Origin of the sequence: Streptomyces sodiiphilus (assembly GCF_039529215.1) — a bacterium.
Taxonomy (GTDB): domain Bacteria; phylum Actinomycetota; class Actinomycetes; order Streptomycetales; family Streptomycetaceae; genus Streptomyces; species Streptomyces sodiiphilus.
In genome coordinates this window covers 66,804-113,870 of the sequence record NZ_BAAAMJ010000033.1, presented here as the reverse complement: position 1 = coordinate 113,870, position 47,067 = coordinate 66,804, and the positions used below count along the sequence as shown (strand labels likewise).

Here is a 47,067-nt window from a genome sequence, read left to right as displayed (position 1 = left end):
GCTGAAGAACACCGTGAACACCATGGTCGACCAGCTGTCCTCCTTCGCCGACCAGGTGACGCGGGTCTCCGTGGAGGTCGGCACCGAGGGACGGCTGGGCGGTCAGGCGCGGGTGGACGGCGTCAGCGGGACCTGGAAGGACCTGACGGATTCCGTCAACGGGATGGCCAACAACCTCACCGGTCAGGTCCGCAACATCGCCCAGGTGATGGCGGCGGTGGCCCGTGGCGACCTCTCGCAGAAGATCGAGGTCGACGCCCGGGGAGAGATCCTCGAGCTGAAGAACACCATCAACACGATGGTGGACACGCTGTCGTCGTTCGCCGACCAGGTGACCCGGGTGGCCCGCGAGGTCGGCACGGACGGACGGCTCGGAGGTCAGGCCCAGGTGCCCGGCGTCGCCGGGGTGTGGCGCGATCTGACCGACTCGGTCAACGGGATGGCGTCCAACCTCACCGACCAGGTCCGCAACATCGCTCAGGTGGCGACCGCCGTTGCCCGCGGCGACCTGTCGCAGAAGATCACCGTCGACGCGCGGGGAGAGATCCTGGAGCTGAAGGACACCCTCAACACGATGGTGGACCAGCTCTCGTCGTTCGCGGACCAGGTGACGCGGGTCGCCCGGGAAGTGGGCACCGAGGGACAGCTCGGAGGTCAGGCCGAGGTGCAGGGTGTCTCGGGCACCTGGAAGGACCTCACCCAGTCGGTGAACGGGATGGCGAACAACCTCACCCTTCAGGTCCGCAGCATCGCCGAGGTCACCACCGCGGTCGCCCGGGGCGACCTCGGCAAGAAGATCACGGTCGATGCTCAGGGAGAGATCCTGGAACTCGTCACCACGGTGAACACCATGGTGGACCAGCTGTCCTCGTTCGCCGATCAGGTCACCCGGGTCGCCCGGGAAGTGGGCACGGAGGGCAAGCTGGGTGGTCAGGCCGAAGTGCGGGGGGTCTCCGGCACCTGGAAGGACCTCACGGACAACGTCAACCTGATGGCCCGCAACCTCACCAGCCAGGTGCGCAACATCTCGGAGGTCGCCACGGCGGTGGCGGGCGGTGATCTGTCGAAGAAGGTGACCGTCGAGGCCAGTGGCGAGGTCGCGCAGCTCGCCGACACCGTCAACTCGATGGTGACGACCCTGTCGTCGTTCGCGGACGAAGTGACCCGGGTGGCCCGCGAGGTCGGCACGGAAGGCCGCCTGGGCGGGCAGGCCAATGTGCCCGGTGGCTCGGGCACCTGGCGGGACCTGACCGAGTCCGTCAACTCGATGGCCTCCAACCTCACCGGGCAGGTCCGGAACATCGCCATGGTCACCACCGCCATCGCGAAGGGCGACCTGACGAAGAAGATCGACATTGACGCGCGCGGGGAGATCCTGGAGCTCAAGACCACCATCAACACGATGGTGGACCAGCTGTCCTCGTTCGCCGAGCAGGTCACCCGGGTCGCCCGGGAAGTGGGCACGGAAGGCCAGCTGGGCGGCCAGGCAAGGGTCCGCGATGTGGCGGGCACCTGGCGGGACCTGACCGAGTCGGTGAACGAGATGGCCGGGAACCTGACGCGTCAGGTGCGCGGCATCGCCCGGGTGGCCACCGCCGTCACCCGGGGCGACCACAGCGTCAAGATCGACGCGGACGCCGCGGGTGAGATCCTGGCCCTGCAGGACAACATCAACACGATGATCAGCAACCTGCGCGAGACCACGATGGCGAACAAGGAGCAGGACTGGCTCAAGAGCAACCTGGCCCGTATCTCCGCCCTGATGCAGGGCCGTCGCGACCTCAAGGACATCGCGGGACTCATCATGAGTGAACTGGCCCCGGCGGTCTCCGCCCAGCACGGGGCCTTCTTCCTCGCCCACCGGACGGACGGCAGCAACGGCATCGGGACCGTCCCGGACGGCAGTTACGAGCTGCGCATGATCGGCTCCTACGGCTACGCCCGCGGCAGCATGCCCACCACCTTCGGTCCCGGGGAGTCGCTGGTCGGAACCGCCGCGGAGGAGAGGCGCACCATTCTCTTCGGGCACACCCCCGAGGGCTATCTGAAGATTTCCTCCGGACTGGGCGAGTCCCCGCCGGCCCATGTGATCGTCTTCCCCTTCCTGTTCGAGGACACCGTGCTGGGCGTGGTGGAACTGGCGTCGTTCCAGGCGTTCAGCCACATCCAGCGGGACTTCCTCGGTCAGATGGCCGAGATGATCGCCACCAGCATCAACACCATCAGTGTCAACACCAAGACCGAGATGCTGCTGCGGCAGTCCCAGGAACTGGCCGAGCAACTGCAGGAGCGCTCCGGCGAACTGGAGAGCCGGCAGCGGGCCCTCCAGGACTCCAACGCGGAGCTTGAGGAGAAGGCCGCGCTGCTGGCCAAGACCAACCGGGCGATCGAGGTCAAGAACTCGGCGATCGAGGAGGCCCGGAAGGTGCTGCAGGAGCGCGCCGAACAACTGGCCGTCTCCATGCGGTACAAGTCGGAGTTCCTGGCGAACATGTCGCACGAACTGCGCACCCCGCTGAACTCACTGCTCATCCTGGCCAAGCTGCTCGCGGACAACGCCGAGGGCAACCTGTCGCCCAAGCAGGTGGAGTTCGCCGAGACCATCCACGGTGCCGGGTCCGACCTGTTGCAATTGATCAACGACATCCTGGATCTGTCGAAGGTCGAGGCGGGCAAGATGGAGGTGAGCCCGACCAGGATCGCGCTGGTGCAGCTGGTGGACTACGTCGAGGCCTCGTTCAGGCCGCTGACGGCCGAGAAGAACCTGGAGTTCTCGGTGCGGGTCTCGCCGGACCTCCCGCCCACCCTGCACACCGACGAGCAGCGATTGCTGCAGGTGCTGCGCAACCTCCTCTCGAACGCGGTGAAGTTCACCGACAGCGGCTCGGTCGAGCTGGTCATCCGCAGCGCCGGCGACGACGTGCCGGACGAGATCCGCGCGCAGATGCTGGAGAACCGCTCGCTGCGGGACGCCGATGCCGCGATCGTGGCCTTCGCCGTGTCCGACACCGGGATCGGCATTGCCGCGAGCAAGATGAGGGTCATCTTCGAGGCGTTCAAGCAGGCGGACGGTACGACCAGCCGCAAGTACGGAGGCACTGGCCTGGGCCTGTCGATCAGCCGGGAGATCGCCCGGCTGCTGGGAGGAGAGATCCACGCCGACAGCGAGCCGGGCCGCGGCTCGACCTTCACGCTGTACCTCCCGCTCCAGCCGACGCAACTGCCGCCCCCCGGGTACGGGCAGTTGGAGAGAGGCAGGCTCGCCATCGAGGCGCCGCAGGCCGGGGACGGGCGGCCGGAGGAAGCCGGCCCGGTCCCGCCCGGCCCGGGCGCCGAGGAACCCGGTGTCCCGGCCCACGGTGGCGCGGACGGCCCGGAGGAGGACCTGCCGGCGCCCGGTGAGCGGGCCGCCACCGCTGCCGAGCGGGCTGCGGAGGTGCTCACCCAGCACCACCGGGACCGTTCCGCGGGCCACGGGCAGGTCCACGGCCACGCGCGGGACCACGAAGGGGCCGGCGGTGAGTCCGCCGGGACCGAAGACCTCGTGGCGGCCCCGGTCACGGTGGAGGAGACGCCCGCCCTCGCGCCGCCGAGGCGTGAGGTGCCGGTGTTCCGGGGCCAGAAGGTGCTCATCGTCGACGACGACGTGCGCAACGTCTTCGCCCTGACCAGTGTCCTGGAGCAGCACGGCCTGCGGGTGCTCTATGCGGAGAACGGCCGCGAGGGCATCGAGGTGCTGGAATCCCACGAGGACATCGTCCTGGTCCTGATGGACATCATGATGCCGGAGATGGACGGCTACGCCACGACCGCGGCCATCCGCCGGATGCCCCAGTTCTCCGGGCTGCCGATCATCGCCCTCACCGCGAAGGCGATGAAGGGCGACCGGGAGAAGGCCCTCGAGGCCGGAGCGTCGGACTACGTCACGAAGCCTGTGGACACCGACCACCTGCTGGGGCTGATGGGTGAGTGGATGAACGCCGGGTGAGGCCGGGGTCACCGGTGCCCGGCCGGGGGAACCCTCCGGGCACCGGGATCGTTCTCGGTGCGTATACCGTGACATGGCAGTGACTGGGTGTGTCCGGACACACCCTGGCGCTACCATGTCCGGCACAGGACAGGACGGCGAAACGGGCGCCGTCCTCAGGGGCGGCACTCACTCATGCCGCCGGGGCGAGGAGGACGGGCCATGGTGCAGAAGGCCAAGATCCTCCTGGTCGATGACCGGCCGGAGAATCTGCTCGCGCTGGAGGCCATCCTCTCCGCGCTCGATCAGACTCTGGTGCGGGCATCGTCAGGGGAGGAAGCGCTCAAGGCGCTGCTCACGGACGACTTCGCGGTGATCCTGCTGGATGTTCAGATGCCCGGCATGGACGGCTTCGAGACGGCCGCGCACATCAAGCGCCGCGAGCGCACCCGGGACATTCCCATCATCTTCCTCACGGCCATCAATCATGGGCCGCATCACACGTTCCGGGGTTACGCCGCCGGTGCGGTGGACTACATCTCCAAGCCCTTCGATCCCTGGGTGCTGCGGGCCAAGGTCTCGGTGTTCGTCGACCTGTACATGAAGAACGTCCAACTGCGCGAGCAGGCCGCGCTGCTGCGCCGGGAGCTGGATCACAGCGGCCCGGCGGGGGAAGCCGAGCAGAACACCGGGGGACTGCTGCCCGAGCTGTCCGCCCGGCTGGCCGCGGTCGAGGAGCAGGCCGAGGCGCTCACCCGGGAACTTCAGGAGTCCGCCAGTGGAGCCGCGGTGTCCACCGCTGCCCATCTGGAGAAGAAACTCACCACCCTGCGAAGGGCACTTGACGCTCTCGAGCCGGGCACGAGACGGCCGGAGCCGGTGGAGTCCCCGCAGAGCTGACGCGCGGACGGCTCCGGCGCGGCCGTGACGGGCGGCCCTCCGTGCCTCGGGCTCCCGGCGCCGGTAACCTCACCCTCATGGCCTCACGTACGTCCGGCACCGGTTCATCCCAGAGCGCGCGCGCCGGGCGTGGCGGTGCCGGAGGCGGAAAGCCGGCCGCCAGGAAGCCGCCGGCGAAGAAGGCTGCTTCCCGCAAGCCGGTGAAGAAGGCACCGCCCAAACAGCGCAACGCTGCCTACCGGTTCGTGCGGGCGCTGTGGCTGGGCATCGCCTACCCGATCGCAGCCCTGCTGCGCGGGATAGGCCGCGGGGCCCGTGGCCTCGACCCGGCCCACCGCAAGGACGGCGTCGCGCTGCTGCTGCTCGGCCTGGCTCTGGTGGTGGCCGCCGGCACCTGGTCCAGCCTTCAGGGCCCGGTCGGGGACTTGGTCACTCTGCTGGTCACCGGCGCACTGGGGCGCCTCGACCTGGTGCTTCCGGTGCTGCTGGGCTTCATGGCGGTCCGCTTCATCCGGCATCCGGAGAAGCCCGACGCCAACGGACGGATCGTCATCGGCCTGACGGCGCTGGTGACCGGGGTGCTGGGGCTGGTGCACATCGCCGCCGGGGCCCCCGGACGCAGCGCGGGGACTCAGGCGCTGCAGGACGCCGGCGGTCTGGTGGGGTGGGCCGCTTCCCGCCCGCTGGTGCTGGCGGTCGGCGAGGTGCTCGCGGTTCCGCTGCTGATCCTGGTCACCGTCTTCGGCCTGCTGGTCGTTACCGCGACTCCCGTCAACGCCATCCCGCGGCGGCTGCGGGAGGGGGCCGTACGCCTCGGCCTGCTGGAGGAATCGCCGCCGGCGCCTGGAGGGCGGGCACGGGGGCGCTCCGGGGGGAGAGGAGAGGACGGCTTTTCCGGGCACGGTCCGGAGGAGGACGCGGACGCGCGGTTTGCCGGGGCCGGGATCGAGCAGGACATGTCGGCTCCCCGCCGTGGGGGCCGGAGCCGCAGGCGCCGGACCGGCGCGGCCGGCGGGGCGCCCGGCATCCCGGACGGTCCCTCGCCGGAGGCGGTCGGCATGGCGGCGGCAGCCGCGGCCGCGCTGGACGGCGCGGTGCTGCACGGGGTGCAGCCCTCTCCGCTGGTCGCGGACATCAGCAGCCGGGTCTCCACAGGCAGGGGCGGGCACCCGGAAACGGAAGGGCCCGACGGCTCGCCACCGGCGGGAAAGCGCGGGCCGCGACCCTCCGGGGGGAAGGTCCCCGACCTCACACGGCACGAGCAGCCGGTGGAGCCCGCCGGCGGGCTGCCGGCGCGGGCGGAGCAGCTGCAGCTGTCCGGAGATATCAGCTACGCGCTGCCCTCCTTGGATCTGCTGGAGCGCGGCGGCCCGGGCCGCACCCGAAGTGCCGCCAACGACGCCGTCGTCGAATCCCTGACGACGGTCTTCTCGCAGTTCAAGGTGGACGCCGCGGTGACGGGCTTCACCAGGGGACCGACCGTCACCCGCTACGTCGTCGAGCTCGGGCCTGCCGTCAAGGTCGAGAAGATCACGGCACTGACGAAGAACATCGCCTACGCCGTGGCCAGCCCGGACGTCCGGATCATCAGCCCCATCCCCGGCAAGTCCGCCGTGGGCATCGAGATCCCCAACAGCGACCGGGAGATGGTCAACCTGGGGGATGTGCTGCGCACCGCGGACGCGGTCGGGGACGTTCATCCGCTGCTCGTGGCCCTCGGCAAGGACGTCGAAGGGGGCTACGTCACCGCGAACCTGGCCCGGATGCCGCACCTGCTGGTCGCCGGTGCCACCGGATCGGGAAAGTCGTCCTGCATCAACTGCATCATCACCTCGGTGATGATGCGGGCCACACCCGAGGAGGTGCGGCTGGTGCTCGTGGACCCCAAGCGGGTCGAACTGACGGCTTACGAGGGAATCCCCCATCTGATCACCCCGATCATCACCAACCCGAAGAAGGCGGCCGAGGCGCTGCAGTGGGTGGTGCGGGAGATGGACCTGCGTTACGACGACCTGGCCGCGTACGGCTTCCGGCACATCGACGACTTCAACGCCGCGGTGCGGGCGGGGAAGGTCACCGCCCCCGAGGGCAGCGAGCGGGAACCGGCGCCCTACCCGTACCTGGTGGTGATCGTGGACGAGCTGGCGGACCTGATGATGGTCGCCCCGCGCGACGTCGAGGACGCGATCGTGCGCATCACCCAGCTGGCGCGGGCCGCCGGCATCCACCTGGTGCTCGCCACCCAGCGGCCCAGCGTCGACGTGGTGACCGGCCTGATCAAGGCGAACGTGCCCTCCCGGCTGGCCTTCGCCACGTCCTCGCTCGCCGACAGCCGGGTCATCCTGGACCAGCAGGGCGCCGAGAAGCTGATCGGCCGGGGCGACGGGCTCTTCCTGCCCATGGGCGCCAACAAGCCGGCCCGGATGCAGGGCGCCTTCGTGACCGAGGAGGAGATCTCGGGGGTCGTCGCACACTGCAAGGCGCAGATGGCCCCCCAGTTCCGCGACGACGTCACCGGAGGCCGCACGCAGAAGAAGGAGATCGACGAGGATATCGGGGACGATCTCGACCTGCTGTGCCAGGCGGCGGAGCTGGTGGTGTCGACCCAGTTCGGTTCCACGTCGATGCTCCAGCGCAAATTGCGGGTGGGTTTCGCGAAGGCCGGCCGGCTGATGGACCTGATGGAGTCGCGTGGTGTGGTCGGGCCGAGTGAGGGGTCCAAGGCGCGCGATGTTCTCGTGAAACCTGACGAGCTGGCGGGAGTGCTGGCGGTGATCCGGGGGGAGAATCCCCCGTAGGACAGGACGCGGGCGCTTCTCCCCGACGGGCAGTCAGGGAGGGGCATGGTCCGCGGGACGGGCGATTGCGCCACCGGGACGGTGCCGGATACCGCCGGACGGTGGTACGACCATCCTGATGGCGGACAATGTCAGCCAGCCCGCTTGCCTGTTCCTTTCCGGACACCTCTAGACTTGACGTACAGCACGTGGCCTTACCCGCGAAAGGCGCTCCCGTGTCGAATGGCAACTCCTCCGCCAAGGACCGGCCTTCCGTCGGTCGAACCCTCCAGCAGGCACGCGTCGCCGCGAAGCTGACCGTGGACGAGGTCAGTACGACCACCCGGGTGCGCATCCCCATCGTCCACGCGATCGAGGAGGACGACTTCTCCCGCTGCGGCGGCGACGTCTATGCCCGGGGCCACATCCGTGCTCTCGCCCACGCCGTGGGACTGGACCCGGCCGAGCTGGTCGAGATGTACAACGCCCAGCGGGGCGAGGATCCCGGGGCCCTCCCGGCCGCCCCGCTGTTCGAGGCGGAGCGGATCCGTCCCGAGCCGCGCCGCCCGAACTGGACGGCGGCGATGGTGGCCGCCATCGTCGCGGTGATCGGTTTCGTCGGCTTCAACGTCGTCAGCGGGGACGACAGCACCTCCGGCACGGTGGCCGAGAACAGCCCCGAGGCCGGTGACCAGCAGGCGGACAGCCCCGAGAGCGGGCAGACGCAGGAACCGGAGGAGGCGGCGGACCGGGAGCCGGAGCCCACCGAGAGTGCGGTCGCCGGCGTGCCCTCCGACAAGGTCACCGTCCGGGCCACGGCCGAGGGCGGTACGAGCTGGGTCTCCGCCAAGGACGGCAACGGCCGGCTGATCTTCGAGGGAGTCCTGGAGGACGGCGACTCGGAGACCTTCACCGACGACGAGCGCATCGACTTGATCCTGGGTAACGCCGGAGCGGTGGAACTGCACGTGAACGGCAAACCGATCGAGGACGTCGGCGAGATGGGCCAGGTGCAGCGGCTCAGCTATACGACCGGCGACCCCGAGGAGGGCTGACCGTCGCGCGGCTCCGTGCCCGGGCAAGGAAGCCACTGTGCGACGAAGTAGGCTGAGGGCATGTCCGAACGCCGTACCGTCGCCCTGGTCACCCTCGGTTGCGCACGTAATGAGGTGGATTCCGAAGAGCTGGCGGGGCGGCTGGCCGCCGACGGCTGGGAGCTCGTGAGTGATGCCGCCGACGCGGATGTCGCCGTGGTCAACACCTGCGGTTTCGTCGAGGCCGCCAAGAAGGACTCGGTCGACGCGCTGCTGGAGGCCGGGGAGCTGAAGTCCGCCGGTGAGGGGGGCCGCACCCGGGCGGTGGTGGCCGTCGGCTGCATGGCCGAGCGGTACGGCAAAGAACTCGCCGAGGCACTGCCGGAGGCGGACGGCGTCCTCGGTTTCGACGACTACGCGGACATCTCCGAGCGGCTGCAGACCATTCTGGCCGGCGGTGTCCACCACCCCCATACGCCTCGTGACCGGCGCAAACTGCTGCCCATCAGCCCTGCCGACCGGCAGGGGGCCGAGGTCGCCCTGCCGGGCCACGGCGCCCCGCCGGACCTGCCCGCCGGCCTGGCCCCGGCTTCCGGCCCCCGCGCCCCGCTGCGCCGTCGGCTGGACAGCAGCCCGGTCGCCTCCGTCAAGCTCGCCTCCGGGTGTGACCGGCGCTGCTCCTTCTGTGCCATCCCTTCCTTCCGCGGCTCCTTCGTCTCCCGCCGGCCCGCCGACGTCCTCGCGGAGGCCCGCTGGCTGGCCGGTCAGGGCGTCTCCGAGATCATGCTGGTCTCCGAGAACAACACCTCCTACGGCAAGGACCTGGGGGACATCCGGCTGCTCGAATCCCTGCTGCCGGAACTGGCGGCCGTGGACGGCCTGGAGCGGATCAGGGTCAGCTACCTGCAGCCCGCCGAACTGCGGCCCGGGCTGATCGATGTGCTGACCGGCACCGAGAAGGTCGCCCCCTACTTCGATCTGTCCTTTCAGCACTCCGCGCCGGAGGTCCTGCGCGCCATGCGTCGCTTCGGCGACACCGACCGTTTCCTCGACCTGCTCGCCTCCATCCGGGAGAAGGCGCCGCAGGCGGGTGCCCGCTCCAACTTCATCGTCGGCTTCCCCGGCGAGAGCGAGAGCGACCTCGCCGAGCTGGAGAGGTTCCTGACCGGGGCCCGTCTGGACGCGATCGGGATCTTCGGCTACTCGGACGAGGACGGCACCGAGGCGGCCGGGTATCCGGACAAGCACGCGCCCGAGGTCGTCGCCGAGCGGCTGGAACACCTCTCCCGGCTGGCGGAGGAGCTCACCGCCCAGCGCGCCGAGGAGCGCATCGGCGAGCGGATGCGGGTCCTCGTCGAGTCGCTGGACACCGACGATGCCGCCGGGGGCAAGGCCGCGGCCGCCGGGCGCGGCCCCCACCAGGCTCCCGAAACCGACGGGCAGGTGCTGATCACGGATCCGGCGGGGAGAGAGCCGCGCGTCGGGGAGTACGTCGATGTCGAGATCATCGGTACCGAGGGCGTCGACCTGATCGCCATGGAGCAGGCCCTTCCCACCGGCGGGGACGCCGGGGCGGGCAGATGATCGCCGTGCCCGCGTCCGCTGCCGGGGACGGGCGGCCGGCCGAGGAGCGCGGTGCCGCCGGCCGGCCCTCACTGTGGAACATCGCCAATGTCCTGACCATGATGCGGCTCCTGCTGGTGCCGGTCTTCGTCCTGCTGATGTTCGCCGACGGAGGATACGACCCGGCCTGGCGCTCGCTGGCCTGGGCCGCCTTCGCCATCGCCATGATCACCGATCTGTTCGACGGGGAGCTGGCCCGGCGCCGCGACATCGTCACCGACTTCGGCAAGATCGCCGATCCCATCGCCGACAAGGCGATCATGGGCGCCGCCCTCCTCTCGCTGTCGCTGCTGGGAGACCTCCCCTGGTGGGTGACCGTGGTGATCCTGGCCCGGGAGCTGGGCATCACGGCGCTGCGCTTCTGGGTGCTGCGCCATGGAGTCATCCCGGCCAGCCGCGGCGGGAAACTGAAGACGCTCACCCAGGGCATTGCCGTCGGGATGTACATCCTCGTGCTCACCGGACCGCTGGCCACCATGCGCTGGTGGCTGATGGCGGCGGCCGTGGTGCTCACCGTGGGGACCGGTCTGGACTACATCCGCCAGGCGGTCGTGCTGCGGAGGGCGGGGCTCTCGGCGGCCGAGGCGGAGCGGGACCGTGAGCGCTGACCCGGCTCCCGGCGGCGTGGACACGGCCGCGGCGCGGGTGCTGGAGCTGCTGGTGGCCAGAGGGCAGACTCTCGCCGTCGCCGAATCCCTGACCGGCGGCCTGGTGGCCGCCGCGGTCACCGGGCTCCCCGGCGCCTCCCGGGCGTTCCGCGGGTCGGTCACCGCCTACGCCACCGGGCTGAAACACACCCTGCTCGGGGTGGACGGGGCCCTCCTGGCGGAGCGGGGAGCGGTGGATGCCGAGGTCGCCCGGCAGATGGCAGCCGGGGTCCGGCAGCGGCTCGGCACCGACTGGGGGGCCGCGACCACCGGTGTGGCGGGCCCCGAGCCGCAGGACGGCCGGCCCGTCGGCACGGTGCACGTTGCAGTGGCCCCTCCCGGGGGTACCCGCCCGGTGTCACGGCTGCTGACGCTGGCCGGTGACCGGGCACAGATCCGGGCGGACAGCGTACGGGCGGTGCTGGCACTGATCCACGACGAGCTGATCGACAGCGCCGCCGAGGCGGGGCAGGATACGGAACAGAACGGAGGGGATGGATGTTTGCAGCCCTGAGTGAACACGACATCGCTCCCCGCACGGGGGGAGTTCAAGGCGGTACGGTGGGGCATGAAGCAAGCGAGGCCAACGGTCCGAGGAGGGAGCCACCGATGATTCTGCTCCGTCGCCTGCTGGGTGACGTGCTGCGTCGGCAGCGCCAACGTCAGGGCCGCACCCTGCGCGAAGTGTCCTCATCGGCCCGGGTCTCGCTCGGATACCTCTCCGAGGTGGAGCGCGGGCAGAAGGAAGCTTCCTCCGAACTGCTGGCTGCCATCTGCGATGCACTGGAGTTGCGGATGTCGGAGCTGCTCCGCGAGGTCAGTGACGAACTGGCCCTTGCCGAGCTGGCCCAGTCCGCAGCGAGGGACACGGTGCCGCCCCCCATGCGCCCCATGCTGAACCCGGTGCGGGTGACCTCGGTCACCGGCCGTCCGGACGAACGCGTCACCATCAAGGCGCCCACGGAAGCCGTCGACGTCGTCGCCGCCTGAGCGGGCCGGCGGCGAAGCGGGGGCGCGGAGCGCGCTCCGGTGCGGCTCAGCCACGCAGCCGCAGCCCCCGGGGCGTGGCGTGGAACCCGGCGGCCTCCAGCAGCTGCCCGAACGGTGCGGTCAGCACCGGTGAGCCGTTGACCCGTTCGACGGTCAGCGTGCCCAGGGCCCCGGCCCGGGCCGCCTCGGCCAGAGCCTCGGCCGCGGCCTGCCACAGTTCTCCGGTTTCCTCCTGACCGGAGGCGGGCCATGCCAGCAGGGTCCGCCCGCCGCGCTCCAGATACAGCACGAGCGTGCCCTCCACCAGCACCACCACGGCCCCCGCCTTGCGCCCCGGCTTGTGCCCGGCGCCGTCCGGCGACTCGGGCCACGGAAGCGCGGCGCCGTAGGCGTGTGCCGGGTCGGCGGCGGCCAGTACCGCGACCCGCCGCCCGGCCCCGGGGTCCTGCCGCTCCCGCGCGCCGCTGACCGCCCGCAGCCTGTCCACCGCGCCCTCCATGGCGAACTGGGCCGCGCCCAGCCCTTCGACCACGTAGCCCCGCCGGGCCTGGCCGCTCTCCTCGAACACCGACAGGACCCGGTACGCCGCGGAGAACCCGCCCTGCACCCCTTCCGCCGCGACGGCTCCACGGGTGACCACCCCGTGCCGGTCCAGCAGCGTGCGGGCCAGGGCGTGCGCCCGCAGGGTCGCGTCGGGCTCCGGGGCAGGCAGCAGCGACCACCGCCCGGAGACCGTCGCGGGGGCGGCGCCCGGGGCCCGGCGGCCCGCGGCCCCCGGCGATCCGTAGCGGCCCCTGGGCACCGCCCGCCGGGCACGGTGCGCGGTGGCACCCTTCGTGCGGCCCGAGCCCAGCAGCGCGCGCAGCGGGCCCAGGGTGTCGTTGGTCAGGCGGCCGGTCCAGGCCAGCTCCCAGACGGCGTCGGCCAGTGACTGGTCGGTGCTGTGGTGCCCGGCAGCCCTGACCTGGTCGGCGATCTGCCGGAAGAACAGCCCGTAGCCGCCGCGCAGCGCGTCCAGCACCGCCTGCTGAACGGGGGTGATGTCCAGCGGGCGGGCCGGAGGCAGCAGCAGAGGAGCGGCATCGGCCAGATACAGCGACACCCAGCCGTCCTTGCCCGGCAGCGCCCCGGCCCCCGCCCACAGCACTTCGCCGGAGGCGGTCAGTTCGTCCAGCAGGGTGGGTCCGTAGCCGGAGACGCGGGAGGGCAGCACCAGCTTCTCCAGCGCGGAGGCCGGCACCGGGGCCCCCTGCAACTGCTCCACCGCGCGCACCAGACCGTCAAGTCCGCGCAGCGCCCCGCTGTACACGCCCCTGCCGCCCAGATGCTGCCACTGCGGCAGAAAGGCGGCCAGTGCGGCCGGCGGCACGGGCTCCAGCTCCTCGCGGAGCACGGCCAGGGAGCGCCGTCTGAGCCGCCGCAGGACCGCCGGGTCGCACCACTCCTGGCCGATCCCCTCGGGATGGAATTCGCCCTGGACGAGCCGGCCTTCCGCGGCCATCCGCCGCAGCACCCCGTCGGCCACGGCGTTGCCCAGCCCGAACCGGGCGGCGGCCTGCGCCGAGGTGAACGGGCCGTGTGTCCGCGCATACCTGGCCAGCAGGTCGGCCAGCGGGTCGCGCACCGGCTCGGTGAAGGCCTCGGGCACGCCTACCGGGAGAGCGACCCCCAGGGCGTCCCGCAGCCGGCCCGCGTCCTCCACGGCTGCCCAGTGCTCCTCGCCCGCGATGCGCACCCGCAGGGCCCGGCGGGTGTCGGCGAGCCCGGGGGCCCATCGCGGGTCGGCACCCCGCTCGGCGAGCTCACCGTCCGTCAGCGGGCCCAGCACACGCAGCGCGTCGGCCACCGCCTCCGCGTCCTTCAGGCGGCGTTCCGTGGTGCGCCACTGCAACTCGCGCTCCAGTTCGCGGAGCACGTCCAGGTCCAGCAGCTCCCGCAGCTCCGCTCGGCCCAGCAGCTCCGCCAGCAGCCGCGAGTCCAGTGACAGGGCCGCCGCCCGGCGTTCGGCCAGTGGGGAGTCGCCCTCGTACAGGTATTGCGCGACATAACCGAACAGCAGGGAGCGCGCGAAGGGCGACGGCTCGGGGGTGGTGACCTCCACCAGCCGCACCCGCCGGGCCTCGATGTCCCCCATCAGCTCGGCCAGCCCCGGCACGTCGAAGACGTCCTGGAGGCACTCCCGGACCGCTTCCAGCACGATCGGGAACGAGCCGAACTCGCTCGCCACCGACAGCAGCTGGGCGGCCCGCTGCCGCTGCTGCCACAGCGGTGTGCGACGGCCCGGGTCCCGGCGCGGCAGCAGCAGGGCCCGGGCCGCGCACTCCCGGAACCGCGAGGCGAACAGCGCCGATCCCCCCACCTGGTCGGTGACCAGCTGGGAGACCTCCTCGCGCGCGAACAGCACGTCGTCGGTGCCGACCGGGGCCAGGCCGTCGTCGAACGCCGCGTCGGCGGTCTCCCCGGCCCCGGGGGGACCCTCCGCGTCCCACGCCGCCGGGTCGGTGTCCGGCAGTCGCAGCACGATGCCGTCGTCCGCGTGCAGTACCTGGGCGTCGATACCGAACCGCTCGGCCAGCCGGGCGCCCAGGGCCAGTGCCCAGGGAGCGTGCACCTGCGCGCCGAACGGGGAATGGACCACTACGCGCCAGTCGCCGAGCTCGTCGCGGAAGCGCTCGACCACGATCGTCCGGTCGTCCGGTACGTGTCCGCAGGCCGCCCGCTGCTCCTCCAGATAGGACAGCACGTTGTCCACCGCCCAGGCGTCCAGCCCCGCCCCGGCCAGCCGCCGGCGGGCCGAGGCGACGTCCAGCGCGCCGACCTCCCGGAGAAAGGCACCCAGCGCACGGCCCAGCTCCAGCGGCCGGCCCAGCTGGTCGCCCTTCCAGAACGGCAGCCGGGCCGGCACCCCCGGGGCGGGCGAGACCAGCACCCGGTCGCGGGTGATGTCCTCGATCCGCCAGGAGGTCGTTCCCAGGGTGAAGACATCCCCCACCCGCGACTCGTAGACCATCTCCTCGTCCAGCTCACCGACCCGGCCGCCGCCCTTCCTGGGATCGGCCCCTGCGAGAAAGACCCCGAACAGACCGCGGTCGGGGATCGTGCCCCCGGAGGTGACGGCCAGCCGCTGCGCGCCCGGACGACCGCTCACGGTGTGACCCACCCGGTCCCACACCAGCCGGGGCCTCAGCTCGGCGAAGGCATCGGACGGATACCGCCCGGCCAGCATGTCCAGCACCGAGTGGTAGGCCGACTCGGGGAGCGCGGCGAACGGCGCGGCCCGGCGCACCACGGCCAGCAGCGCGTCGACATCCCAGGTGTCCATGGCCGTCATCGCCACGAGCTGCTGGGCCAGCACGTCCAGCGGATTCGAGGGAACCCGCAGGGACTCGATGGCGCCCTGCCGCATCCGCTCGGTGACCACTGCCGACTGCACCAGGTCACCCCGGTACTTGGGGAAGACCACTCCGGCCGAGACGGCCCCCACCTGGTGGCCGGCCCGCCCCACCCGCTGCAGCCCGGAGGCGACCGAGGGCGGCGACTCGACCTGCACGACCAGGTCCACCGCCCCCATGTCGATCCCCAGCTCCAGGCTGGAGGTGGCGACCACGGCCGGCAGCCGCCCCGCCTTCAGATCCTCCTCCACCTGCGCCCGCTGCTCCTTGGACACCGAGCCGTGGTGGGCCCGCGCGAGGACCGGTGGAACTCCCCGGCCCGCGCCCGAACCGCCCATCAGCTCCGCGGCCCCGTGGCCCTCCGGCAACGGCTCGCCGGTGGCCCGCTCGTAGGCGATCTCGTTCAGCCGGTTGCACAGCCGCTCGGCCAGCCGCCGGGAATTGACGAACACGATGGTCGAGCGATGTGCCTGCACCAGATCGGCGATGCGCTCCTCCACCGACGGCCAGATCGAGGGCCGCTCGCCCGCCCCCGGCGCGTCCGGCACCGGCGAACCGCCCAGCTCGCCGAGGTCCGGCACCGGGACGACCACCGACAGGTCGAACTCCTTGCCCGCCGGCGGCTGCACCACCCTGGCCTGCCGCTGCGGCGACAGAAAGCGGGCGACCTCCTCGACGGGCCGCACGGTCGCCGACAGCCCGATGCGGCGGGCCGGGCGCGGCAGCAGTTCGTCCAGCCGCTCCAGCGACAGCGCCAGATGGGCTCCGCGTTTGGTGCCGGCGACCGCGTGCACCTCGTCCAGGATGACGGTCTCCACACCGGACAGCGCCTCCCGGGCCGCCGAGGTGAGCATCAAGAACAGCGACTCGGGGGTGGTGATCAGGATGTCCGGCGGCCGCCGGGCCAGGGCGCGCCGCTCGGCCGGGGGAGTGTCCCCCGAGCGGATGCCGACCCGGATGTCCGGCTCGGGCAGCCCCAGACGTACCGCTTCCTGCCGGATGCCGGTCAGCGGACTGCGCAGATTCCGCTCCACGTCGACCGCGAGCGCCTTCAGCGGCGAGACGTACAGCACCCGGCAGCGCTTGACGGCCTCGGCCGGCGGCGGCCGGAAGGCCAGCCGGTCCAGGGAGGCGAGGAAGGCGGCCAGGGTCTTGCCGGACCCGGTGGGAGCCACCACGAGGGCATCGGTCTCCTCGGCGATGGCGCGCCAGGCACCGGCCTGGGCAGCGGTGGGCGCCCGGAAGGCGCCCGAGAACCACGCACGGGTCGCCGGGGAGAACGCGTCGAGGGCCGAGACCGGATCATCCGCCATGACACCATCGTGCACCCGGCCACCGACAGCGTGCGCCGGGCCGCGGCAGGTGTCCCGGCTGCGGCACCCACCCTCCCGGGCGCCGGGAAGCCGCGCTGGAGGCGCGCGCCGCCGGGCTGCCGGCCGCCACCGCTGCTGCGTGCCCCTTTCCTCCTCGTGGTGGCGGTCGCGGTCGCGGCGACCGCACTGGTCCGCGCGCTGACAGGGTGAGGACGGGGGGCGCGGGCACCGGACTGCCGTGCGTCCGGGAGGCTGGTCTCCGTCGCCCGGGACCGCCCCCGGCCGCCCGGCGCCTTGTGACGGAAGGCAACCATGTCACCGACCGAACGCCTCCAGAGTGTGCTGGTGGCCCTGGCCGCGCTGGCGGGACTCGGCACGGGACTGCTGTGGCCCGTCGGCCCGGCCGCCGGGCACCTGGTGCTGCCCGCCCTGCTGGTGATGCTCACCGCCGTGTTCCTGCAGATGGACGCCGCGCAGGTGGGGGCGGTGCGCCGGGCCGGGGCCGTGGTCGCCGCCAGCCTGGTGCTCAACTTCCTCTTCACCCCGGCACTGGCCTGGGCACTGGGCGCCGGACTGCTGGGCGACAAGCCCGATCTGCGCATCGGTCTGCTGCTGTTGCTGGTCACCCCGTGCACGGACTGGTACCTGGTCTTCACCGCCATGGCGCGCGGCCACACCGGCATCGCCGCCGCTCTGCTGCCCGTCAATCTCGTCCTGCAGCTCGTACTCCTGCCCGTCTACGTACTGCTGCTGGGCGGGCAGGCCACCACGATCGGCGCCGCCGGTCTGACCGAATCGGTCCTGCTGGTCCTGCTGGCCCCCCTGACGGCCGCACTGGTGCTGCGCCGGACCACCGGCAGGTTCAAGGGGGCCGACTGGCGGCGGAGGCGGCTCGCCGCGCCTGCGGGCCGCCTGGTGCTGCCCCTGCTGTGCCTGGCCGTGGCCGCGATGTTCGCCGGGCAGGCGCGCAACGTGACCGAGCACGCCACGGACCTGATCGCGCTGTTCGTCCCGCTGGGGATCTTCTTCACCGTGCTGCCCTTGACCGCCACAGGTGTTTCCCGGCTCCTGCGCCTGCCGGCACCGCAGAGAGTGACCCTGACCATGACGGTGACCGCGCGCAACTCGCCCCTCGCGCTGGCCCTCGCGGTGGCGGCCTTCCCCGACCGGCCCCTCATCGCGGTCGCCCTGGTCGTCGGTCCCCTGCTGGAACTGCCGCTGCTGACGGTGATCGCACAACTGGCGAGGGTCCGGGAATACCCACCGGCGCGGGCCGACACGCCGTAGGGAACCGCTCCGGCCGCGGGCTGTCGCGCCGCCAGGAGGCGAGCGCCGGGCCGCGGCGGGCCCGGGAAAGTCCGCGGCGGGGGTGGCGCGAAAGCGTCCCCGTGAGCTCCCCGTGTTCTTGACAGCCCCCGGCGGCGGTTGCCATGCTCCGGCCGTCGTGCCACCGGCGGCCGTGAGGCACCGGCGGGCACGCGGCACCCGCACAGCCGCCGAACACAGTTGCTCCCGACGAACCGGGCCCCGTCACACCGGCGGGCACCGGTTCCCCCACCTGAGGAGAACGGACATGGCTGAAGCCGTCGCGCAGGAACCGCTGGTCGACATCCACACCGGTGAGGAGTCCTTCGACCTGGTCATCGGCGACCTCGAACAGGACATTCCCCAACTCCCCGGACCGAGCATGTACACCATGCCGCACCCACTCAGCTGCGCGGGTGCGGGCTATTGCTGCTGAAGGCGTGCCGGACTGGGCGCACTTCGGGGCGCACCGCTGGGGCCGGGAGCCCGCTCTGCTGCCCGCACCGGCCGTGGTGGCTCCGGAGCGCGCCCACCGCGCGCTGACGGAGGCGGCCGCGCCGTTCCGGGACGGCACGCGCTTCCGCTCGCTGCCCGATGTCCGCTTCCGTACCGACGGCGGCCGGCTGCGGGCGCCGGGCGGGCTGCTGCCGGCTGCCGGGGACCGGACAGCTGACGGCTATCTCCGCAGGCTCCGCGGGGAACTGCCGGGAACCGGCTGGCTGCTCGTCGCCGAACAGCCGCTGGCGCTGGACCCGGTGCTGTGGTCGGCGGTCCGTGACGAGCTGGCCCTCCTGTGGTCGCGGGTGGGCTGGCCGGCGCTGCCGGTGACGGCGGAGCTGACCATGGGCGACCGCCGCTGCGTCCGGGACGAAGGTCTTGCCCTCCCGGCCGAGGAGGCCGTGCTGACCTGGGTGCTGAGCGGGACGCTGGAGGCCCGGCTGTGGCCGGAGGAGCGGGGTGAGCCACCGCCGTCGCTCGGTCCGGACACCGAGGGGGTGCGTACCTTCCGCGTGCGGGCAGGGCAGATGGTGTACTGGCCCGCCGCGTTCCGCTCCTGCGAGGTGCACGACGAGGGCTGCCTCACCCTGCGCCTGCGGGTGCCGGCCGGACCGCGGCTGGCGGCCGGGGCGGTCAAGAATCTGCTGGCCGGATTCCTGGAGACCGGGCGGGAGAAGAACGGCGGGGTGCCCGTGCTGCCCTTCCCGCCACCGGCGGACAAGGACGGCCGGGTCCCGGTGGCGTCCCATGTCGAGGCCGTGGCCCAGGCGGTCTCCGCGGTCCTCGGCGGTCCGCGACCCGCCCGGGCGCTGCGGGTGCAGTGGGCCGCCCGCCGGTCGGCGGCCGGGCTGGAGCCCGCGCCCCTGCCCCGGGACGAGGCGGAGCTGTCCGCCGTGACGTTCGGCAGCCGCGTCCGTCGCGTCAGCGAGGTCGTCCGGGTGCCGGACGGACCCGGCCACTGGGTATGGGCGGTCAACGGCCACGTCTTCCGGGTGACCGGGGGCGCCGGTGACAAAGTCCTGCGCGGGCTGCCCCGGGGCACCGTCACCTCGGTGGCGGAACTGTGCCGCGCGGTGGGCGCCCCCGAGGGCGGCGGCACGGTACTCACGCTGCTGCGCGCGCTGTACCGGTTGCGCGGCATCGAGGTGACCGGCACCGCCGGCGGGCCGGGCGAGGAGGAACGGTGACGGAACCGCCCGTGCTGGACTCTCTGGACTGGAAGCTCTTCGCCGAGCGCCACTGGGACCGGGAGCCGGTGCTGTTCCGGGGCGTCGCCCCGGCTCCGTTCCAGGCGGACGAGGTCTTCCGGGCGGCCGTGCAGGGCACCCGGCCACCGGGGCCGCGGCTGATGCCGCCCAATGCGCAGTTCACCATCGGGCGCGAGCAGCAGACCCGGCCCGGGTCCTGGCTGCCGCAGCCGTCGGACGGTTCGCTGGCCGGGTACGGCGAGCGGCTCGCCCGGGAGCTCGGGGGCCGCCGCTACGCCTTGGTGGTGCACGGTTTTCATACCGGTCACGCCCCGCTGTGGCAGCGGGAGCGGGCGTTCTACCAGGGCCTGTGGGAGCAGGTGGGACAGCCGGCGGGCGGCGTCATCACGACGCTGTTCCACGGCACCTACGAGCACAGTCCGGTGGGTGTCCACCGGGACCGCTTCGCCACTTTCATGTACGCGCTGCGGGGCCGCAAGCGGATGCGCTTCTGGCCGGTCCGGCCGTGGTCGGGGCCGATGACCACCGTGCTCGACTACGCGCACTGCCGGGAGAGTTCGTTCAGCGTCGAGGTGGCCCCCGGCGACCTGCTGTACTGGCCCTCCAGCCACTATCACGTCGGGGAGAGCGCGGCGGGCGGCGACGAGCCGGCCACCAGCGTCAACGTGGGCGTGCCCCGGGAGGACCATCGCGCGGTCACCGACCTGATGGACCTGCTGGTCGGCCTGGACGCCTCCGCGCTGCTGACCCTGGAGACGGACATCGGGCGGCTCCCGCGGGTGCCGGACTCGCTGCTGGTACCGCCCGCCGAGGCGCCCGCCGGGCTGTCCGGGGAACTGCCGGCGGCCCTGGACCGGGCGCTGGCGCTGTTCCGGGGGCTCGGTGAGCCGGGGCGGCTGGCCGATCTGGTGCGGGTGCGGTCGCTGGAGCACTGGACGGCGGGTGGTTTCCGGCCGGCGCCGCCGCCCGGTCCGCTGCCGCCGCCGGCCGCCGACGCGGAGGTGCTGCGGGCCACCGAGCCCGTTCTGTGGACCGAGGGCGAGGACGGGGAACTGCTGTGCGGGGCGGCCGGACACGTCGCCCGCACCCGGTTGCCACGGCCCGATCTGATCCGGCTGCTGCGGGCCCTGGGCGGCGCGCGGCCGCCGGCTGTCGGGGCCCTGCTGTCGGGACTGCCGTCCGGCACCGCGGCGGCCGCCGGGCGGCTGCTGCGCGAGCTGGAGTCCTTCGGGGCGGTCGCCAGGGAGAGGGCCGGGAGTGCGCCGGCCCGGGACGCGTCGGCGACCCGGGATACTGGGGACCATGCGGTTGACGGATTTCTGGCAGCGGATGGCTGAGCACTTCGGCGGAGCGTACGCGGACTCCTTCGCCCGGGACCACGTGATGTCCGAGCTCGGCGGACGGACGGTGCACGAGGCGCTGGCCGCCGGGTGTGATGCCAAGGAGATCTGGCGGGCGGTGTGCGTGACCATGGACGTCCCGGGGCACCTGCGCTGAGCGGACCCCGACGGGCCGGGTGGGCCCCGGGACCGGCGTGCCGCTTGACACGAAAATCGAACAGGCATTCTCATGGGGGGACGGAGACAGCGCCGCGGGAGCGATTGTCAGTGGCGGGCGCTAACGTCCGTGGACGTGAAGCGATCGAATCAGACGGACCGGGTGACACCCATGGCAGGTACGGACCGCGAGAAGGCGCTCGACGCCGCACTCGCACAGATTGAGCGGCAGTTCGGCAAGGGTGCCGTGATGCGCCTGGGCGAGCGGCCGAACGAGCCGATCGAGGTCATCCCCACCGGCTCGACGGCTCTGGACGTCGCCCTGGGAGTGGGAGGGATCCCACGCGGCCGGGTGGTGGAGGTCTACGGTCCGGAGTCCTCCGGCAAGACCACCCTGACCCTGCACGCCGTGGCGAACGCGCAGCGGGCCGGCGGCACGGTGGCCTTCGTGGACGCCGAGCACGCCCTGGATCCGGAGTACGCCCAGAAGCTCGGGGTGGACATCGACTCGCTGATCCTCTCCCAGCCCGACAACGGCGAGCAGGCGCTGGAGATCACCGACATGCTGATCCGGTCCGGTGCGCTGGACCTGATCGTCATCGACTCGGTGGCCGCACTGGTGCCGCGGGCGGAGATCGAGGGCGAGATGGGTGACTCCCACGTCGGCCTCCAGGCCCGGCTGATGAGCCAGGCGCTGCGGAAGATCACCGGCGCGCTCAGCCAGTCCAGGACCACAGCGATCTTCATCAACCAGCTTCGGGAGAAGGTCGGCGTGATGTTCGGCTCCCCGGAGACGACCACCGGCGGCCGGGCCCTGAAGTTCTACGCCTCGGTCCGGCTGGACATCCGCCGTATCGAGACCCTCAAGGACGGCACCGACGCGGTGGGCAACCGCACCCGCGTCAAGGTGGTCAAGAACAAGGTGGCCCCGCCCTTCAAGCAGGCCGAGTTCGACATCCTCTACGGCCTGGGGATCAGCCGTGAGGGCGGTCTGATCGACATGGGCGTGGAGCACGGCTTCATCCGGAAGTCCGGAGCCTGGTACACCTACGAGGGCGACCAGCTGGGCCAGGGCAAGGAGAACGCCCGCAACTTCCTGCGCGACAATCCGGACCTGGCCAACGAGATCGAGAAGAAGATCAAGGAGAAGCTGGGCATCGGTCCGCGCCCCCAGACCCCGGAGGATGAGCCTGCCGCCGCCGGTGCCGGTGCGGGCAAGGAGACGCCCCCGGCGGCGAAGGCGGCGAAGCCGGTGAAGGCCACCGCCGCCAAGTCGGCCGCGGTCAAGCCGGCCGCGGTCAAGAGCTGACGGTGACGCGGCGCAGCGACTGGCCGGCGGACCGGACGCAGGTGGCGGAGGCCGGCACCGGAAACGGCGGTGACTCCGCTCTGTCGAGGGCCGGAGCGGAGTCACCGCGTTCTCCTCGCGACCCGGTGGAGCGTGCGCGGGCGATCTGCCTGCGCCTGCTCACCGGTGCCCCGCGCACCCGTGAGCAGCTCGCCGAGGCACTGCGCAAGCGTGAGGTGCCGGAAGAGGCCGCCACGCAGGTGCTGGACCGTCTGGAGGGCGCCGGGCTCATCGACGACGCGGCGTTCGCCGGGGCCTGGGTGGAGTCCCGGCATCACGGCCGGGGGCTGGCCCGCCGGGCACTCTCCCGGGAGCTGCGGGCGAAGGGGGTGGACTCGTCCGTGGTGGAGCAGGCGGTCAGCCGGCTCGACACCGACCAGGAGGAGCGGACCGCCCGTGCTCTGGTGGACCGCAGGCTGCGGGCCACGCGCGGACTCGACCGGGAGAAGCGACTGCGCCGGCTGGCCGGGATGCTTGCCCGCAAGGGGTACCCGGAGGGCATGGCACTGCGGGTGGTCCGGCAGGCACTGGAGGAGGAGGGCGAGGACCCGGAGATGCTGGAGAGGTATCTTCCGGAGGTCTGATCCCGGAGTTCGGCCCGGGGTTCTCAGCCCGGAGGGCCGGTCCGGACACCGGTGGCACCGGGGGCGGTTCCCCGCAGTGCGTCGACACAGGCCCGCAGCGGTCCCTCGGCGGCACTGGGCAGGGCCGCGGCCAGGTGGCCGTCCGGACGGACCACGAGCACGGTGTGCGCGCTCGTGCCGGGGTACTCCTCGGTCACCAGCAGGTCGGCGGGCAGCGGCAGATGGCTCGCGACGCGGGCGAGTTCGGGCATCAGCCCGGCCGCCAGCCAGTGGCGGGCGTCCCAGACCCGGGCGCCGGGAGCGGTGAGCACCAGCAGCAGCGCCCCGCCCAGTCGTTCGTGCAGCCGCCCGCGGCTGCCGTCAAGGGCGATCACCGGGACATCGGTCACCGGCGCTCCGGTGGCGGCGCCGGCGACCGTGCCGACGGAACCGGGAGGGGCCAGCGGTGAGCGGGAGTACTCCGGCACCGCTCCCAGCGTGCCGCGCCCCAGATGGCTGTCCGAGAGCAGCGCGAGCCTGCTGCGGCCTCCGCCTCCGGTGAGCCGGGCGGACAGCCCGCCGCGCCCGCGTACCAGTGGGAGCGCCTGGTCGACGGCCCGCAGCCGGGCGCCGACGGCTGCGCGGCGCTCGGCCTCATAGCTGTCCAGCAGGTGCCCCGTGCCGGTGGTGTCGCCGTCGTGGCAGGCGGCGGCGAGCTTCCAGGCGAGGTTCTCCGCGTCCCGCAGTCCTTCCGCGACCTGCTGGGTGCCCAGCGCGCCCAGCAGGTGGGCGGCGTCGCCGGCCAGAAAGACCCGTCCCGAGCGCCAGCGGCGGGCGAGCCGCTGGTGACAGATGTGGACGCCGGTGTCGAGCAGTTCGTACTCGGGGACCTCTCCGTCGTGCCAGGCGGCCAGAGTGGTGTGGATGCGCTCCAGCATGGTGTCGGGGGTGATCAGGGCGCCGTCCCCGGCCAGCGGCCAGTCCAGCCGCCATCGTTCACGGGGCAGCGGGCGGACGGTGACCTCCCCGGGCTCGGACCGGGTGGCGCCCGGCAGCCCGCAGTGCAGCCCGGCCTCACCGGGGCGGGGCAGAGCGGCCCGCAGGGCCGCGACGGCGTAGCGCTCGACCGCCGTGCGGCCGGCGAACGCGATGCGCAGCAGTTTCCGGACCGTGGAGCGGGCACCGTCGCAGCCGACCAGGTGGCTGCCGCGCCACTCCTGCACGCTGTCGCCGGACACCGCCCCGGCGTCCGGCCCGCCCGCGGTGGTCCGGGCGAGGACGGCGTCGCGGTCCTGTTCCAGCGAGACCAGCCGGCAGCCGTTGGTCACCCGGATCAGACGCTGCCCCTCCACGGCGCGGCGCAGACTCTCCTCCAGCGCGTGCTGGGGAAGGTGGAGAGAGGCGGTGTCCTCGTCGAAGTCCTCACGCAGCACCGTCCGGTGCCGGTGAGTGGTCTGCCAGACCCGCCAGCCGGCCGCTTCCCGGACGGCGCCGTGGCGGCGGGCCCAGCGGGCGATGTCCCACGGCAGGACGCAGGTGCGGGCCGGCCGGACGGCCGGCTGCCCGTCGCCTTCGTCGAGCACCTGGGACGGAACGCCGTGTCCGGCCAGGGCAAGCGCCAGCGCGAGCCCCGTAGGGCCCGCGCCGACGATGATCACGGGCAGCACAGCACGTATGCAACAGACCCGGTGTTCATGCGTCAAGTCGGCGCCGGCCCGGGGCAGTCGCGTAAGGGTGGGTCAGCGGCCGGAGCCGGGGCCCGCGGTGCCTCCTCCGGTCGCCGGGCCGTCCGGCCCGGGGGCCTCGCCGTCCTCGCGGGGAGCGGTGGGCGGCTGCGGGGCGGTATCGGGTCCGACGGTCTTCATCTCGTCGACCAGACCGGCCTTCACCACCGCGCCGGTGGACCGCTTGCCGCGGCGCACCCGGCCCTCCAGCCAGCTCGCGAAGGAGGTGATCATGGAGTTCAGCACGATGAAGATGATCGCGACGACGGTGAAGGTGGCGATGGTGTTCGCGCCGTAGTTGGCGCTGATCGGCCGGGCCGCCCGCAGCAGTTCGCTGAAGCTCAGCATGGCGCCGCCCAGGGCGGTGTCCTTGACGATCACCACCAGCTGGCTGACCAGCGCCGGCAGCATGGCCGTGACCGACTGAGGCAGCAGCACGTACGTCATGGTCTGGCCCTTGCGCATGCCGATCGCCTTGGCCGCGTCGGTCTGTCCGGTGGGAAGGGCCTGGATGCCGGCGCGCACCACTTCCGCGATGACGGCCGCGTTGTAGAGCACCAGGCCGGTGACCACGGCGTACAGCGGACGGAGGTCGGAGCTGATGTTCGTCCACAGCGCGTAGGCGGCGCTGGCGAAGACCATGAGGAGGAGCACCGGGATGGCCCGGAAGAACTCCACGATGGCCCCGGCGGCCCAGCGGATCCACCAGTGGTCGGACATCCGGGCAATACCCAGCACGGCGCCCAGCGGGAGCGCGATGAGGATGGACAGGCCGGCGGCCTTGAGGGTGTTGAGGAGCCCGGGCAGCAGGTAGGTGGTCCACACCCGGGAGTCGGTGACGAACGGAGACCACTTGTCGGCCGCCAGCTGGCCCTTGGCGGCCATGGTGTCCAGCACCCACCACAGTCCCGCGAGCAGGACGATGCCGAAGGCGATGCTGAGGAGGACGTTGCGGACCCGGGCCCGCGGCCCGGGGGCGTCGTACAGAACGGAAGTCATCGCTTCACCGCCACGCGCTTGCTGACCCGGCCGAGCAGTAGTCCTGTCGGCAGGGTGAGAACGATGAACCCGAAGGCGAACACCGCGAAGATGGGCAGCAGGGCATCGGACTCGTTCTCCACCATCGACTTCATCAGGTACGCCGCCTCCGCCACTCCGATCGCCGAGGCCACCGTGGTGTTCTTGGTCAGCGCGATCAGGACATTGGCCAGCGGAGCGACGACTGCCCGGAACGCCTGCGGCAGCACGATCAGGGTCAGCACCTGGAAGAAGGTGAGCCCGAGGGCCCGGCCTGCCTCGGCCTGGCCGACCGGCACGGTGTTGATGCCGGAGCGCAGCGCCTCGCACACGAACGCCGCGGTGTAGGTGGCGAGGCCGAGCACCGCCAGCCGGAAGTTCGTCTCCGTGAAGCCCTCCCCGCCCAGTGCGATGCCCAGGGTCTGGAACAGTCCCAGGGAGGTGAAGACGATGACGACTGTCAGCGGGATGTTCCGGACGACGTTGACATAGGCGGTGCCGAAGCCCCGCATGACCGGGACCGGGCTCACGCGCATCGCGGCCAGGACGGTACCCAGTATCAGGGACCCGATCGCCGAGTAGACGGCGAGCTGCACCGTCACCCAGAACGCACCGAGCAGGTCGTACCGCTCGAGATCAAGAAATTCGAACACGGCCTCTCGTAACNGCGCCACCGGGGCCGGTGGCGTTCCGCCGTGTCCTCAGTCGGTCTCGGTGATCTCCGGGGCGTCGGCGGCCTCGTAGCCGGCCGGGCCGAAGTGGGTCTCGACGAACCGGGCCCAGGAGCCGTCCTCGACCATCTTCTCCAGGGCGGCGTTGATCTTGTCACGCAGCTCGGTGTCGTCCTTCGGGACGCCGATGCCGTAGTGCTCGGGGTTGAGCTCCAGCCCGGCCAGCTTGAACTTGCCGGCGTGGGCGTCCTGCGAGGCGTAGCCGGCCAGGATCGCGTCGTCGGTGGTCAGCGCGTCCACGGCCTTGTTCTCCAGGCCGGTCAGGCACTCGGAGTAGCCGCCGTACTCCTGCAGTTCGGCGTCCGGAGCGAACTTCTCCGCGACGTTCTGGGCCGAGGTGGAGCCGGCCACCGAGCACAGGTTCAGGTCGTTGATCTGCTCGACGTCGGTGACCTCGTCGTCGGCGCGGATGAGCAGGTCCTGCTGTGCGATGAAGTACGGGCCGGCGAAGGAGACCTCCTCCTTGCGCTGGTCGGTGATCGAGTAGGTGGCGACGACGAAGTCGACGTCACCGTTCTTGATCATGTTCTCGCGCTCGGCGCTGATGGCTTCCTTCCACTCGATGTCCTCGGCGTCGTAGCCGAGCTCGTTGGCCACGTAGGTGGCGACATCGACATCGAAGCCCTCGAAGTCGCCGTCAGGGGTCTGCAGACCGAGGCCGGGCTGGTCGAACTTGATGCCGATGGTCACCGTGGACCCGCCGCCGTCGCCGGAGCCGCCGCCTCCGTTGCCGGCGCCGTCACCGCCGTCGTCGGATCCGCAGGCGGTGGCGGTCAGGGAGAGGGCGACGACGGCTGCTGCCAGGGCGCTGGCCTTGCGGAAATTCATGATGGTACGTCCCTTGTCGGTTCGGGAGTGCGGATAAGGGGGGACAGCTGTGCGGCCGGGCCGGTGGTGCCGGTGCCGCGGGGTCAGTGCTGGAGGATCTTCGACAGGAAGTCCTTCGCCCGGTCGCTGCGCGGGTTGTCGAAGAACTGGTGGGGCTCGGCCTCCTCGACGATGCGTCCGTCGGCCATGAAGACGACGCGGTTGGCCGCCGAGCGGGCGAAGCCCATCTCGTGCGTGACCACGACCATCGTCATGCCCTCTCGGGCCAGCTGCTGCATGGCCTCCAGGACCTCGTTGATCATTTCCGGGTCGAGGGCGGAGGTCGGCTCGTCGAAGAGCATCACCTTCGGCTCCATGGCCAGTGCCCGGGCGATCGCCACCCGCTGCTGCTGACCGCCGGAGAGCTGCGCGGGGTACTTCTCGGCCTGGTCGGCCACGCCGACCCGGTCCAGCAGGGTGCGGGCCTTCTCGGCGGCCGCGGCCTTGTTCCTGCGCCGTACCTTGATCTGACCCAGCATGACGTTCTGGAGCACCGTCTTGTGGGCGAAGAGGTTGAAGGACTGGAAGACCATCCCCACGTCCGCGCGGAGCCTGGCCAGCGCCTTGCCCTCCTCGGGCAGCGGCTCGCCGTCGATGGTGATGGTGCCCGAGTCGATGGTTTCCAGGCGGTTGATCGTCCGGCACAGGGTGGACTTGCCGGAGCCGGAGGGGCCGATGACGACGACGACCTCGCCCCGCCGGATGGTGAGGTTGATGTCCTGGAGCACGTGGAGCGCACCGAAGTGCTTGTTCACGCTGTCCAGGACGACCAGGTCCTCCGCCAGGGGCGCGGCGTCCTGCCCGGCCAGCGGTGCTTCGCTCATCGTGTTGTTGCTCCGTCCTCGTCGGTTGGAGGGACCATAGCCAGCGTGCGGAGCAGCGTCAGCACATCTGAGCGGAACTTGAGCATAACGATCTGATTGCCATCAAATACGCTCTGTGGGGCGGTGTTGTCTGCCGTACCGGCTCGATAACGGAACAGCCGAGCGGACCGGAGCGGCTTGACGCCGGGCGTCCGGATCGGGGTGGATGCCCGAAGGGCCGGGAAGAGAACAGGCGGACGCGTCCGGCCCGCCAGGACGCCGGCGGGGAACGGAAAGCGAGGTGCCGGGATGAGGCTGCTGCTGGTGGAGGACGACGAACACGTCGCCGCCGCGCTCCTCGCCGTCCTCGCCCGGCACGGCTTCGACACCGTGCACGCCCGCAACGGGGAGCAGGCGCTGGACCGGCTGAGAGGGGCCTCCTTCGACGTCGTCCTCCTCGACCTGGGACTGCCGGACGTCGACGGGTTCGAGGTGTGCGGCCGAATCCGGCGCCTGGCCCAGGTCCCGGTCATCATGGTGACGGCGCGCTCCGACGTGCGCTCCCGCATCCACGGCCTGAACCTCGGTGCGGACGACTACGTGGTCAAGCCCTACGACACGGGTGAGCTGCTGGCCCGCATCCACGCCGTGAGCCGGCGCGCGGTCCCCGACGACCTCGCCGACCAGGCGCTGCCCGATGGGCCGGACCGGACGCTCGCCCTCGGGCCGGTCAGCCTGGAGCTGCTCACCCGCACGGTGACGGTGGACGGCGAGCCGGTCACCCTGACCCGCAAGGAGTTCGACCTGCTGGCACTGCTGGCCCAGCGCCCGGGCGTGGTGTTCCGCCGGGAGCAGATCATCAGCGAGGTGTGGCGCACCAACTGGGAGGGCACCGGCCGCACGCTGGAGGTGCACGTCGCCTCGCTGCGCGCCAAGCTCGGGCACCCGGGCCTGGTGGAGACGGTGCGCGGCGTCGGCTACCGGCTCGCCCTGCCGGCCGCCTGAGGGCGGCCACGGGTATCCCCATGCGCGCGCGGCTGCTCATCCTCCTCATGGTGCTGTTCGCCGGTGTCCTGCTGGCGCTGGGTATCCCGCTGGCCACCAGCCTGGCCGCCAGCGAGCAGCAGCGCGTCGTCGTGGACCGGATCGACGACACCGTCCGGTTCGCGTCCCTCGCCCAGTTCGCCGCCGGTGCCACGCCACCGGACGCGGTGCCCGGGCCGCTCGCCACGCTCCAGGAGGAACTCGACCGGTACCACGACCTGTACAGCATCCGGGCCGGGGTCTTCCACCGTGACGGACAGGCCATGGCGGCGGCCCCCGCCGGCTGGCGGCCGGCCCGCTCCGCGGGTACCGAGACGGGTGACGCCTTCGGCGAGGCCCTGGCCGGCCGGCGCAGCAGCGGCCCGGGCCAGGTCTGGCCGTGGGAGCGCGACCGGCGCCTGGTCGTGGCCTCCCCGGTGATAAGGGACGGCGACGTGATCGCCGTCGTGATCACCGACTCGCCGACCGGCCCCCTGCGGTCGCGGATCGTGCACGGCTGGCTGCCCATCGCCGCGGGCGAACTCGCGGCGATGCTGCTCGCGGCGGGCGCCGCCGTCCTGCTCACCGGCTGGGTGCTGCGGCCCGTGCGGGTCCTGGACAAGGCCACCCACGACATCGCCACCGGCAAGCTGGCCTCCCGGGTGGCCCCGGCCGGCGGCCCGCCGGAGCTGCAGCGCCTGGCCCGGTCGTTCAACGAGATGGCCGACCACGTCGAGGACGTGCTCAGCCAGCAGCGGGCCTTCGTGGCCGACGCGTCCCACCAGCTCCGCAACCCGCTGGCGGCGCTGCTGCTGCGCATCGACCTGCTGGGCCTGGAACTGCCGGAGGGCAATGCGGAGTTCGCCTCCGTGCGAGCCGAGGGCAAACGGCTGGCCCGGGTGCTGGACGATCTGCTGGACCTGGCGCTGGCCGAACACAGTCCGGCCGACCTGCGGCTCACCGATGTGGCGGCTCTGGCCGCCGAACGGGTCGCGGCCTGGCAGCCGGTCGCCGACCGGGCCGATGTGCGGCTGGACCGGACCGGGGCGACGGCCGCCACCGGCTGGGTCGATCCCATCGCGCTGTCCAGCGCCCTGGACGCGGTGGTGGACAACGCGGTGAAGTTCACCCCCTCGGGGGGACACGTCACGGTGACCGTCACCACCGCCGGGGAAGTGGTCACCGTCAAGGTCGCCGATACCGGCCCCGGCCTGGGCGACGACGAACTGGAGCGGGTGGGTGACCGGTTCTGGCGCAGCAGCCGGCACCAGAACGTCTCCGGGTCCGGCCTGGGCCTGTCCATCGCCGGGGCGCTGCTCGCCACCGGCGGGGCACGGATCGACTACGCGCACAACGAGCCCCGCGGTCTGCGGGTGACGGTCACGCTGCCGCGTACCGGCCCCGAAGCCCCGGCCCGTCCCCCGGGCGGGCACCGTCACGTGGTGGTCGGGCCGGTGCCGGAGGGCCGCGCTCAGGACTTCACGGAGCGGTAGTAGGCGCCGGCGCCGGGATGCAGCTCCAGCGGCTGGGTGTAGATCGCGGTACGCAGGTCGACCCGCTGGGCCGCGTGTACCTGACGGCCGATCCGGTCCCGGCCGTTGATCACCGAGCGGGTGATCTGCTCGGTGAGCGCGGCGTCCGCGTCCACCGTGGTCACCAGCAGATTCGCCACGGCGAGAGTGTCGATCACCTGGCCACCGGCGATCTCCGGGTAGGCGTCGGGCGGCATCACCGCAGCCCGGTAGTAGGCGGTGTGCGGTCCCCTGGCGCGCAGTGGCTGCAGCAGCTCGCCCAGCGGCACCAGCCGGATCTGGGCACGCTGCGAGAGCTGCCGGACGGCGGAGGTGGGCAGCCCGCCGGACCAGAAGAAGCCGTCCAGCCGGCCTGCCTCCAGCATCCGGGGCATCGCGTTGATGCCCTCCCGCACCGGGGAGACGTCCTTGTCCATGTCCAGCCCGGCCGCCGCCAGAAGCTCGCGGGTGACCAGCTGCACCCCGGACTGGTCCTGGCCGACCCCGACCAGCAGGCCGCCCAGGTCGCGGGCGCCGCGCACGGCCGAGTCGCGCGGGACCACCAGGTGCAGGTAGTCGTCGTAGAGCCGGGCGCAGGCACGCATCCGGTCCGAGCCCTCCCCGCCGGCCGCCTGGTGGGCGGCGAGGGAGTCCGCGGTCGCTATGGTGAAGTCGGCCTCGCCGGCGAGCAGGCGCTCGATGTTCTGCACCGATCCCTCGCTGGCCGTCAGCCGCATCCGGACCTCCGGAAGGTCCCGGGCGAGCTGGGACTGCAGCAGCCGCCCGTAGCGCGCGTACACCCCGCTGGGCACCCCGGTGCTCAGCGTCAGGTCTCCGCCGGGGCGGGGCTCACCGGTGAAGACGGACCGCCAGGCCGCGGCCGCCCCCGCGGCCGTCACCGCGGCACCGCCCCAGGTCAGTGCCTGCCGGCGGGAGGGGCGCGGGACACTCATGTCCGCGATCCTGCCAGCGATCGGCCGAGGGGGCCAGGCAGCCCGCGCCACCGAGGCGGCCGCGGGACGTAAACTGACGGCCGGGAACCCCACGGATTGGTTTGGACTGAGCTCTGGCATGTCGGACGCCGCACGTACCTACCAGGTCAAGACCTTCGGCTGTCAGATGAATGTGCATGACAGCGAACGGATGGCCGGTCTCCTGGAGGGGGCCGGCTACGTCAGGGCGCCGAAGGACGCCGACCAGGCCGATGTGGTCGTTCTGAACACCTGCGCGGTCCGGGAGAACGCGGACAATCGGCTGTACGGCAATCTCGGGCAGCTCGCGCCCAAGAAGGCGGCCCGCCCGGGCATGCAGATCGCCGTCGGAGGGTGCCTGGCGCAGAAGGACCGCGACACCATCGTCAAGAAGGCGCCCTGGGTCGACGTCGTCTTCGGCACGCACAACGTCGGCAGCCTTCCGGTGCTCCTGGAGCGGGCCCGCATCCAGGACGAGGCACAGGTCGAGATCGCCGAAGCGCTGGAGGCGTTCCCCTCCACGCTGCCGACCCGCCGCGAGAGCGCCTACGCCGCCTGGGTCGCGATCTCGGTGGGCTGCAACAACACCTGCACCTTCTGCATCGTCCCGGCGCTGCGCGGCAAGGAGAAGGACCGCCGGCCCGGCGACATCCTCGCCGAGGCCGAGGCGCTGGTCGCCGACGGCGTCATCGAGATCACCCTGCTGGGACAGAACGTCAACGCCTACGGCTCGGACATCGGCGACCGGCAGGCCTTCGGCAAGCTGCTGCGGGCCTGCGGGGAGATCGAAGGCCTGGAACGGGTCCGCTTCACCTCGCCGCACCCCCGCGACTTCACCGACGACGTCATCGACGCGATGGCCGCCACCCCCAATGTGATGCCGCAGCTGCACATGCCGCTGCAGTCCGGGTCGGATCGTGTGCTGCGGGCGATGCGCCGTTCCTACCGGCAGGACCGCTACCTCGGGATCATCGACCGGGTGCGCGCCGCCATGCCGGACGCCGCCATCTCCACCGACATCATCGTGGGCTTCCCCGGCGAGACCGAGGAGGACTTCGAGCAGACGCTGCACGTGGTGCGCGAGGCGCGCTTCGCCCAGGCCTTCACCTTCCAGTACTCCAAGCGCCCCGGCACCCCGGCGGCGACCATGGACGGCCAGGTGCCCAAGGCCGTCGTCCAGGAGCGGTACGAACGACTGGTAGCCCTCCAGGAGGAAATCTCCTGGTCGGAGAACCGCAAGCAGGTCGGCCGCACGCTCGAGGTGCTGGTCGCCGAGGGCGAGGGCCGCAAGGACGACGCGACCCGCAGGCTGTCCGGCCGGGCCCGCGACAACCGTCTGGTGCACTTCGCCCGGCCCGCCGGGGCGGTGCGCCCCGGCGACGTGGTCACCGTCGAGGTGACCTACGCCGCCCCGCACCACCTCCTCGCCGAAGGGCCGGTCCGCGGCGTGCGGCCCACCCGGGCAGGCGATGCCTGGGAGCGGCGCACCGCCGGACCACCGCAGCAGGGCGGCCGGGTCATGCTCCCGCTGCCCACTGTCGGCGCGCCGCCGCCGCAGCCGGAGCCGGCGGGCGGCTGCCCGGCCGGCTGAGCGCACCGGCCGGTGCCCCCGGCCGTCCGCCGCCGGGGCCGCGGGCCGCATCGGTAGGCTTCCGGTCATGCTCGTCGCCGCCGCTGTCTGCCCCTGTCCGCCGCTGCTGGTGCCCGAGGTCGCGGCCGGAGCGGCACCCGAGCTCGAGCCGGTGCGGCGGTCCTGCGCCGAAGCGCTGGGCGTGCTCGCCGCCGCCCGGCTCGACCGGCTGCTGGTGATCGGCCCGGCCGGCCCGGACGAGGCGGGCCCCGCGCCGGCAGGCACTCCGGGGTCCTTCCGGGGATTCGGCGTGGATCTCACCGTCCGCCTGGGATCCGGGGACGCCCCGCCGGGCGGCCGGGAGCTCCCGGCGTCCCTCGCCGTGGGAGCCTGGCTGCTGGAGCACGTCGGATGGTCCGCCGCCCCGGTCGACGGGCTCGCCATCGACCGGACGATGTCCACCGGGGACTGCGTCGCGACCGGCCGTGACATCGCTTCGAGGGCCGGACGTCTCGGCCTGCTGGTGATGGGGGACGGCAGTATCTGCCGCAGCCTGACGGCGCCCGGCCACCTCGACGAACGGGCGGCGGGCTTCGACGCGGCGGTGGCCCGGGCACTGGGCGACGCGGACACCGCGGCCCTCGCCGCGCTCGATCCGGGGCCGGCGGCGGAGCTCGGCGCCGAGGGCCGGCCGTGCTGGCAGGTCCTGGCCGGGGCAGGTGAAGGCGTCCGTCTGGCAGGGCAGCTGCTCCACGACGAAGCCCTTTACGGCGTTGCCTACCTGACTGCCGTCTGGAGCTGACCGGAGCGGCGGGCCGGGGGCGTGGCGCCCCCGGCCCGCCCGGGCTCGCGACGCCGTGCGCGGCGCCACGACGGCGGATGCCCGGCGGTCACGGCCGGGCGCTCTCCCCGGTCCCGTTGTCCGCGGCCTGCGGAGCGGAGGACTGCTGGGGGATTCCGACGGCCTCACCGTCGGCCACCACGGCCGGGTCCGCCGGGTCCGCGGACGAGCCGGAGGAGGGACCGGCCTCCGGCCGCCGCTCCGGCGGGTCCTCCGTACCCCGTGCCCCTTCCGATCCGCCGTCCTCGGCCGCGTCGGCCGGCTCCCCGGCCGGCTGCTGTGCCTCCTCGCCACGGCGGCGGAACCAGGCAAGTACGCCCATGTCTACTCCTGACCTCGTTCGTGCGGGTGACGTCCCGCCCGGCACGGAGAACCGGCGGGCGGACCTCGATCGGGAAACGACCGGCTTCCCGTGGCGTCACGTCCCTCGTTCGTGGCGGACCCGCCGGGTCTGCGAGACTTCCCCGGTGAGCAGCCGTCCCTCCGCCCCCCAGGTCATCACCGTCGTCGGCCCCACCGCGGCCGGGAAATCCGGACTGGGGGTGGAGATCGCCCGGCGGCTGGGCGGGGAAGTGATCAACGCGGACTCGATGCAGCTCTACCGCGGCATGGACATCGGAACCGCCAAGCTCACGCCCAAGGAGCAGCAGGGCGTGCCCCACCACCTGCTGGACGTCTGGGACGTGACGCGGACCGCCAGCGTCGCCGAGTACCAGCGGCTGGCCCGGGCCGAGATCGACCGGCTGCTGGCCGCCGGACGGACCCCGGTGCTCGTCGGCGGCTCCGGGCTCTATGTGCGGGCCGCGGTGGACACCCTCGAGTTCCCCGGAACCGACCCGCGGGTGCGGACCAGGCTGGAGGCGGAGCTGGACCAGGTGGGCAGCGGTCCGCTGCACCGGCGGCTGGCCCTCGCCGACCCCCGGGCGGCCGAGGCGATCCTGCCCGGCAACGGGCGTCGCATCGTGCGGGCCCTGGAGGTCATCGAGATCACCGGGCGCCCCTTCACGGCCCATCTGCCGGGGCCGGACGAGGAGCGCGAGCACTACCGCACCGTGCATCTGGGCGTACGGGTCGGCCGGCCGGAGCTGGACGAGCGGATCGCCGTCCGGGTCGACCGCATGTGGGAAGCCGGCCTGGTGGAGGAGGTGCGCGGGCTGGAGGCCGCCGGGCTGCGGCAGGGCCGGACCGCTTCCCGGGCACTGGGCTACCAGCAACTGCTCGCGGCCCTGGCGGGGGAGAGCACGCCGGAGCAGGCCCGGGAGGAGACCGTCCGCGCCACCAAGCGCTTCGCCCGCCGGCAGGAGACCTGGTTCCGCCGGGACCGGCGGGTCCACTGGCTGGACGGTTCGGTGACGGCACCGGCAACACTGGGGGAACAGGCGTGGGACCTGCTCGAACGGACGGTCACATCCTGATCACGTGATGGCATCGGGACGCTTCCGGAGACCGGCAGTCACCGGCGGACGTGCCATCATCGAGCAATGCTGCAGCCGTAGAGCCGTGAGTTGGGAGGGCGCGTGGCGATGGAGGCCGGCCCTCGAGAGAGCGAAGCCCGGGCCGGAAGGCCGTTCGGGGAGAACCCCGAGGAGGACCTGCGGGCCCCTGCCCCGGAGCCGCTCGCGGACGCACCCGCCGCGGACCCCGGTACCGCCGCCGAGCGCGGCGAGAACTACGGCGAGCTCCGCCCGCCCCGTCGGCTGCGCCTGGTGCAGCTCGCACCGATCGTCCTGCTGAGCCTTCTCGGCTCGCTGATGTTCGCCTTCCCGCTCGCCTTCGCCTTCGACGACGCCGGAGCGGTCGTGGCGATGCTCGGGCTCCTCATTGGCTGCAGCGCCGCCGGCTGGGGAATGATGGCCGCGCGCCGGGTGGGATACAGCTGGCCCGGGCTGCCGCCGCGCGGCTCGGGGCGCAGGCCCGACTGGCGGGTCCTGGCACTCTACGGCGTGGGCCTGACGCTCCTGGCCGCGTTCGCTGTCTGGCGCGTCGCCGGCCTGCGCTGACCTTCCCGCCCGCCCGATGCCGCGGCCGGGTCCGTCCTTCCGCGGCGGGCGACGGCACGTACGATCGGAAGCGTGAACAGCGCATCACGGCCGGTCCGCTTCCTCAAGGGACACGGCACCGAGAACGACTTCGTCATCCTCCCCGACGCGGACGGCATCCTGGAGCTGCCCGCCGCGGCCGTGGCCCGGCTGTGCGACAGGCGGGCGGGGATCGGCGGGGACGGACTGCTGCGCGTGGTGCGCTCCGCGGCCCACCCCGAGGCGCGCGCGATGGCCGGCGAGGCCGAATGGTTCATGGACTACCGCAACAGCGACGGAAGCGTCGCCGAGATGTGCGGCAACGGAGTGCGGGTCTTCGCGCGGTACCTCCAGCGCTCCGGGCTCGCCGGGGACGGCGTGCTGCCGGTCGCGACCCGCGCCGGGGTGCGTGAGGTACGCGTCTCGGGGGAGGGAGATCTCAGCGTCGGCATGGGCTCCGCCCGTCTGCCGGACGGCCCGGGCGAGTCCGTCACCGTCAGGGTGGGGGACCGCAGCTGGCCCGCCCGCCATGTCGGCATGGGCAACCCGCACGCCGTGGCGTTCGTGGACGACCTGTCCGACGCCGGTCCGCTGCTCGCCCCGCCCGTCGTGGAGCCGGCCGCCGCCTATCCGCAGGGCGCCAACGTCGAGTTCGTGGTGGACCGGGGGCCGGGGCATGTGGCCATGCGCGTGCACGAACGCGGCTCGGGCGAGACCCGCTCGTGCGGCACCGGTGCCTGTGCCGTCATGGTCGCGGCCGCCCGGCGCGCGGGCGCCGACCCGGCAGCCGACGGGCAGCCCCTCACCTGGACGGTGGACGTCCCCGGCGGCCGGCTGCTCATCACCGAGGCGGCCGACGGCCGCATCACCATGACCGGGCCTGCCGTGATCGTGGCCGAGGGGACCCTCGACCCGGACTGGTTCCGCTGACTTTCGGCCAGCTTCCCCGGGACAAACATCGCTCGAACGGGTGATCTGCCGCGAGAAGGGCGGCTGTTGGCCGTCCGGCACCGATCGGCTCGCTACCATCAATCACCGGCGCCGCTGCGGGACTGCCAGGGCCGGTCACGTGGCCGCGGGAGGTGCCCATGAGTGCAGAGGCGACCGGACCCACCAGCGCTGTCCGCGTTCGCTGGGGACACCCCAAGGACGTGCTGAGGCTGCGCCGGATCGGCCGGGCCGCGGTCCGCGGCACCGCCGTCCGGCCCCGGTTGCCCGACGCCCTGGAACATGTCGCCCAGGCGCACCGGCGGCACCATCCCGGCGTGGATCTCGGCCCGGTGCGCCGCGCATACGTCCTCGCCGAGGCCGCCCACCGCGGCCAGTTCCGCAAGTCCGGCGACCCCTACATCACCCACCCCCTGGCCGTCACGCTGATCCTCGCCGAACTCGGCGCCGGTACCACCACGCTGACCGCCTCGCTTCTCCACGACACGGTGGAGGACACGGATGTGACGCTGGACCAGGTCCGTCATGAGTTCGGCGCGGAGGTGGGCCACCTCGTCGACGGCGTGACGAAGCTGGAGAAGGTCGAGTACGGCGCCGCGGCCGAGCCCGAGACCTTCCGCAAGATGCTCGTCGCCACCGGCAGCGACGTCCGGGTCATGTCGATCAAACTGGCCGACCGCCTGCACAACATGCGCACGCTGGGCGTGATGCGTCCCGAGAAACAGGCACGCATCGCGCGGGTCACCCGGGACGTGCTGATCCCGCTCGCCGAACGGCTCGGCGTCCAGGCGCTCAAGACGGAGCTGGAGGACCTGGTCTTCGCCATCCTTCATCCCGAGGAACACGCCCGGGCCCTGGAGCGCATCCGTGAGCACCGCGCCGGCCCCGATCAGCTCGCGGAGGTCGCGGGCGCGGTGCGCGAGATCCTGCGCGAGGCCGGGATCACCGCCGAGGTCCGGATCCGGCCGCGCCACGTGTTCTCGGTGCACCGCGCGGGGGTGCGGCGCGGCGGGCTCGGACCGACGGACTTCGGCCGGCTGCTGATCCTGGTGGCCGAGAACGCCGACTGCTACGCCGTGCTCGGGGAGCTGCACACCTGCTTCACTCCGGTGCTCTCGGCGTTCAAGGACTTCATCGCCGCCCCCAAGTTCAACCTCTACCAGTCGCTGCACACGGCGGTGGCCGACGACCTGGGCAGAGTGGCCGAGGTGCTGGTGCGCACCCACCGCATGCACCGGGTCGCCGAGGCAGGGGTGGTCGCGCTCGGCGACCCGGACCGGGTGGACGGCACGGAGCCGCCGGGCGAGGACGGCGAGCGGGCCGACCCCACCCGCCCCGGCTGGCTCTCCCGGCTCCTGGAGTGGCAGCGGCAGGCTCTCGACCCCGACACCTTCTGGAGCGAACTGCGCGACGAACTCTCCCGGGACCGCGAGATCACCGTCTTCGCCGAGGACGCCGACGGCATCGCCGCCCGTGGTCCCCTTCAGCTCCCGGTCGACGCCACCTGCGTGGACGCCGCCTACGCCCGGCACGGGCAGGCCGCCCACTCCTGCATCGGGGCGCGGGTCAACGGCCGCCTGGCCACCTTGCGCACCGTCCTGCGGGACGGGGACACCCTCCAGTTGCTTCTCGCCCCGGACAGCGGCACCGGCCCCTCGCCGGAGTGGCTGGAGTACGCCCGGACCCCCGCGGCCCGGGTACCGATCCGCCGCTGGCTGGAGGGCCGGCCGGCCACCGAGGCGCCGCCCGTCGCCACCGGCCGGGCGCCGCTCCCGGCCGCCTTCCCCGACGGGGACGCGGGCGCGGGGACCGAGCCGGAAACGGCTGCCGAGGTGCCCGGCTTCCCCATGGCCCCGGTGCGTCTGGCTCGTTGCTGCACGCCCGTGCCGCCGGACCAGGTGACCGGCTTCGCCGTGCGTGGCGGGGCCGTGGCCGTGCACCGGGGCTCCTGCCCGGTGGCAGTCCGGATGGCCGCCACCGGGCGCGCGTCCGTGCCGGTGCGCTGGAAGTCGTCCTCCGCGAGCTGCCGGGTCACCCTCCGTGCCGAAGCGCTCGGGCGCCCCCGCCTGCTGGCCGACCTCACCGAGGCGATGGCGCAGCACGGAGCGGCGGTCGTTCAGGCGGAGGTCGAGCCACCGCAGCAGCAGCGCGTCCGGCACACCTACACCCTGCGGCTCCCGGACGCCTCCGGGCTGCCGCGGCTGATGCGTGCGATGCGCGGGGTCCCGGGGGTGTACGACGTGGCCCGGGAGGTCCGGCACGGAGCCTGACCGCCGTCGCCGCGCGGGACCCGGAAGCGGTGGCAAACCGGGGTGACGCACCGGCCCGGCCGTGCCACCATGAAAGGGCCGCCACCGGCGGTTCCCGGGCCCCTGGCCGGGAATACCACGAGGCGCTCGCGCGTTGGACCGCAGGAATGCTCCCGCGAGCCGCGTGGACAGCTCCCGACGTAAGGACGCAATGACCTCATCTTCCCTTCCTCAGGACCAGCAGCGCCGCGACGCCGCCCCCCGGGCCGACGCCCTGATGGATGAGGACGTCGCCTTCGACGGGGCCGACGAGCGGGACGGCGATCAGTTCGACCGCGAGGAGCGCGCCGCGCTGCGCCGCGTCGCCGGGCTGTCCACCGAGCTCGAGGACGTCTCCGAGGTCGAGTACCGGCAGCTTCGCCTGGAGCGCGTCGTGCTGGTCGGTGTCTGGACCTCCGGCACCGCCGCCGAGGCCGAGAACTCACTGGCCGAGCTGGCCGCGCTGGCGGAGACCGCCGGCGCGCTGGTGCTCGACGGCGTCATCCAGCGCCGCGACAAGCCCGACCCCGCCACCTACATCGGCTCCGGCAAGGCCCTGGAGCTGCGCGACATCGTGCTGGAGACCGCCGCCGACACCGTGGTGTGCGACGGCGAGCTCAGCCCCGGCCAGCTGATCCACCTCGAGGATGTCGTCAAGGTCAAGGTGGTCGACCGGACGGCCCTGATCCTCGACATCTTCGCCCAGCACGCCAAGTCGCGGGAGGGCAAGGCGCAGGTCGCCCTCGCCCAGATGCAGTACATGCTGCCGCGACTGCGCGGATGGGGCCAGTCGCTGTCCCGGCAGATGGGCGGCGGCGGCTCGGGCTCCTCGGGCGGTGGCATGGCCACCCGTGGTCCGGGTGAGACCAAGATCGAGACCGACCGGCGGCGGATCCGCGAGAAGATGGCGAAGATGCGCCGTGAGATCGCGGAGATGAAGACCAGCAGGGATGTCCAGCGCCAGGACCGCAAGCGCTACAAGGTGCCCTCGGTGGCCATCGCCGGCTACACCAACGCGGGCAAGTCGTCCCTGTTGAACCAGCTCACCGGTGCCGGCGTGCTGGTGGAGAACGCCCTGTTCGCCACGCTGGACCCCACCGTCCGGAAGGCCCAGACGCCCAGCGGGCGCGTCTACACCCTGGCCGACACGGTGGGATTCGTGCGCCACCTGCCGCATCACCTGGTGGAGGCGTTCCGCTCCACGATGGAGGAGGTCGCCGACGCCGACCTCATCCTGCACGTGGTGGACGGCGCCCACCCGGCTCCCCAGGAGCAGCTGGCGGCGGTGCGCGAGGTGATCCGCGACGTGGGCGCTCAGGACGTGCCCGAGATCGTGGTGGTGAACAAGGCCGACGCGGCCGACGAACTGACCCTGCAGCGGCTGCTGCGGGCCGAGAAGCGGGCCATCACCGTCTCGGCCCGGACGGGCCAGGGCCTGGAGCAGCTGCTGGCGTGGATCGACAGCGAGCTTCCCCGCCCGGCGGTGGAGCTGGAGGCGCTGGTGCCGTACACCGAGGGGGCCCTGGTCTCCCGGGTGCACGCGGAGGGGGAGGTGCTCCAGGAGGAGCACACCCCGGAGGGCACCCGGCTGCGGGCCCAGGTCCACCACGAACTCGCCGCCCTCCTGGCGCCCTTCACTCCCGCGCGTCGCTGACCTCCCGTTCCCCGGGCCCCGCTCTTCCGGCGGGGCCCGGGGCGGGATGTGGCTCAGCGCATAGCCCGGCCGGTGACGGATGGCCTTAGCATTGCTGCGGCGGCGCGTATCCCGTGGCGGGAACGCGACCATTTCGGAGCGAGGAGTCAGATACCGTGCTGCGCACCATGTTCAAGTCCAAGATCCACCGGGCCACGGTGACCGAGGCCGACCTGCACTACGTCGGGTCCGTCACCGTTGACGCCGAGCTGATGGAAGCCGCGGATCTGTTGCCCGGCGAGCTGGTGCACATCGTCGACATCGACAACGGGAACCGGCTGGAGACCTACGTCATCGAGGGGGAGCGCGGTTCCGGGGTGATCGGGATCAACGGCGCCGCCGCCCATCTGATCAACCCGGGGGACCTGGTCATCTTGATCAGCTACGCCCAGGTGGACGACGCCGAGGCCCGCAGCCTGCGCCCCGCCGTGGTGCACGTGGACGCCCGCAACCGCATCGTGCAGCTGGGTGCGGACCCCTCCGAGCCGGTGCCCGGCAGCGACACCCGGCGCAGTCCGATGGCCGCCGCCCGGGCCTGAGGCCGGGCGGACCGGCGTCCTCCTTCGTCACAACGGCCGGGGCCGGTACACCACGGTGGTGTACCGGCCCCGGCCGCTGCGTTCGGTGCGGCTACTGGGCCACTTCCGCGCTGACGTAGTCGTGCACGGCCTTGGCCTCCATGTCCAGTCGCGGGCCTGCCAGCCAGGTGCTCTCCAGCGGGCCGATGGAGTTGACCGAGATCAGTTCCACGCTGCCGCCGTCCGCCGTCCGCAGCCAGGGGCCACCGGAGGAGCCACCGGTCATGGTGCAGCCGGCGCGGTACATCACGGGCATGGCCGCGTCCAGCGAGAGACGGCCGGGGACGTCGGTGCAGCGGTACATCAGGGCACCGTCGTAAGGGGCAGCGGCCGGGAAGCCGTAGAGCGTTGTCGATCCCAGATCCGCCACCGCCGGCGCGTCGAAACTGATGTCCACCGCGTTGCCGACGGTCTCCTCCAGGGACGCGCCGCCCTCCTCCGGCTCGACGGCCATCACGGCGAAGTCGCCGTGGGCGCCGTGGCCGCCGACATCACTGCCGTTGTCGATCCAGTAGTCCGTGGTGGAGACGTAGGTGGCCCAGTACAGCCCGTAGGGGGCGTGCTTCTCCAGCGGCGCCGTCTCCAGCTCCGCGGGCGTGAGCCCCTCGTTGTTGTAGGCCGGGACGAACATGATGTTCCGGTACCAGCCGCCGTCCGCCCCGCCGTGGACACAGTGTCCGGCCGTGGCCACCAGGTTGGAGGCACCCGGCGCCTTCGGGTCTTTCACGACCGTGCCCGAGCAGACCATGTGGCCCTCGGGGGTGTCGAAGAACACCTTGCCGACCGGGGCGGCGTTGTCGGTGTAGGGGGTGGGGACGGCCTCGGCCTCCACGGGCACCGGCTCCGTGTCGGTGATGCCGCGGTCGTCTGCCGGGTCCGCGTACCCAGGGGCGTCCGCGTCCTCCTCGATGGAGTCCTCGTCGATGGACTGGCCGGGCTCCTCCGCCTCCCCCATCCGGTCGGTGTCCCACAGGCCTTCGATGATCGGGTTGACGAACTGGCCGATCTCGCGGGCCCAGGTGTCGGTGTCCCAGTCCTGCCAGCCGCCGTTCTTCCAGGCCTCGACATCCACCTCGAAGGGCAGGTTGTCCAGCAGCCCGTCGAGCTCGCTGCCGCCGGGACCCTTGCTGTCCGTACCGGAGTCGGAGTCGTCGCCGCTGCAGGCGGTCGCGGTGAGCGCGAGGACGGCGGCGACGGCCGTGGCCGCGAGCGCGGCTCGGCGGCGCCGTGGCCGCCTGCTGATCGAAGACATCGGTGAGCTCCCCCTGATCGTTCGTGGTGCGCCGAGGTGACATGCCCTCGTCCGGGCGAGAGCACCCCTCACTATGCCGGTGTTCATGGGGACGGTGTCAGCGGGCCCCCGGTTCCCGGCCGGGCGAGAGGTATTTCGCGCCACACCCGTGATCCCGGGCCGCCGGCGTCGTTACCGATGAGGGGGACCGCCGCTGTCCGCGGCCGCCACCCGGGACACCCAGGCGACGAAGGAGGGAGGCGCCGCCGGGACGGGCCCGTGCCGTGACCAGGCTCCGGGCCGCACCGCCGAGCGCCGTACGACGGATGAACCCACGCCACCCGACGGACCGTCCGGAGGCCGGAGGCCGCTGCGAGCCTCCCGCCGGCCCGGCTCCTTCCCTCGTCGCGACGCCTGCCCGGGACCCGGCGGTTCCCCGGCAGGTCCAGGGCGGGGAAGCGACCGCACTGGCCGCCGCCGGGCACGGGCGCCGTACCGGACCGCCCGCGCCCGGCGGTGATCCGCTGCAGGACCCGGACCCCGCGGCCGCGGCCGACGCGGCGGCCGCCGGGAACCTGCTGCGCTGCTGGGTGCGAGAGAGGGGGGTCGGCCGCCCGGACGGCCCGGCCCTGCGCATCCCGCTGCCCTCCTCGGGCATGGCGCTGAGCGTCCCCGTGCGCTACTGGTCGGCCACCGGCGGGCACCTTTTCGGCACACCCCGGCTGGACCCCGGCGGGCCGGAATCCCCGCAGGCGGACGCGGTGACGCTCGCCGTGCTGTTCGCCCGCGAGTCCGCTCACGGTGCCGGGCCCGGGGCCGTCACCGATCTGGTCGGCCGCGTCGCCGACTCCGTGCGGCGCACCGCCGGCTTCCTCGCCGCGCGCCGGGCCGCCCCCGCCCCCGTGCCCGGCGCGGACCTGTTCCTCGGCGCCGAGCAGGATCTGGTCCTCGGGCACCCGCTGCATCCGGCCCCCAAGAGCCGGGAGGGCGTGACCGGGCACGAGGCCCGCCGGTACTCTCCCGAACTGCGGGGCGGATTCCCGCTGCACTGGTTCGCGGTGGACCGCTCGGTGCTGGCCGCCGACTCGGCGTGGACCGAACAGGGCCGTGTCGTGCCGGCCGGGCGTCTTGCGGCCCGGCTGGCCGGGGAAGGGATCGCGGTCCCCCGCGGTGCGGTCCCGCTGCCCCTGCATCCCTGGCAGGCTCGGGAGGCCGTGCACCGGCCCTCGGTCGCCCGGCTGCTCGCCGCGGGTCTGCTGCACGATCTGGGGGAGCACGGACCCCCGTGGCATCCCACCTCCTCCGTGCGCACGGTCCTGCGGCCCGGCGCCCCGGCCATGCTCAAGCTCTCCCTGGGCCTGAGCATCACCAACTCCCGGCGGGAGAACCTCCGCAAGGAGATGCACCGGGGCGTGGAGGTCCACCGGCTGCTGCGGGCAGGCCTGGGCCGGCGGTGGCGGGAGGCGTTCTCGGACGGACCCCCTTTCGACATCGTGCGCGATGCCGCCTGGCTGGGGGTCGACGACACCGAGGGCGAGCCCGTTCCCGGTCTCGACACACTGGTGCGGCACAACCCGTTCGGGCCGCGTGACGACGTGTGCTGTGTCGCCTCGCTGACCTCCCCGCGGCCCTGGCCCGGCGACCCGTCCGGCGCGCTGCGGTCCCGGCTCGCCCATGTGATCGGGGATCTTGCCGGCCGGACGGGCCGGCCGGTTCCGGCCGTGGCCGCCGAGTGGTTCCTGCGCTACCTGAGGACCGTGGTGCGCCCGGTGCTCCGGCTCGACGGGGTCGCCGGCATCGCCCTGGAAGCACATCAGCAGAACACCCTGGTCCGGCTGGACGCCGAGGGGTGGCCGGCGGGCGGCTGGTACCGGGACAACCAGGGCTTCTACTTCCGGGAGGCGCACCGTGACGCCCTGCTGGCCCGGCTGCCGGGGCTGGGCCGGGACTCCGGCACGTTCGTCGAGGACGCCGTCGCCGACGAACGGCTCGTCTACTACCTGGGTATCAACAATGTGCTCGGCCTGATCGGAGCCTTCGGCTCCCAGCACCTCGCCGACGAGGAACTGCTGCTGGCGGCCCTCCGCCGGTTCCTCACCGACGAGGCGCGCCCCGCGGACGGCCGCAACAGCTCCTCGCTGCCCGGTCTCCTGCTGGGATCGCCGACACTGCGGTGCAAGGCGAACCTCCTCACCAGAGTGTGCGGACTCGACGAACTCGTGGGCCCGGTCGACGGCCAGTCCGTCTACGTCACGATCGCCAATCCACTGGTCACCTCCTGAGAGGAGCGCGTGTGACACCGGAACCCGCCGCCCGGACCGGCGGCCCCGGCAGGGAGGGGAGCACGGAAACTTCCGGCCGGTGGCCCATCGGACCCGGCGGCCCCGAGCGCACCGAAGCCGGGGACCTGCGCCTGGTCCCGGTCCGGCTGGAACGCGACCTGCCCCTCCTTACCGGGTGGATGAACTCCCCGGCTGTCGACGCCTTCTGGAAGCTGGGGGGACCGGTGGACCGGACCGCCGCCCACCTGCGTCCCCAACTGGAACCCGGCAGCCACAGCCTGCCGTGCCTGGGCGTCCTGGACGGGCGCCCGGTGAGCTACTGGGAGATCTACCGGGCGGAGCGGGACCCACTGGCCCGGCACTACTCCTGCCGCCCCGGTGACCTGGGCCTGCACCTCCTCGTCGGGGAGGACACCGATCGCGGCCGGGGGCTGGGCACCGCCCTGCTGCGCGGTGTCTGCCGACTGGTCCTGCGCCACGCCCCGGACTGCCGTCGGCTGGTCGCCGAGCCCGACGCGGCCAACGCGCCCTCGCTCGCCGTCTTCCGCAAGGCCGGGTTCCGCGCCGCGGAGGAACTGCGCCTTCCGGACAAACGTGCCGTGCTGATGATCCGTGAGCGGTGAAGCCCACCGCGCCCCCCGTCCCCTCGCGAAAGGCCTCCCTGTGGACCACCGGCCCCGGAACACCACCGCGGAGCTCTGGCGGCGGGCCGCCCGTCGGCTGCTCGCCAAGACGATCGCGGAGTTCGCCTACGAAGGGATCCTCACACCCCGCCGGGAGACCCCCGGCGGGGACGTCTACCGGCTGCCCGTGGACCCAGGCCTGATCTACCGCTTCCGGGCCCGGCGCGGAGCTTACGGGCACTGGAGCATCGACCCCGGCTCCCTTACCCCTTCCGCTGATCCGCTGGAGTTCCTGGCCAGGGCGCACGACAGCCTGCTGCGGCTGTCCGGTGACACCACCGGCCATCTCCTCCGCGAGCTGACGGCCACCCTGTCCGCGGATGTCACCCTGGCCGCGGGCGCCCCGCCGGCGGCGGACCTCGCCGACCTGGGCTACGCCGAACTCGAAGGCCACATGGAGGGGCATCCCTGGCTGGTGGCGAACAAGGGGCGGCTGGGGTTCTCCGCCTCCGACACCGCCCGCTGGGCTCCCGAGGCCCGGGCGCCGCGAACCCTGCCCTGGCTCGCCGCACACTGGGAACTCGCCGCCTACCGGGGGATCTCCCGGCTGGCGGATTCCGAGCGGCTGTACGCGGAGGAACTCCCCGCGCCCGTCCGGGACGTCTTCGACCGGACCGTGGCCGCGCACGGCCGTGATCCGCACGACTATCTCTTCCTGCCGGTACATCCCTGGCAGTGGGACGAGACGGTGGCGCCGCTCTTCGCCCCGCAGATCGCCGACCGCGGCCTGATACCCCTGCCCACGGACGGCGACCTGCGGCTGCCCCAACAGTCCGTGCGGACCTTCCTGAACGCCAGCCGTCCGCACGCGCGCAGCGTGAAGCTCCCGCTGTCCGTGCTGAACACCCTCGTCTGGCGAGGGCTTCCCACCGAACGCACCCTGGCCGCCCCCGCTGTCACCGGCTGGATCCACTCCCTGCGGGACACGGACCCCTACCTGAGGGACGAGACCCGCGTCGTCCTGCTGGGCGAGACCGCTTCCGTCACCGTCCGTCACCCGCTGTACGACGGGCTGCCGGGCGTGCCGTACCAGTACCGGGAACTGCTCGGCTGCATCTGGCGCGAACCTCTGGCGCCGCTGCTCGACCCCGGCGAGAGGGCCCGGACGCTGGCCGCGCTGCTCTGGTCCGATGCCGAGGGCCGGACCCTCACCGCCGAGCTCGTCCACCGCTCCGGGCTGGCACCGGCCGACTGGCTGCGGCGGCTGATGGCGGCGCTGCTGCCGCC

Annotated in this window: 36 protein-coding genes and 1 pseudogene (1 of these 37 cut by a window edge); 28 read left to right on the top strand and 9 right to left on the bottom strand. The window is 72.7% G+C overall.

Features of this window, described 5'->3' with window-relative positions:
- The 8 genes from ABD299_RS17485 to ABD299_RS17450 form a co-directional block, all read left to right on the top strand.
- Window positions 1-3,988 (top strand): HAMP domain-containing protein (locus tag ABD299_RS17485; RefSeq protein WP_344263464.1); only part of this gene is annotated, 3,988 nt, incomplete at its 5' end.
- Window positions 3,989-4,189: 201 nt separating this feature from the next.
- On the top strand, window positions 4,190-4,867 hold the full coding sequence (locus ABD299_RS17480) for a response regulator (protein ID WP_344263463.1): 678 nt from the start codon (window positions 4,190-4,192) through the stop codon (window positions 4,865-4,867).
- A 77-nt stretch (window positions 4,868-4,944) separates the two neighbouring features.
- Window positions 4,945-7,665: an FtsK/SpoIIIE family DNA translocase gene (locus tag ABD299_RS17475; protein WP_344263461.1), complete on the top strand. Its 2,721-nt coding sequence runs from the start codon at window positions 4,945-4,947 to the stop codon at window positions 7,663-7,665.
- Between the two features lie 215 nt (window positions 7,666-7,880).
- Window positions 7,881-8,699 (top strand): helix-turn-helix domain-containing protein, encoded by an 819-nt coding sequence (locus tag ABD299_RS17470; protein ID WP_344263460.1) that lies wholly within the window; start codon window positions 7,881-7,883, stop codon window positions 8,697-8,699.
- 60 nt (window positions 8,700-8,759) lie between these two features.
- Window positions 8,760-10,262 (top strand): 30S ribosomal protein S12 methylthiotransferase RimO, encoded by a 1,503-nt coding sequence (gene rimO / locus ABD299_RS17465; protein ID WP_344263459.1) that lies wholly within the window; start codon window positions 8,760-8,762, stop codon window positions 10,260-10,262.
- Window positions 10,259-10,909 carry a CDP-diacylglycerol--glycerol-3-phosphate 3-phosphatidyltransferase gene (gene pgsA, locus ABD299_RS17460; RefSeq protein WP_344263457.1) on the top strand — a complete coding sequence of 217 codons (651 nt, stop codon included), beginning with the start codon at window positions 10,259-10,261 and terminating at the stop codon, window positions 10,907-10,909. Before rimO ends, pgsA begins: the two co-directional genes overlap by 4 nt.
- The gene (locus ABD299_RS17455; protein WP_344263455.1) at window positions 10,899-11,462 is read left to right on the top strand and encodes a CinA family protein; all 564 of its coding nucleotides are present in this window, start codon (window positions 10,899-10,901) and stop codon (window positions 11,460-11,462) included. Before pgsA ends, ABD299_RS17455 begins: the two co-directional genes overlap by 11 nt.
- 95 nt (window positions 11,463-11,557) lie before the next feature.
- Entirely contained in the window at window positions 11,558-11,938 is a 381-nt protein-coding gene (locus ABD299_RS17450; protein WP_344263453.1) for a helix-turn-helix domain-containing protein, read from the top strand.
- Between the two features lie 46 nt (window positions 11,939-11,984).
- Here ABD299_RS17450 and ABD299_RS17445 read toward each other — a convergent pair whose 3' ends face one another.
- A complete protein-coding gene (locus ABD299_RS17445; RefSeq protein ID WP_344263451.1) occupies window positions 11,985-16,643 on the bottom strand; it encodes an ATP-dependent helicase in 4,659 nt (1,552 codons plus the stop codon).
- A gap of 312 nt (window positions 16,644-16,955) precedes the next feature.
- Here ABD299_RS17445 and ABD299_RS17440 point away from each other — a divergent pair, with 312 nt between their 5' ends.
- The 7 genes and pseudogenes from ABD299_RS17440 to recX all read left to right on the top strand — a co-directional run.
- Window positions 16,956-17,930: an arsenic resistance protein gene (locus tag ABD299_RS17440; RefSeq protein WP_344263449.1), complete on the top strand. Its 975-nt coding sequence runs from the start codon at window positions 16,956-16,958 to the stop codon at window positions 17,928-17,930.
- Window positions 17,931-18,216: 286 nt separating this feature from the next.
- Window positions 18,217-18,384, top strand: a complete 168-nt coding sequence (locus tag ABD299_RS17435) for a hypothetical protein (protein WP_344263448.1) — start codon at window positions 18,217-18,219, stop codon at window positions 18,382-18,384.
- A 4-nt stretch (window positions 18,385-18,388) separates the two neighbouring features.
- Window positions 18,389-19,633 (top strand): hypothetical protein, encoded by a 1,245-nt coding sequence (locus ABD299_RS17430; RefSeq protein WP_344263446.1) that lies wholly within the window; start codon window positions 18,389-18,391, stop codon window positions 19,631-19,633.
- Complete coding sequence (locus ABD299_RS17425) at window positions 19,630-20,991, top strand: JmjC domain-containing protein (protein WP_344263444.1); 1,362 nt, start codon at window positions 19,630-19,632, stop codon at window positions 20,989-20,991. Before ABD299_RS17430 ends, ABD299_RS17425 begins: the two co-directional genes overlap by 4 nt.
- Entirely contained in the window at window positions 20,957-21,151 is a 195-nt protein-coding gene (locus ABD299_RS17420; protein WP_344263442.1) for a DUF3046 domain-containing protein, read from the top strand. Before ABD299_RS17425 ends, ABD299_RS17420 begins: the two co-directional genes overlap by 35 nt.
- 171 nt (window positions 21,152-21,322) lie before the next feature.
- Entirely contained in the window at window positions 21,323-22,459 is a 1,137-nt protein-coding gene (gene recA, locus ABD299_RS17415; RefSeq protein WP_344263440.1) for a recombinase RecA, read from the top strand.
- Window positions 22,387-23,082 (top strand): annotated as a pseudogene (gene recX, locus ABD299_RS17410) (recombination regulator RecX); the annotation flags it as partial. The gene recA and the pseudogene recX, both read left to right, overlap by 73 nt.
- A 23-nt stretch (window positions 23,083-23,105) precedes the next feature.
- On the opposite strand, the gene ABD299_RS17405 reads toward recX, so the two are convergent.
- The 5 genes from ABD299_RS17405 to ABD299_RS17385 all read right to left on the bottom strand — a co-directional run bounded on the left by ABD299_RS17405 (window position 23,106) and on the right by ABD299_RS17385 (window position 28,224).
- Window positions 23,106-24,728, bottom strand: a complete 1,623-nt coding sequence (locus tag ABD299_RS17405) for an FAD-dependent monooxygenase (RefSeq protein WP_344263438.1) — start codon at window positions 24,726-24,728, stop codon at window positions 23,106-23,108.
- Between the two features lie 72 nt (window positions 24,729-24,800).
- Window positions 24,801-25,784 (bottom strand): amino acid ABC transporter permease, encoded by a 984-nt coding sequence (locus ABD299_RS17400; protein ID WP_344263436.1) that lies wholly within the window; start codon window positions 25,782-25,784, stop codon window positions 24,801-24,803.
- Window positions 25,781-26,455, bottom strand: coding sequence for an amino acid ABC transporter permease (locus ABD299_RS17395; RefSeq protein ID WP_344263434.1), 675 nt, complete (start codon window positions 26,453-26,455; stop codon window positions 25,781-25,783). The genes ABD299_RS17400 and ABD299_RS17395 overlap by 4 nt, the downstream gene beginning before the upstream one ends.
- A gap of 48 nt (window positions 26,456-26,503) precedes the next feature.
- Complete coding sequence (locus ABD299_RS17390; RefSeq protein WP_344263432.1) at window positions 26,504-27,361, bottom strand: glutamate ABC transporter substrate-binding protein; 858 nt, start codon at window positions 27,359-27,361, stop codon at window positions 26,504-26,506.
- Between the two features lie 83 nt (window positions 27,362-27,444).
- Window positions 27,445-28,224 carry an amino acid ABC transporter ATP-binding protein gene (locus ABD299_RS17385; protein ID WP_344263430.1) on the bottom strand — a complete coding sequence of 260 codons (780 nt, stop codon included), beginning with the start codon at window positions 28,222-28,224 and terminating at the stop codon, window positions 27,445-27,447.
- Between the two features lie 288 nt (window positions 28,225-28,512).
- Here ABD299_RS17385 and ABD299_RS17380 point away from each other — a divergent pair, with 288 nt between their 5' ends.
- Together ABD299_RS17380 and ABD299_RS17375 are read left to right on the top strand one after the other, a co-directional pair.
- Window positions 28,513-29,208: a response regulator transcription factor gene (locus ABD299_RS17380; protein ID WP_344263428.1), complete on the top strand. Its 696-nt coding sequence runs from the start codon at window positions 28,513-28,515 to the stop codon at window positions 29,206-29,208.
- A 20-nt stretch (window positions 29,209-29,228) separates the two neighbouring features.
- Window positions 29,229-30,719, top strand: a complete 1,491-nt coding sequence (locus tag ABD299_RS17375) for a sensor histidine kinase (RefSeq protein WP_344263426.1) — start codon at window positions 29,229-29,231, stop codon at window positions 30,717-30,719.
- Here the strand turns inward: ABD299_RS17375 and ABD299_RS17370 are convergent.
- On the bottom strand, window positions 30,698-31,690 hold the full coding sequence (locus ABD299_RS17370) for a TAXI family TRAP transporter solute-binding subunit (RefSeq protein ID WP_344263424.1): 993 nt from the start codon (window positions 31,688-31,690) through the stop codon (window positions 30,698-30,700). The genes ABD299_RS17375 and ABD299_RS17370 overlap by 22 nt on opposite strands.
- A gap of 118 nt (window positions 31,691-31,808) precedes the next feature.
- On the opposite strand from ABD299_RS17370, the gene miaB reads away from it, so the two are divergent.
- Complete coding sequence (miaB, locus tag ABD299_RS17365; protein ID WP_344263422.1) at window positions 31,809-33,299, top strand: tRNA (N6-isopentenyl adenosine(37)-C2)-methylthiotransferase MiaB; 1,491 nt, start codon at window positions 31,809-31,811, stop codon at window positions 33,297-33,299.
- A 67-nt stretch (window positions 33,300-33,366) separates the two neighbouring features.
- The gene (locus tag ABD299_RS17360; protein ID WP_344263420.1) at window positions 33,367-34,080 is read left to right on the top strand and encodes a class III extradiol dioxygenase subunit B-like domain-containing protein; all 714 of its coding nucleotides are present in this window, start codon (window positions 33,367-33,369) and stop codon (window positions 34,078-34,080) included.
- An 88-nt stretch (window positions 34,081-34,168) separates the two neighbouring features.
- Here the strand turns inward: ABD299_RS17360 and ABD299_RS17355 are convergent, their stop codons facing one another.
- On the bottom strand, window positions 34,169-34,441 hold the full coding sequence (locus tag ABD299_RS17355) for a hypothetical protein (protein ID WP_344263418.1): 273 nt from the start codon (window positions 34,439-34,441) through the stop codon (window positions 34,169-34,171).
- Window positions 34,442-34,586: 145 nt separating this feature from the next.
- On the opposite strand from ABD299_RS17355, the gene miaA reads away from it, so the two are divergent.
- From miaA to panD, 6 genes are all read left to right on the top strand, one after another.
- Entirely contained in the window at window positions 34,587-35,534 is a 948-nt protein-coding gene (gene miaA, locus ABD299_RS17350; RefSeq protein WP_344263416.1) for a tRNA (adenosine(37)-N6)-dimethylallyltransferase MiaA, read from the top strand.
- Between the two features lie 108 nt (window positions 35,535-35,642).
- Window positions 35,643-36,119 carry a hypothetical protein gene (locus tag ABD299_RS17345; protein WP_344263465.1) on the top strand — a complete coding sequence of 159 codons (477 nt, stop codon included), beginning with the start codon at window positions 35,643-35,645 and terminating at the stop codon, window positions 36,117-36,119.
- A 72-nt stretch (window positions 36,120-36,191) separates the two neighbouring features.
- A complete protein-coding gene (dapF, locus tag ABD299_RS17340; RefSeq protein ID WP_344263414.1) occupies window positions 36,192-37,067 on the top strand; it encodes a diaminopimelate epimerase in 876 nt (291 codons plus the stop codon).
- A gap of 158 nt (window positions 37,068-37,225) precedes the next feature.
- Window positions 37,226-39,355 (top strand): RelA/SpoT family protein, encoded by a 2,130-nt coding sequence (locus tag ABD299_RS17335; RefSeq protein WP_344263412.1) that lies wholly within the window; start codon window positions 37,226-37,228, stop codon window positions 39,353-39,355.
- Between the two features lie 190 nt (window positions 39,356-39,545).
- Complete coding sequence (gene hflX / locus ABD299_RS17330) at window positions 39,546-41,027, top strand: GTPase HflX (protein ID WP_344263410.1); 1,482 nt, start codon at window positions 39,546-39,548, stop codon at window positions 41,025-41,027.
- Between the two features lie 155 nt (window positions 41,028-41,182).
- Window positions 41,183-41,605 carry an aspartate 1-decarboxylase gene (panD, locus tag ABD299_RS17325; RefSeq protein WP_344263408.1) on the top strand — a complete coding sequence of 141 codons (423 nt, stop codon included), beginning with the start codon at window positions 41,183-41,185 and terminating at the stop codon, window positions 41,603-41,605.
- Window positions 41,606-41,696: 91 nt separating this feature from the next.
- Here the strand turns inward: panD and ABD299_RS17320 are convergent, their stop codons facing one another.
- Window positions 41,697-42,896 carry a trypsin-like serine peptidase gene (locus tag ABD299_RS17320; protein WP_344263406.1) on the bottom strand — a complete coding sequence of 400 codons (1,200 nt, stop codon included), beginning with the start codon at window positions 42,894-42,896 and terminating at the stop codon, window positions 41,697-41,699.
- A 305-nt stretch (window positions 42,897-43,201) separates the two neighbouring features.
- Between ABD299_RS17320 and ABD299_RS17315 the strand changes: the two genes are divergently transcribed.
- The 3 genes in view from ABD299_RS17315 to ABD299_RS17305 are tightly spaced (at most 40 nt apart) and all read left to right on the top strand, a layout consistent with a single transcriptional unit that may run on beyond the window.
- Window positions 43,202-45,157, top strand: coding sequence for an IucA/IucC family protein (locus ABD299_RS17315; RefSeq protein WP_344263404.1), 1,956 nt, complete (start codon window positions 43,202-43,204; stop codon window positions 45,155-45,157).
- An 11-nt stretch (window positions 45,158-45,168) separates the two neighbouring features.
- On the top strand, window positions 45,169-45,780 hold the full coding sequence (locus ABD299_RS17310; RefSeq protein WP_425581357.1) for a GNAT family N-acetyltransferase: 612 nt from the start codon (window positions 45,169-45,171) through the stop codon (window positions 45,778-45,780).
- Between the two features lie 40 nt (window positions 45,781-45,820).
- Window positions 45,821-47,067: the 5' portion of an IucA/IucC family protein gene (locus ABD299_RS17305; protein WP_344263400.1), read on the top strand. The gene runs 514 nt beyond the window's last position; the window shows 1,247 of its 1,761 coding nt (coding positions 1-1,247); the start codon lies at window positions 45,821-45,823; its stop codon lies off the right edge, out of view.

Bases quoted from the DNA above. Each gene is read 5' to 3' on its own strand.
- ABD299_RS17480 (WP_344263463.1), top strand. From the start codon at position 4,190: ATGGTGCAGAAGGCCAAGATCCTCCTGGTCGATGACCGGCCGGAGAAT.
- ABD299_RS17475 (WP_344263461.1), top strand. From the start codon at position 4,945: ATGGCCTCACGTACGTCCGGCACCGGTTCATCCCAGAGCGCGCGCGCC.
- rimO (WP_344263459.1), top strand. From the start codon at position 8,760: ATGTCCGAACGCCGTACCGTCGCCCTGGTCACCCTCGGTTGCGCACGT.
- pgsA (WP_344263457.1), top strand. From the start codon at position 10,259: ATGATCGCCGTGCCCGCGTCCGCTGCCGGGGACGGGCGGCCGGCCGAG.
- ABD299_RS17450 (WP_344263453.1), top strand. From the start codon at position 11,558: ATGATTCTGCTCCGTCGCCTGCTGGGTGACGTGCTGCGTCGGCAGCGC.
- ABD299_RS17445 (WP_344263451.1), bottom strand. From the start codon at position 16,643: ATGGCGGATGATCCGGTCTCGGCCCTCGACGCGTTCTCCCCGGCGACC.
- ABD299_RS17440 (WP_344263449.1), top strand. From the start codon at position 16,956: ATGTCACCGACCGAACGCCTCCAGAGTGTGCTGGTGGCCCTGGCCGCG.
- ABD299_RS17435 (WP_344263448.1), top strand. From the start codon at position 18,217: ATGGCTGAAGCCGTCGCGCAGGAACCGCTGGTCGACATCCACACCGGT.
- ABD299_RS17420 (WP_344263442.1), top strand. From the start codon at position 20,957: ATGCGGTTGACGGATTTCTGGCAGCGGATGGCTGAGCACTTCGGCGGA.
- recA (WP_344263440.1), top strand. From the start codon at position 21,323: ATGGCAGGTACGGACCGCGAGAAGGCGCTCGACGCCGCACTCGCACAG.
- ABD299_RS17400 (WP_344263436.1), bottom strand. From the start codon at position 25,784: ATGACTTCCGTTCTGTACGACGCCCCCGGGCCGCGGGCCCGGGTCCGC.
- ABD299_RS17390 (WP_344263432.1), bottom strand. From the start codon at position 27,361: ATGAATTTCCGCAAGGCCAGCGCCCTGGCAGCAGCCGTCGTCGCCCTC.
- ABD299_RS17385 (WP_344263430.1), bottom strand. From the start codon at position 28,224: ATGAGCGAAGCACCGCTGGCCGGGCAGGACGCCGCGCCCCTGGCGGAG.
- ABD299_RS17380 (WP_344263428.1), top strand. From the start codon at position 28,513: ATGAGGCTGCTGCTGGTGGAGGACGACGAACACGTCGCCGCCGCGCTC.
- ABD299_RS17375 (WP_344263426.1), top strand. From the start codon at position 29,229: ATGCGCGCGCGGCTGCTCATCCTCCTCATGGTGCTGTTCGCCGGTGTC.
- ABD299_RS17370 (WP_344263424.1), bottom strand. From the start codon at position 31,690: ATGAGTGTCCCGCGCCCCTCCCGCCGGCAGGCACTGACCTGGGGCGGT.
- miaB (WP_344263422.1), top strand. From the start codon at position 31,809: ATGTCGGACGCCGCACGTACCTACCAGGTCAAGACCTTCGGCTGTCAG.
- ABD299_RS17360 (WP_344263420.1), top strand. From the start codon at position 33,367: ATGCTCGTCGCCGCCGCTGTCTGCCCCTGTCCGCCGCTGCTGGTGCCC.
- ABD299_RS17355 (WP_344263418.1), bottom strand. From the start codon at position 34,441: ATGGGCGTACTTGCCTGGTTCCGCCGCCGTGGCGAGGAGGCACAGCAG.
- ABD299_RS17345 (WP_344263465.1), top strand. From the start codon at position 35,643: ATGGAGGCCGGCCCTCGAGAGAGCGAAGCCCGGGCCGGAAGGCCGTTC.
- ABD299_RS17335 (WP_344263412.1), top strand. From the start codon at position 37,226: ATGAGTGCAGAGGCGACCGGACCCACCAGCGCTGTCCGCGTTCGCTGG.
- hflX (WP_344263410.1), top strand. From the start codon at position 39,546: ATGACCTCATCTTCCCTTCCTCAGGACCAGCAGCGCCGCGACGCCGCC.
- ABD299_RS17320 (WP_344263406.1), bottom strand. From the start codon at position 42,896: ATGTCTTCGATCAGCAGGCGGCCACGGCGCCGCCGAGCCGCGCTCGCG.
- ABD299_RS17315 (WP_344263404.1), top strand. From the start codon at position 43,202: ATGAACCCACGCCACCCGACGGACCGTCCGGAGGCCGGAGGCCGCTGC.